The following is a 56,040-nucleotide window of genomic DNA, read 5'->3' as shown; positions in this document are numbered from 1 at the left end:
TGCTCCGTCATTCTTCAGCCCTCCTCATCTATTGACAAACTGCTTTTCCAACTCTTTCATGTCATATTCCCGCTCCTTGAAGTTATGGAACCGATTCGGCGGAGCTCCTGCTGCCGTCCGGCCTGCTGCTTTATCCTTAGATACCGCCCTGGCCTGCTCCATGTCCTTCTGGTTCCTCCCAAGCCAGCCATTGATGAACCTCAGCGCATTCTTTCGAGATGGACGCTTCTCCGGATTACTTTTAGACCATTCCTGCATCTGCAAAAGATGTGATTTTACATCAATATCCGGATACACCGTCCGGAAGCGCTGCTCCTGTTCTACCGTTACCTGATATTCCGTGCCATCAGCCAGGAACACCCGGCCTATTATATTATTTACACTGTGTATATTTGATGATGATGGTAGATCAGATCTGTTATTTATCTTTTTATTATTATTAAAAATATGATCTGTAGATCTTTTAAGATCATCATCATCATTATTTAATTTATATATATAATTTACTTTATTAGCCCGCCTTGTTGACCTGTTTACCCCTGATTCCTTAAAAAAGGGTGACTTTAACAAACCCTTGCATTTATCACATTTCTGCAAAAGCCAATAATCTTCTATAATTTTTCCGACTTCACCGCCGGAAGCCATATAGAACTGTATTTGTATATCACTGCTCGTAAGGATTCCCCACCTGTCAAACAGCATCTTGTCAAAAACACCAATTTGCAAGCAGAGATTAACCGTCTCCTCGACGGCCCCGGCACCAATACAGCAGCACATCTCACGCGTAATAGATACACCGTCAGCACAGCACCAATCGCAGTAATACCCTTTTTCACGGAAAATCTTCTGGCAGATGTACATGTAGATATAAAATCCCTTCGTACCCTGCACAGCCAGGAGCTTCCGGATCTTCTCGTTTTCGAAAAGATCCACAGGCCAAGCAACGGACTCAAGTCCCTGTCCGGCCATATCTTACCCCCCTATAAATACTTTTTCAATAAATCCCTGGAGCTTGTCTTCCGAACCGGTTCCGGCTTACTTAAGCCGCCAAACAGGTCGATATCCTCTGACAGCTTATTCACCGTCACGGCCTTGGCGCTCTCCAGGATAGCGCTCTGGTTCTCTTTCACCTTGTCGCGGATCTCCAGAATCCGGGTGAACGGATAGCTGAGACCACTTAAGCAGCACACCGTAGCCGGTGCATCGTAGGTCTGGAAGGCGTCCAGCACTACGCCGAACTCCCGCTCCAGAGCCTCCGTCTGGATGTCTCCTGCTGCCGAGAGGGCTATGTACCGAATAGCCTTGTCCTGCTCATAAGGTGCAAAGATACTCTTGTGGAGACTGTCAATCAGCTTCGCCGTGGTGCTTTCCTGCTTCACAAGCTTCTGGATCACCGCCGCCCCGCTGGTAGTCAGCATTTCCTTGACCTCTGCCCGGTCGATATTGCCCCGGACACTGGTGTGCTCCGGTACCTTCAGGAAACTCTCAAAGAGCTCCACGAATACCTCATTGATCCGGAGCTTGTTCGGCCTGGTGTCATTGTCCAGGAAGAACGTGGCAGCCATATCCTGTATATCCGCCAGCTCCTTGGCGCACTCATAGGCGTTGCAGTGAGCCTTGACGGTCTCCGTATGTCCCGGAAGAACTACCACTGCTCCGGCCTGCTTGGCACATTCCTGCTGCAGGAGCTCCACCATCAGCGGCCCCATACCGGAACCGGTACCGCCTCCGGATGAAAATATCACAAAAACGATCTTCTGCCGGATTACGTCCTGCACCTGACGCAGCACTTCATCCACGTTGGCCGCCAGCAGCTTCTTGGCCTTGTTCCTGTCCTTATTGCAGCCCTCGCCCCCTTTCAGGTGATATTTATGCAATGAATTGGAAAGCAGGTTCAGATCCTCTTCCGACGTATTCAGGAAGAATACATCATGTCCCCGCTTCTCCAGGAGCGCCCCTATGTTCCCACCAGCTTGTCCTATCGCCACAAATCCAATCTCCTTTACCATCCTCGTTTCCTCCGTTTTTAATAGATTCTAATGCCTGTTTCCCTTCCTCGGTTATGTAGTAGGACTTGCTGTTTCCTACTGAAAGCCCCAGCTTCAGATAGCCGTAGGCCCGCAGCGTTTCCGCCGCTTTGTAAAATGAATTGTAGGTGTATCCCATCGCTTTCAGGGATTCCTGCATTTCCTTCAGCGTCATGGCATTGACATTGTTGGTTGCTTCATCCTGCACCAGGCAGGATAAAATGATGAAATGTGTCCGGCTTAACTGCATCCCGCTCACCTCGCTTTCTGATTTCCTCTTAATTTCTCTTATTTCCTCTTAAAAGGTCTTATTTTCTCTTAATCTCTCTTACCACACAACAGGAATCTTTTATCCCGGTTCCCCTCCTTCTCGTTTTCTACATTCTCCCATCGCCCGGCTGGCTATCTCCATCAGCTTGCCTTTCAGCTTTCCAGACATCTCCTGAAGGACGATAAACGCCCATTGGTAGTTATCCATTGTATAGTCGCCTTTACAAACCGCCTCACTGACTGCCAGCAGTACGCTATCCATCTTCTCCGCCATAAGCTGTGTATCTTCCAGTTCCATCGCCTTTTCCCATTCCGACATTTCTTCATTCCTCCTTGTAGTGTGCATATTGTTCACTCTTTTTTCTTTTTATTATAGTGTACAATATGTTCACTGTCAAGTTAGTTTTACGGAGGTGTTCATATGTTCGGTCAAAGATTAAATGCTACCCGCAAATCCAAAGGTTTCACAGCCAAAGCTATGGCCGATGAGCTCCAGATAGCTTTGCGCTCATACCGCATGTATGAAAGCGGAGACCGTTTCCCTTCTCTGGATATGCTTGTCAAAATAGCAGATACCTTGGATGTTCCTACTGACTATCTGCTCTGCAGGGATAGCTTTATGAATTCTCGCGGAGTATCCGCTGATGGATTCCCGTTAAATCTTCCAACTCGTCCCACAGAGTGACATCACCAGTTCTTTCTCCAGCTTCTATATTTTTATAATACCGGAGACTGATATCCAGCTTCTCCGCCATCTGCTGCTGTGTCAGGCCCGCCCTCATGCGGGCTTCTTTCAGTTGCTTTCGCATCCTGCTGCCCTCTATTTCCTCTTATCTTCTCTTTCACCTATATCTTCTCTTAATTCCTGCGACAGTTTCTTTAACTGCTGAAAATGGTCTCTCATAACCCACCCATACCGATTTCTGCTCCTGATGCTATCACTTTCAAGATATAAACAGATCGAGCAGAGAGTTTCCAGCACTTCAACATACATTCTTTTTTTCCAAGTAAGAAATCTTTTTATTCTAAACATCTATTCCTCCTTCTCTCTGGAAACAGCTACGCAATGAACGTATGCTTTTCCCATTCACTCCGGGCCCGCTTCTTCGACCGTCCAATATAGCATTTCAGCGTCGTGGACGCGTCTGCATGGCCCATCAGCTCCTGGATGATGTCTACCGGACAGCCCCGCTCCACCAACCGGGTAGCGAAGGTGCGGCGGAACACGTGTACCGTACCCTTTGCATTGACCCCTGCTGCCTTGCAGACCTTCTTTGTAATCTTCTCTATAGCCGCTCCCTTGAGTCTGCGGGGTTCGCCTGCATATTTCCTCTCTGACACGAACAAAGCCGGATTTTCGTCCGTTCTGGCAGCCAGATACATACCCAGATACCTTCTGGCATACTGGTCAAGGTAAACCGTTCGGAATTTCCCTTTCCGTGATTTTTCGCCGCGGAAGGTAATGCTTCCTTGAATCATGTCCACGTTCACGCGGTTCATGCTCACAGCTTCGCCCACTCTGACGCCCGTAGACAGCAGAAACGCTATCAGCGCCCTGTCCCGCAGGCTCCCCTGGACGTCCCGGATTGCAATTTCCTCATCCATCGAAAAAAATACAATCTCCGTATCCTCGCCCCGGATTCCCTTGATCGCCTTGACCGGATTTTTCTGAATCAGTCCTTCATCATGGAGCCAGGTAAACACCGAAGACAGGTTCCGCTTCTCATTTACGAGCGTATTCGGCCCTATCTGCCCGCTCCGGATGGCCAGGTAATACTTGATATCATCCTTGGAAATATGACGGTATCCCTTCCCAGACAAAGCGAAGAACCGCCTGGCCGTCAGCAGATACTGCTCAATGGTCGCGTCCTGGCATCCTTCCAGTTTCTTATTCGCTGCAAAAGACTGCAGTACATAATCGGTTCCATCCAGCTCCGTCGAGAGTTCTGTACACTCCCGCTCGATTGCCATACCGTGGAGCGCTCCCCGGATAGCTCCCTCCAGCATCTGAAGCTGCATGATCGTGATGACTGGTGCCATGGCCTTAATTACATCATTGATAACCATTTCCTTCGTATTCACTTTTCAATCCCCCTTGCAAAACCCCTGAGCCTGTTACCTCCTCATTTCCTCCGGGACCTCATACCCGGCTTCTTTCAGTTCCAACGAACAGAAGCACTGGCTTCGTCCAGTCCTTGTATGCCTGCAATGAACAAAATATTTATAAATCCTGACTACTTCCCACTTCGCATACTCCACAAGCGTCCTCTTCCAGCCGTCCTGCTCGTATGTCGGGAAGTAAAGTATATCCCCTGGTTTCATCGGTGTCCTCCTCCTCTTTCACATCTGCCCGCCGGATACCATACACATGGTACATCCGGAAGAACTCCAGGTTTCCCTTCTGGTGGGCGATACTGTGGTGCTTCCGGCACAGGGCGATTACCTCATTTCCGGAATCATCATAATGCCGCCGGTCCCGGCCCATGCCGATGGCGTCCACATGATGGATATCTGCAGGGGCTCCGCAGATACAACACTTCCTGTTCCGGATACAGCTGCACAGGTAATGATAGATATCGTCTGTCCTGTCCAGCCCCGTTTCCCGGAGCGGCACCCCGTTCTCCAGGCAGAAGTCCAGGAGCACGTTCAGGAAGCTTCTGGCCGTATCCATCTCACAGGTGGAAAGGCTGAACAGCTCCCCGCCGGTCCGCTCGATGTAGTAATATTTCATTCGGGCCTTACATTCTTCCGGAAGATAGCCTGTCCAGGCCGCCAGGTCATTCAGCGTGGCGTATATCTTCTTCCGCTGGTCTATGCTGATCCGCCGGCCGTCAAAGACGGTGAGCTCCGCTCTCCTGCTGCACTTGCGCTGCAGAAGCTTCCAGAGCTCCGTCCCGTCCGCTGCGGCTATGAATTCCGTCTTCCCGTTCACCACCCGGGCTTTGCTGATGTCTATCTCCATGCCCTTCCTCCTGGCATTTACAATGCTCCCCGGGATCCAGATGCGCACCACAAAAAGCACATGTCTTAAAATAGCTCATGCAGTGGCTTCCTCTTTGGCCTTCTTCGCCCGCTCCCGGTATACCGCTGCCATAAATTTGGCGGTGGCATACTTGAAGTCATTAAACCGTTTTTCCCGTTCCTCGTCCGTCAGAATAGGGCGGAACACCTTCACGGTATAGTTCGGCTCTTTGTACTCTGCCACCATTTCATATGTATCCTGGCATTTTCCCTTTTTCACGGTATCGCCTCCTTCTTTTCTATCCTATGCCTACCGGCCTGTACTTGTTACCTGCAGTGCGCACTGCGATGGAGCTTCCGGGAATTGAACCCGGCGGGCCTTCGGGGGATAGGCCCATCCCAAACCATTGGCAGCTCCGTAATGCTCCCCCGCTGCATCTCTTTTTATTCAACACCATACTTCCTCATCAGAAGATAGTAATCACTTCTCGGGATGAGATGCGCCTGGTACATCATCTCGATAGCCCCTATGGCCCGCTCCCTGTACCGCGCATCCCCTTCCTCTTCCTGCTTACGCTGCAGCTCCTTTAGGTAGTGCAGCAGCGTCTTTTCGACTCTCACAGCCAGCCCATGCTCCTTCCTATATCCGCAATCAGTACCCAGCCGCACAGTGGCCCAAATACGCAGACTCCTGTCAGCAATACCTCCGCGAAAAATTTCACGAAAAACATTACCTCTCTGAACTTGTCCCCCGATTTCATTGTTCTACATTTCCTCCTGTTCTTTTTCTATTTCTTCAAACGCTCTTCGCGTCATTTCACTGAGTTTTCTCTTTATACCGTCGGTGATATCCGCCAGTGCTGCCAATGCTCCGCGATACTCTTCCAACGAATAACTTCCAGCATACATGGCTTCACTGATGGTCAGCAGTACGCTGTCAGCTTTCACAGCCATCGTCTCTACTTCTTCCAGCTCGTTGGCTTTTTCCCATGGTGTCATTCTCTGTTTCCCTCCTTTTATTACATACGAACTGTATGTATCTTCTTGATTATCATACTAGTACAATTTGTATGTAATGTCAATATCTTTTGGAGGTACTACATCATGTTTAATAAACGGCTTCGCGCTATCCGTATGAAACGTAAATACACTCAGCAATACATGGCTGACGCCCTGGGTGTCTCCCTAAATGCCTACCAGAAATATGAGCAGGCAGAGCGTTCTCCTTCTCTTGACTGCCTGGTTCAGATAGCGGATATCCTATCTGTACCGACGGATATTCTTCTCTGCAGAGATGATTTTCTCAAATCTCTCGGAGTATCCGTTGATGAATACCAGTAATATCCTCAAGCCTGTCCCAAATGGTAAAATCCCCGGTCCGCTCACCGGCTTCTATCTTTTGGTAATACACAAGAGAAATATCCAGCTTCTCCGCCATCTGCTGCTGTGTCAGGCCCGCTCTCATGCGGGCTTCTTTCAGTTGCTTCCGCATCCTGCTGCCTCACCTTCTTCCTCTACCGATGAACCGCCAGAACCCATACAGCAGCGCATCCGGTTCACCCGTCCTGCTCCCGGAACTTCTTCATCTCCGCTCTTTTCTTTCTCTGGTAAAACCCTGACGCTATGCTGGCCGTCGTCGTCCCCAGTTCTTCAGCAATGGCTTTATTCGGCCACCCTGCATTCCGCAGCGCTTCGGCCTTGTCCCAGTCAATCTTTACAGGCGGCATTTTATCTGCAGACTTTTTACTCGGTGTCTTTTTCTCTGTGACTTTTTCCACCGGTTCCAGTTCTTCCGTATCGTCCACTGGCGGATAATCGACCGCGACCGCGAACCGCAGATTCAGGAACCCTGACACGCTCGTCTTCGCCAGCAGCTCCTGGCTCATCTGGCTAAACCGATATACCGGCCGCCCATCTGCAAGAGCATTCATGGCCTCCAGCGGACTTATCTCTTTAAATCCCACTCTTTTTCCTCCCTTCCTGTTAATCTCGATTTCCGGAACCAATCTCTCCGGATAATTTTCTTCATTCTTCCTTTTCCTTTCGTTCTATGCTATTCTTTTATTACAAGCTCCCCTGCAAACACCAGTACATAAAGAAAGGGTTTAACATATGTTGAATAAATTTTTTGAATCTCCATACTTTCCCATAATCTCTGATTATGCCAAGATACTTATTCCTTCCTTTTTAACGTATCTTTTTGCAAAATATAAATTTTCTAATGATAAAAAGCATGAGATATATGAAAAACAATTTGCGCAGGTCTATCTCCCCCTATATTTGTTGACCAAACAATACTTGAAAGACACCGAGCTACCGGCTTATGACCTTTATATTCGAAAAGTTGATAAGCTTTTTTACCGGAATTACGTTTTTGTATTTCCCAAAACTTTAAAACTTTTCGCCAAATTTAAGTGTGAAGTTCAAACCGGACATATGAGCCCTTATCTCATATCATTATTTGAATATCAGGTATCCTCTGATTACAACAAATTGAAAGCACAATTAGGATATCCTACAGATTCCTTTTTCGACTTTTTCAAGCGTCTTAACACTTTGGACAAATGCATGTACATCGTTTTCTCAGTACTTTCTCTTTTTGCTCTTATCATGCTCGCACAGACATTTCTCACCTTTCTTGCCGGTGATATTTTTGAATTTATGCTATCCATATTAACCACCTGCACACTCCTTTTGATGCTTTATGGTATTTCCTACCTAATGTCTCATTAAATTTATTCGCTTATCATGGCAGCCCAAAATGCAACTAATGCTGCCATGATTTCTTTATTACATAAATTGACTAATATAAGTACAAGTCCAAAATACAGCATAAAGATTCTAATTTTTTTAATCGTCTATTTCACCTTCTGTTCTTTTGTATCTTTTAAAGTTACTCATCAGCAAAAAAAATTGCCATCGGATCTTCTATATGCAATTCTTTGATCATAATCTGAATCTCATCGCTACCAAACACACCTATTTTCATTTTCTCATAAAATGTTTTCGGTGTTATTCCTATCTTTGCAGCTACATCTGACTGTGAAAGTCCGTTCTTGACTATGATTCCTCTTAATTCATTTGTCTTAATCGTATTTACCACCTCTTTCATTTATGTAACTTTATAAGTTACTTTTATATTATCACATCTTTGTAACTTGTCAAGATATTTTTTCTTGCTTTTATAACATTTTTGTGCTATCGTTAAGTTACCACATCGAAGGAGTGTAAATAAATGACTGTAGGAGAACGAATTAGAGAGCTTCGCGAACGATTGGGAATCAATCAGGTTGACTTTGCAGATAAAATTGGTGTATCCAAGCAGACTCTATATAAGTATGAAAATAATTTAATAACAAATATTCCTTCCGATAAAATCGAAGCTGCTGCCAAACTTGGCAATATTTCCCCCTCATATCTGATGGGGTGGGAATCAACAAACGACATCAGATATAACGAGGACAAACTTAGCGGAAGGCTTTTGAAGTATTATAATTTACTTCATAAAGATGGGCAGGACAAGGTTCTCACATATACACAGAACCTTCTGAACCTCCAGAACGCGGAAGACGCCGCAGCTTCGGCTCCTATCTCCTTCCCCGGCGCTAGGTTTGAGGTGAATGCCGCCCATGAGGATCCCAATGCTTCCGATGATGACCGTAAGGCCGGAGATACTATTATGACTGACGATTCCGAATGGGAGTGATCATTTGACCTACGAAGAATTATTGCAAGAATCACTGGAACAAAATCTGATTGTAAAAGAAATGGATCTGCCCGGATACAAGGGACGTATCTATAAGAACCGCGTAGCTATCCGTAAGAATATGACCACCGCCGAGAAGTCTTGCGTCCTGGCCGAGGAACTTGGCCACCATCACACGACGGTCGGCAATATCCTGGACCAAACAGATGTCTCCAACTGCAAGCAGGAGCACCTGGCCCGCCTCTGGGCCTACAACAAGCAAATTGGTCTCTCCGGAATTATCCAGGGCTACCGTGCCCACTGCCGCAGCCGCTACGACCTGGCCGAATACCTGGAAGTATCAGAAGACTTCCTGCAGGAGGCTCTGGAGTACTACCGGGAAAAGTATGGGGTGTATACGGAGCTGGATGGGTATGTCATATACTTTGAGCCCTGTCTGATTGTGATGGAAGCTCTGCGATAAGGAAATTGATATGGATGAACGCATTGTACCTGTCGGAAGATTTTTACCGGAATTCAATTCCTATCTTCCGCACCAGATAGAACAGGAAATTATATACCGCTCTATCGGTCTTGAAAAACATATATTGAAACGTCACCCTGACTGTCTGCCGTATATTGAGTATATTCCGCAGATCCTATCCTCTCCGGATTATATCGGCGTGAATCCGAATGAAACCGCTGTGAGCTTTGAGCTTGTGAAGGTTCTGTCCGAAAATATTCAGATTGGTATTAAGCTGGATGTTACTGAAGATTATCTGTACGTGGCCACACTACACGCCATTACCACTTCTAAACTGCAGCACAGGGTCCAGAATGGACGTTTAAAAAAATTTGACAAATGAATTTGAATTTATTATACTAATGGTACATAAAATAACTATTAGTCAAATTGCAAAGGTCGGAAAGGCTCCCGACACACTCGCAAGAGTACCTGAGATGATGGATACGCCGCCCATCTTGTAGTTTGACGAACGTCAAGGGATGTAGCATTAGCTGCATCCCTTTTTGTTTACACAAAAAATTGCCCCTCGGTAAGAAAATAAATGACAGCTCTGTAACCATTCCCCCACAACCTTTCTACCTAAAGGGAGCTGGGTACGGATTGATTATAAAAACGCATTTTGAAAGGAGAAGTATTGAAATGGGATTATTTGGAAGTGAATCAAAAGACGAGAAATCTATGAAGAAGCAGGCGAAACTTGATCAGAAAAATATGGCACTGCTTCGTAAATTTGGACTGGAAGACCTCCAGGATCCATCAGACATCGAATCCGTCAAAAATATCGTGAACGAACTTGCTGGTACAGGTTTAATGGAAGTTGGCCTTGCCCTTGGCGGCGGTTCTGAACGCGACATTCAAAAGAATCAAATGTATTATCAGCGCGCAATGATTGAACAGAACTTTATAATAATTCGTCAGCTGGATCGCATTACGAAATTATTGGCCAGCAAATAGTGTTCTATTATGTCTTGGCAAAATGCCATTTCAAACGGTTGTAATATTTTTGAATTTATACAAAAGAAAAACCGGCCCGGTGTTGGCGCACCGGACCGGCCAGAATATCTCCAGAAGAAGATACCCCTAATCCAATCATATTGGATCTTCTTCCGAACAGCCTTGCAAGCGGAACTTATGTTCCGGTGGCTGTTATTTTTATACTCTTTTTTGCGAGGCGCCTCGCATACACTGTACAGGAGGATACCATATGTACCGAGAACTACCTACATTCTGTCCGGAAGAAATCCTTGTCTATCTGCGAAAATCCAGAGCCGACGATCCATCTCTGTCTGTCGATGAGGTTCTGGCCAGGCACGAAGAACTGCTGCGTGATTGGATTGAGCGGAATCTTGTCCATGCTATCCCGGAAGAAAATTATTTCCGGGAAGTCGTATCCGGAGAGAACATCAAGGACCGGCCGGAGTTCCAGCGCGTGCTCCGGAAGATCGAATCTCCTAAAATAGCTGCTATCCTGGTCGTGGAGGTGCAGCGTCTCTCCAGAGGCGACCTGGAAGACGCCGGTCGGCTCATCAAGCTCCTTCGCTATACTCACACCATGGTTATCACTCCCCAGAAGGTCTATGACCTGGAGGACGAGTACGACCGGGATCTGTTCGAACGCGAACTGAAGCGCGGCAATGATTACTTGGAATACACCAAGCGTATCTTGAACCGCGGACGTATCCTATCCGTCCAAAATGGTAACTACATCGGAAACACGCCTCCCTACGGCTTCGATAAATGTTGGAGCATAGACGGGAAAAAACGTGTCCCTACCTTGAAAGAAAATGAAAAAGCCGACATTGTGCGTACCATCTTTCGCATGGTGGATTCAGAAAACATGTCCCCTTATGCTGTTGCTAAATATCTGGACAGTATAGGAGAACCGGCGCCCAGCGGGAAGCACTGGACGTATAATAGCGTCCTGGGAATTCTGCGGAATCAGCATTATGACAAAAAGGTGATCTGGGGCCACCGCTCCACACAGCAGGTAGTCATAGACGGCCATATCCAATCCACCCGGCCCAGGCAGAAAGAATATCTGGTCGCAGAGGGACGGCAGCCGCGCGTGATCGACCACGAAGTATTTGAGCGGGTTCAGAAAGCCATCTCCGGTCAGCCACGCACAAGGCGGGATCTGAATCCTGTCAATCCTTTCGCCGGTATCGTATACTGTGCAAACTGCGGCCGGAGCCTGTCCTTCCGCTTCTATCGCCGTGCCGGACGCGGTGAAACCTGCCCGCCGCGGATGCTCTGCAGCGACCAGATCCACTGTAAAAGCAGCTCCTGCTACTTCTATGAATTCTCAGAGGCTGTCCAGAAGGTACTGCAGAAACATATCCACGACTTTTCCATCCAGCTGGATAACCTGCTGCAGGAGCCGGAATCTTATGCCCAGGACAATATCCGCCTGCTGGAAAATCGCTTGAATGAATTGAAGCAGAAAGAGCTGCGCCAATGGGAGAAGTACGCTGATGGGGAGATGCCGAAGGAGATCTTCGACCAGTTGAATGAACGAATTCAGAAAAATAAACAGGCGGCCCAGATTGCCCTGGACGCTGCCCGGGAAGCTGCCCCCGATACTGCAGATGAAATCCAGGACAAAATCACCCGTCTGTCGGACGCGCTGCGTGCGCTACAAGATGACACCATACCGGTTTCCCTAAAAAATCAATACCTGAAGGCTGTCATAGAACGCATTGATTACTCCCGCCCTGCTTCCATCCGCGCTCTCCAGGGAACCACCGACCGCAGGCACGGCGGCTGGTCTACGCCGCCATTTGAACTGCAGGTGCATATGCGGTTTTGATTTTTACCCTTTATGTATAACATCATGGTTTGTATGAGCTGGGGCACTTCGAAATGATCGCCACCATCGTCCACCAGTTGACCCGTAATATGACCATGGAGGAGCTGAAGGCCTCCGGCTTTGAGGACTACTATGTGGATCACACCCTGGCGCTCTGGCCTCAGGCGGCTTCGGGGACGCCCTTTACAGCAGCCATGTTCCAGTCGGTGGGGGATCCGATTACGGATTTAACCGAGGATATGGCAGCGGAGGAAAAGGCCCGCACCACCTACGACAACATCCTGCGGCTCTGCGTAGATTCCCCGGATGTCACCGATGCCATCCGGTTCCTCCGGGCCAGAGAGGTCGTACATTTCCAGCGTTTCGGAGAAGCTCTCCGAATCGTGCAGGATAAACTGAATTCCAAGAACTTCTATGCATTCAACCCGGCCTTTGATACCGGCACCACAGGCTGCGGATGCAATTCCTGAATTGATTAAACAAAAGCGCTGCGAAGGTTCTGCCCCGCAGCGCTTTTTGCCTCTATTCCTTTCCCACATACACAATTCCAAACGCGTTCGGCCCAATATGGGTTCCAATGGCCGCGCCCAGCTGCAGGCGTCCGGCGGTGGCGATGCCGTGCTTTTCCAGCTTTTCTTCGAACTGTTCGCAGTTCGCTGTGCCACTGGTGAAAATCGAATAGCTTGGAAATGCCTCGTCCACCGGATGCTCCTCCAGCCATTTCATCATAAAACTCATGGCCTTATTTTTCCCGATGGCTTTGCCGATGACTCCCACCCTGCCGTCCTCCGTCAGGGTAATCAGGGGCTTCAGCCGGGCCAGCTCGCCGATCATGGCCGCTGTCTTGCCGATTCGTCCACCCTTTTGCAGGAACTCCAGGGTGTCTACCATGGCAATGGCGTGTACTCTTGCTTTGAACGCATCCGTCCGCTCGGCCACTTCCGCAGCGCCCTTTCCTTCCTCGCTAAGTCCCTTCGCGTAATCCGCCAGGATCTGGATTACGCCTGTGGCCGTCAGGGAATCAATGAGATAAATCCCCTCATAATCCACCATTTGTTTTGCCAGCACCGCACTCTGGTATGTTCCACTTAAAGCCGAGGATAAAAGAATTGCCACGATCTCATCCCCATCCTGCTTTGCCTGCTCAAACAGCTCCAGAAAAGCCTGGGGCGACGGCTGAGAGGTCTGGGGAAATTCTCCACTGCCAGTCAGCAGCTCATAAAATTTATCCTTCGTCAGATCCACGCCGTCCGCGTATTCCTTTCCACCCAGGCTCACGCCAATGGGCACAAACAGATACCCTTTTTCCTCTGCCTCCTTCTTCGTCAGCTCCGAAGAAGAGTCTACCAATATCTTTATCATCCAATTACCTCGTCTGCCATATCTGCAATCAGGTCGAAGAGCTTCACGATTTTCTCTGAGCGCTCCCAGCCAATCCGGTTCATCAGCTCGTCCACAAAGTGCAAAATCCGCTCATGCTCCCGTTCATAGATTTCCGCCTGTTCCATCCGGAAGGTCACATAGATCTGCCGCTTATCCCGGTCTGAGCGGGTACGCGTAATCAGTTCCTTTTTCTCCAGGCTGTTCAGAATCCGGTTCATCTGGGATTTCAGAATCTTCGTCGCGCTGCACAGATCCGTAGCTGTCAGCTCCCGGGGCGCGTCGCTCTTCTGATTCCGATACAGAATTCCGCAGATCAGGAACTCATTGTAGGGCAGTCCGGACACCATCCGTTCATTGTTGATCGCCAGCGACAATTTCAGCCAGCCCTTTAAGACCTCTTCTCTGGTAGCTTCCATCTGAGGTTCCACCCTCCTGCATCGTATTTTGTTCACAAAATGAACAGTTCACATAGTAAACCATTCTTCTTTCAATGTCAAGGACATTTTTGTTTTCCGAGCCATTACTTCCAACTCCGTTTTCGGAACGTGCTGGAAAATTTTACCTATAAAACCTGTCACCGTCAGCCCCTTACGAATACTCTGTAACAGAAAAAGGACCGCGAACCAACCGTCCGCGATCCCTGCGCTTTTCATTTTTTATGCTATTTTGTGACAGTAAACTTATATCCGGTCTTCGTCCGGTATACCTCTCCCGCCTTTACGATGGGACTCTGAAAATTCTCATGATGGCAGGCGTCCGGGAAGTACTGGGACTCAAAACAGATGGCGCTGCGTCTTCCATAGGTACGTCCTTCCTTGCCGCCCTTCTCATTCTCCAGAAAGTTGGCAGAATAAAGCTGGATACCCGGCAGATCCGTGGAGACCTCCATGCAGATACCACTCTTCTGGGAAATGAGTTTTCCGCACAGTGCGTACTTTCCTTCGTTCTTCAGCACATAGTTGTGGTCGTAACCGCCGGCCTGCTTCAGAGGCTCGTAGTCCGCATCAATACGCTCGCCGATCATATGCTCCGTCCGGAAATCCATAGGGGTTCCCGTCACATCCCGAATCTCTCCGGTGGGAATCAGCCCTGCGTCGCCCGGTGTAAATGCGTCTGCGTCCAGCCACACCTTCTGCTCCAGCACCGAATCGGACTCCTGCCCGTCCAGATTGAAGTAAGAATGATTGGTAAGATTGAAGATGGTGTCCTGATCCGCTTTCCCCTGGTATGCGATCTGCAGCTCGCCGTCATCCGTCAGAGTGTAGGATACGGTGATATCCGCATTGCCCGGATATCCCTGATCACCGTCGGGACTGTGCAGAGAAAACTCTACCTTATTGTCATCAGCAACGATGCCTTTCCACATTCTGGTGAAATACATGTCCGGCCCGCTGTGCAGGTTGTTCTCGCCGTTATTTTTCGCCAGCGTGTAATCCTTCCCCGCAATGGTAATGACCGCGCCGCCGATTCGGTTGGCGTTCCGCCCTACGATGGCTCCGAAATCCGGCCCGTTGACCTCATAATCTTCTGCTTTTTCATAACCCCAGACCACATCCCGGAGCGCGCCGTCCTGATCCGGAACCCAGAGTTCCGCCAGTCCCGCGCCCAGATTCAGCACGACAGCCTTCATGCCTTTCCCATTTTCCAATATGTATTTCTTTACCTGCTGTCCGTCCTTTGTGGTCCCGAACGCTTCTACCCGAATACTCATGCTTTACCCCTTTTCACTTCTTAGTCTTTTTTTGCTCCCTTTAAATACAGGTACCAGTAGATGATGCCGATGGCCGCGCCGCCGATCAGGTTGCCCAGAGTCACCGGCAGCAGATTCTTCGCCAGTGCCGCTCCCAGGTTCACCGCCGCATTGCCTACGCCGTAGATGGAATTGCTGAAGATACCGACCATCAGATAGTACATGTTCGCGATACTATGCTCGAAACCGCCCAGCACGAAGATCATAATCGGGAAATAAAGTCCCGCCATCTTGCTGGTTACGGTCTTGCCCGCGAAGGACATCCAGACAGCCAGACATACCATCATATTGCAGACGATGCCACGGAATACCGCGTCTCCAAAGGTCAGCGCCACCTTGCCTGCCGCTACGGACATAATTACATCCAGAAGCCCCTTGTCCAGCAATGACGGGCTGTGTCCGAAAGCAACCAGAAACGCCAGAATGGTAGAACCGGCAAAGTTGCCCAGATACACGCAGACCCAGTTTTTCAGGACGCCGGAGAACTTCACTTCTCCCTCCAACAGTGGAATCACCAGAAGACAGTTTCCGGTAAAAAGCTCGCTTCCCGCAATCAGTACGAGCGCCAGTCCCGCCGGGAACATACAGGCTCCCACCAGCTTGCCCAGAGCCCCTCCGATGGTCGCTGTAGCCATCTCATAGGCAATCGATCCGATGCCGATGAAGATACCGGCCATGATGCCGAGGATAAATAGCTTCAATGGCGGAGTGTTCACCTTTCCTTTTCCGATTCCCACATAATTTTTCGCAATTTCCGCAGGTGTGTTCATGTAAAAGCCTCCTTTTCTATTTGTTAAAATAATAACATTCCTGCAAAAATATCACCATCATACACTTTGTATGAAAAGCTTTCTCCCAAAACCTTATTTCACATGCTCGTGCGTAAACAGATGATCCTGACAGTACTCATAATTACCGTTGCACTTGGAGCAATAACGGAATACCAGATCGTCCCCATCCTTCTCAGTCCGGCCACAAACCGCGCATTTATGAATACTGGCCCGCTTCTCACCCTGCTGCACGCTCCGGCTGTAGACCTTTCTCCGATGTATCTCCTTCGGCGAATAGCGCTTTACATTCCGCATACCGAAGAAGAAAATCAGGAAGTTGCCCAAGGACACCAGCGCCATCACCGCATAGGCCGGATGAGGCACAATGCCCGCCTGAATCAGCGTCAGAATCGTATTATAAGAGAGGTACGGCGCCGCGAATCCGGCCACAATCGTCACGCCAAAATAAATGGCATTGATAATACCCAGCCATTTCGCCTTAATCGGAATGATGAAGAACAGCAGGAACTGCATGTTCGGATAGGTGGCTGCGAAGGCGAAAAACAGCGAATAGTTCAGATAATAGGTGCCGAACATGGGGCCGATATTCGCGCCGAATACATAGCAGCTTAAGAAGGCCGCCACCACATGAAGCAGCATACCGGTCAACAGATATAGATTGAAACGGAAGGCTCCCCACTGCATCTCCAGCACTCTTCCGATGGAATAATACAGGTACATGCTGATCAGGAAGAAAAACAGTCCTGTGGAGGGCGGATAAATGATGAAGGTCACAATTCTCCAGATCTGACCGTGCAGAATAGCCGTCGGATCGAGAGACAGGTATCCGGTATAGAAATCGGGCGCCACCACATTGATCACATACCCCAGCGCGTACAGAATAATCACATAGTACATCAGGTTGTGAATCGCGTAACGGCCGAACTTTTTCTCCAGCTTGTCTATCCAGTTCATAAAAAATAAGTCATCCTTTCCTATAAAAAATGTCTGTGATACAAGATTTCCGGGCCGTGGAAAAGCATATTTCCACGAATCCCGGAAACATTTTCAGATAATTTTATTATAGGCGGGAAGCCCTGTTTTGTCAACAAAGGCCTGCTGGCAAACCATTTTTCAGCTTTTCTTCTATTCCGACGGTGGGAACACGCGGGGACGTCGGCGCAGCGGGATGCACACCTCGTCTCCCACCTGCAGGTTGTAGACATTGATATAGGGATTGGCGTAAAGAAGCGCCCACAGAGGCACCCGGTAACGGCGGCTTAAGGCATAGAGCGTATCCCCTTTTTCGACCGTATGCAGAAATCCCATGCATTTTTCCATAAAATCCGGTTCCTTTTCTTCCTATTTATATACATTTACTGTATGCAATCTGGAAAATCCTGTTACCTCTGCGCCTTTTTGTTAAACTTTCCATAAATTGTTTATATTTTTTTTATTTGATTTCAAAAATTTTGTGTCGTATAATGTACGTTAGTGTCAAAGAAACCTTTTGCTGTCATTTAGAAAAGGAGGGGGGCGGAGTATTTCGCCTGTATTTTTATGAATCATTTATCTAACTACACACTGGGAATCGATATCGGTTCCACGACTGTAAAAGTTGCAATATTAAACGAGAAGCATGAACTTCTCTTCTCTGATTATGAGCGTCATTTTGCCAATATTCAGGAAACTCTGGCTTCACTTCTTGAAAAAGCAGAGGGTCAGCTTGGCGATCTGACTGTCTATCCGGCCATCACCGGCTCCGGCGGACTGACCCTGGCGAACCATCTGGGCGTTCCTTTTGTGCAGGAAGTGGTGGCTGTAGCTACCGCCCTGGAGCAGACCGCGCCCCAGACTGACGTGGCGATAGAGCTTGGCGGTGAGGACGCGAAAATCATTTATTTTGAAGGCGGCAATGTGGAGCAGCGTATGAACGGCATCTGTGCCGGCGGTACCGGCTCTTTTATCGACCAGATGGCTTCCCTGCTTCAAACAGACGCCACCGGCCTCAATGAGTACGCAAAGAATTATCATTCCCTTTATACCATCGCGGCCCGCTGCGGCGTTTTTGCCAAGTCCGATATTCAGCCGCTGATCAACGACGGCGCTACCAAGGAAGACCTGGCTGCATCCATTTTCCAGGCAGTGGTCAATCAGACCATCAGCGGCCTGGCCTGTGGAAAACCCATCCGTGGGCACGTGGCGTTTCTGGGTGGTCCGCTTCATTTCCTGTCTGAACTAAAGGCTGCCTTTATCCGTACCCTGAACCTGGACGACGAGCACATCATCGCTCCGGAGAATTCACATCTGTTCGCTGCCATGGGATCCGCCTTAAGCTGCGATCAGAAGGTCTCTGCTTCCTTAGGTGAAATGAAGGAGCGCCTGAAGGCCCACATCCAACTGGATTTCGAGGTGGCCCGTATGGAGCCGCTCTTTGCCAATGAGCATGAGTACGCCAAGTTCCAGGAGCGCCACAGCCGCCATGAGGTCATGCGCGGCGATTTCCAAGCCTATGAGGGCAACTGCTTCCTCGGCATCGACGCCGGAAGCACCACCACCAAGGCTGCGCTGGTAGGCGAGGATGGAGCTCTGCTCTACTCCTTCTACAGCAGCAACAACGGCAACCCTCTGGCGACTACTATCCGCGCCATTAAGGACATCTACCGCTTTCTTCCGAAAAATGCGCGCATCGCCCGCTCCTGTTCCACCGGTTACGGCGAGGCCCTGATCAAGGCTGCCCTGATGCTGGACGAGGGCGAGGTGGAGACAGTTTCTCATTACTATGCAGCTGAATTCTTCGACCCGAAGGTAGACTGTATCCTGGACATCGGCGGTCAGGATATGAAATGCATCCGCATCAAGAATCACACCGTAGACAGCGTACAGCTGAATGAGGCATGTTCCTCCGGCTGCGGCTCCTTTATCGAGACTTTTGCCAAATCCCTGAACTACACCGTGGAGGATTTCGCAAAAGCGGCGCTTTTCGCCAAGCACCCCATTGACCTTGGAACCCGCTGTACGGTATTTATGAATTCCAAGGTAAAGCAGGCCCAGAAGGAGGGTGCGGAGGTATCTGATATCTCCGCAGGCCTGGCTTACTCTGTCATCAAGAACGCCCTTTTTAAGGTTATCAAAGTGTCCGACGCCTCTGCACTGGGTAAAAATATCGTGGTACAGGGCGGTACCTTCTACAATGACGCGGTCCTCCGAAGCTTTGAGAAGATCGCAGGCTGTGAGGCTGTCCGTCCCGACATTGCCGGTATCATGGGCGCCTTCGGAGCGGCTCTCATCGCAAGGGAGCGCTACGAGGACGGCATGGAGACCACCATGCTCTCCATCGACGAGATCAACAACCTGGAGTTCTCCACCTCCATGACCAAGTGCAACGGCTGTACAAATCACTGCCGTCTGACCATCAACAAATTCTCCGGCGGCCGCCGCTATATCTCCGGCAACCGCTGCGAGCGTGGTATCGGAAAAGAGAAGAATAAGGACAACATCCCGAACCTGTATGAATATAAGAATAAGCGTCTCTTTGATTATGAGCCGCTGTCCGAAGAGGCTGCAAAGCGCGGAACCGTGGGTATCCCCCGTGTGCTGAACTTCTATGAGAACTATCCCTTCTGGTTCACCTTCTTTACGGAGCTGGGCTACAGGGTAGTGCTCTCCCCTTCCTCCACACATAAGATTTATGAATTGGGTATCGAGTCCATCCCCAGCGAGTCCGAGTGCTACCCGGCCAAGCTGGCCCACGGTCATGTGACCTGGCTCATCCGTCAGGGTCTGAAGTTCATCTTCTACCCCTGCGTGCCCTACGAACGGACTGAGTTCCCGGACGCGGGCAACCACTACAACTGCCCCATTGTCACCTCCTACGCGGAGAATATCAAGAATAATGTGGACGAGCTGTCCGGCAGCGACATTGATTTCTTCAACCCGTTCCTTTCCTTTGAAAATGAGCAGATTCTGGAAAATGGACTGGTGACAGAATTTTCCAAGCACTGTGGTATCTCCGAAAACGAAATCCGCGAGGCCGCCAGGAAGGGCTGGGCTGAGATGGAGCGCACCCGTGAGGATATCATGCGCAAAGGCGAGGAGACCCTGGAATACATGCAGAAAACCGGCCGCCGCGGTATCGTGCTGGCTGGCCGTCCCTATCATGTGGATCCGGAGATCAACCACGGTATTCCGGAAATGATCAACTCCTATGGTCTGGCGGTGCTGACTGAAGATTCCATCAGCCACCTGCACCCGGTGGAACGCCCCCTGTTCGTCATGGATCAGTGGATGTACCATTCCCGGATGTACGCAGCTGCCAGCTTCGTAAAGACCCGGAACGATTTGGATCTGATTCAGCTGAATTCCTTCGGCTGCGGTCTGGACGCCGTCACCACCGACGAGGTCAGCGACATTCTGACCAATTCCGGCAAGATCTACACCTGCCTGAAGATCGACGAGGTCAATAACCTGGGCGCTGCCCGCATCCGTATCCGTTCCCTCATCGCCGCCATCCGCGTGCGCGAAAATAAGGGCGAATGCCGGAGCGTGGTTTCCTCTGCTTACGACCGTGTAGTTTTCACAGAGGAAATGCGGAAAGAATACACCATCCTGTGTCCCCAGATGTCTCCGATTCATTTCGACGTCATCGAGCCTGCCTTCCGGGCTTCCGGCTACAAGCTGGATGTGCTGCCGGATTCCGACCGAGCCGCCATCGACATGGGTCTGAAATACGTCAATAATGACGCCTGCTATCCCTCCCTGGTGGTGGTAGGACAGATTATGACTGCCGTACTTTCCGGCAAATACGACACCGACAAGCTGGCCGTCATCATCTCCCAGACCGGCGGCGGCTGCCGTGCCACCAACTACATCTCCTTTATCCGACGGGCTCTGGCCAAGGCCGGACAGGAACAGATTCCGGTGGTATCTCTGAACCTTAGCAATCTGGAGAGCAACCCCGGCTTTAAGATTACGCCGGGTCTGGCTGTGAAGGGACTCTACGGACTGGTCTTCGGCGATATCTTCATGCGGGTTCTGTATCGGATGCGTCCTTACGAGAAGGAAGCGGGAAGCGCAGACCGTCTCCATGCGAAATGGCTGAAGATCTGTCAGGACTTCGTCTCCCAGAAGCACGTAAGCCACAAGCGCTTCGTCCAGATCTGCCGCGGCATTATCAAGGATTTTGACCGCCTGCCCATCCATGAGGATATGAAAAAGCCCCGGGTCGGCGTGGTCGGTGAGATTCTGGTCAAGTTCTCTCCGTCTGCCAACAACCATCTGGTGGAACTTCTGGAGCAGGAGGGCGCAGAGGCCGTAGTTCCGGATCTGATGGATTTCCTGCTGTACTGCTTCAAGAACAGCGAGTTCAAGGCCGATCACCTGGGCAAGAAGCGCTCCAGCGCACGCATCGCCCGGGTCGGTATCCAGGCCATGGAATGGCTCCGGAAGCCCGCTGCCAAGGCCTTTAAGGAGAGCGTACACTTCCATGCGCCCGGCAACATTGATAAGATGGCCGACATGGCCTCCGATATCGTATCCGTGGGCAATCAGACTGGCGAGGGCTGGTTCCTGACCGCGGAAATGCTGGAGTTGATTCATGAGGACGTACCAAACATCGTCTGCACCCAGCCCTTCGGTTGTCTGCCCAACCATGTGGTCGGCAAGGGCGTTATCAAAGAGCTGCGCCGCCGCTACCCCACCTCCAATGTGGTAGCCATCGACTACGATCCCGGCGCAAGTGAAGTAAACCAGCTGAACCGACTGAAGCTGATGCTGTCTACGGCGAATAAGCATCTGAAGGCAGAGCAGAAATAAACCCTTTCAAACACAAAACACCCGCAGGAAGCTGTGTTATTCACAGATTTCCTGCGGGTGTTTTCTTTTACTCTAGCGGAGAATCCTGCCTCGCAGGATTCTTTCTTATGTAATAGGAAATTCCGATAGAATTCCCTATTACATAAAAGCAAGCAGAGCTTGCAAAGATGCGCACTCGGCGCAGTGGTAGATGGTTGCTGAAGCAACCGCGCCTCGGCGCGAGAATGTGCCAATGGCACATTCTTTTTCATCATGATTCTTCGCCGGTTCTGCTAAGCAGCAGCAGACACAGCGGCACAAAGATCACACTGTCAAAATGGAAGAACCGATAGGTCGGACCACACAGCAGCAACATCGTACCATAGCTATAGGCCAGAATCGGCAGAGTCAGCGTCATGGCTTTCCAGCCTTTTCCCTTTCGCGCAAAGACAAACAGGGTACAGAAAATCAGTACCAGCAGATGGATTCCATTGTAGGAAAACAGGTAATCCAGCGGACTGTCCATCATCCAGTTGTCAAAATCATTGAGCGCGGTCCGCAACTCCGCACGGTCCTCCACATAGGCAAAGCCCCAGTCATTTTCCCGAATCTGGTACTCCAGATCCGTATGCCATTCCTTGCTGCCTCGCACATCCCAGACCATCCGGGTCAGCTCGTAGACGGCCTGTAATGACAGGCCCGGCGCATTCTTCACGGTCTCCAATGTGAACTTCGCAAATTCCAGCGGCGGTGTCTGCTTGACCACCGTATTGGAATTGGTCAGAAACTTGAAGGAATTATAATTGCCATATTCATAAGTCTTCCAGCGCCGATCCGGGCCGATTTCCGCCAGGAAATCCGCAGCCTCCGTACTCAGGCTCTCCGGCGCGAACTCGTGAATATTGCAGAGAATCGTCATGGGAAGTCCCACGCTTTCCACATAGGTCTGATCCGGCCGGCTGGCGTCCACCAGATCATAGACCGGATGCTCAATAACCCACATACCCGCCAGCATAATCACCAGGGAAATTAGGCATTCCTTCCGAATTTCTTTGAAAAACAGCACAGCCAGAATCAGAAATGGAATCGTATACAGAATTCCGTTGTGCCGCACCATGGAAATGGAAATCAGTACCAGGATAAACACGGCCAGATTTTTCTTTTTTTTCAACCAGTTTCCATTGGTTTTCCAGATATTGATCAGGTATACGACAAACAGCACCATAAAGACCGTCAACGCGCTGTCCTTCCACATGAACAACAGAATCCGGTGGGTCTGCGGGTTGGCAGCCAGGAAAAACTCCGTCAAAACCAGTCCCCATACCGGGAAACGCCATTTGGCCAGCGTATACATCAGATAGCCGCAGGCCAGGCTGTACAGCAATAGCTGCATGAAAACCGCAAAACCATAATGATTTACAATCTTCGAAAAGAACGCGATAATCAGTGTATGGAATACCGGATGCCAGGTATCATACTGATGATTTTGGATCTGCCACCACTGGTCCAGATTGTCCCAGTCAAAAGATCCCGGGAAATAAACGTAATAGTACACCATCAGCACCAGAAATACAATACCGGCTCCCAATGCGAACCAGAACAGCCGATACTTCTTCTCTTTTCCCGGATCCGCCAGGCTCTTCCGCTCCCGCAGCTCCAGTCCGGCACTTTTGTATACACACCATTTCAATCCCAGATATACCGGCACTGCTGCCACCAGCGCCGCCAGAATCTTCACTTTCCAGTATTTCGTATCCATCGGAACCGTCGCCATCATCTGTGGCAGCAGCCATAAAAGAAATACCAGATAGCAGGTTACCACTGCGGTCAGAAGTTCCAGCATCACCCGCGCGCCTTTTTTCTGCCCCTTATACCATGCATTTGCTTTTTTTATCTCATTACACATTTTCAATCTGCCAATCTATCGGCTCCAGGCCGTTTTTTACTAAAAATTCATTTGTCTGACTGAAGGGGCGGCTTCCGAAGAATCCTCTGTACGCAGACAGCGGACTCGGATGGGGCGCCTTCAGAATCAGATGCTTCGGGTTGTTCAGCATCTGGGCTTTCTTCTGGGCCGGACTGCCCCAGAGAATAAAGACGATGGGACGATCCTGCTCATTTAAGATGCGGATGGCCGCGTCGGTGAACTGCTCCCAGCCCATCCCCCGGTGGGAATTGGCCTGGTGCGCCCGGACGGTCAGCACTGTGTTCAGCATCAGCACGCCCTGCTTCGCCCATTTGGTCAGGTAGCCGTTATTGGGAATGTAGCAACCCAGATCATCGTGCAGCTCCTGATAGATATTCACCAGCGACGGCGGAATATCCACATCTGGCTTCACGGAGAAGCACAGACCATGAGCCTGGCCGTCATTATGGTAGGGATCCTGGCCCAGGATCACCACCTTCACCTCATGGAGCGGCGTCAGGTGAAAGGCATTGAAGATATCGTCCGCAGGCGGAAAAATCTGCCGGGTCGCATACTCATTTTTCACGAACTGAAAAAGCTCCGCATAATAGGGCTTGGCAAACTCCGGTTTCAGCGGAGCCAGCCAGTCATTTTGAATCATTGACATACTCTTTTGTCTCCTGTAAAAATCTGTATATTAGTTCTTGGCGCCCTTATTTCCTATAACCGTACAGATACGCCGCGTTCCCGCAGATATCCCTTCAGGTTGCTGATCTCCAGCTCCTTATAATGGAACAGAGATGCCGCCAGCACAGCATCCGCCTTGCCTTCGGTCAGAGCATCGTAGAAATGCTCCTTCGTTCCCGCGCCACCGGAGGCGATGACCGGAATGGACACATTTTCCGCGATGGTACGGGTCAGTTCCAAATCGTAGCCGTTCTTGGTTCCATCACAGTCCATGCTAGTCAGCAGGATCTCGCCAGCTCCCAGCTTATCGGCCTTCATGGCCCATTCCACCGCGTCGATGCCCATATCCACACGGCCGCCGTTTTTATAGATATTCCAGCCGCCATCAGGCCGCCGCTTGGCGTCGATGGCTACTACTACGCACTGGCTGCCGAACTTGTCCGCCGCTTCGCTGATGAGCTCCGGCCGCATAATGGCTGCGCTGTTCACAGATATTTTGTCCGCGCCTTCCCGGAGCAGCGCCCTGAAATCATCCACGGTACGGATACCGCCGCCCACAGTAAAGGGAATAAAGACCTTTTCGGCCACCCGGCGTACCATATCCACCACCGTATTTCTTGCGTCAGAGGAGGCTGTGATATCCAGGAACACCAGCTCGTCCGCCCCGGCCGCGTCATAGGCCGCCGCGATCTCCACCGGATCGCCCGCGTCCCGTAAGTTCACAAAATTCACGCCCTTCACCACGCGGCCCGCGTGTACGTCCAGGCAGGGAATGATTCGTTTGGTAAACATGTCTAACCCTCCAGCTTCGCGAAATTTTCCAGTATCTTCAGGCCCACCCGGCTGCTCTTCTCCGGATGGAACTGGCAGGCAAACACATTGCCCTGCTCTACGGAGGCGTCTATCGTCACGCCGTACTCGGTGGTCGCCTTCACGATCTCAGGATCCTCCGCCTTCAGATAGTAGGAATGGACGAAGTACACATAAGGCTCCTCCGGCAAATTCCGGAACAATCGGCCGCCATTCTGCAAATGCAGAGAATTCCAACCGATATGGGGTACCTTCAGCTCCTCTCCATCGGGAATCCGCACAATCTCGCCTTTCAGGATTCCAAGTCCCTCCACACCCGGCGCTTCATCACTTCGCTCAAATAAAAGCTGCAGACCCAGACAGATGCCAAGGAAGGGCTTTCCCATCTCTGCCAGCTCGTGAATCACCGGAACCAGTCCATAGCTTTTCAGCTTTTCCATGGCGTCCCCGAAATTGCCTACGCCCGGAAGAATTACTTTATCGGCTGCCAGAAGTTTTTCCCTGTCACGGGTTACCAGCACGTCTTCGCCCAGGGCCAGCAATGCTTTTTCCACGCTCTTTAAGTTACCCGCGTCGTAGTCTATTATCGCTATCATTGATTGTCATCTCCTATCGTTGCCGCTGTTACTCTAATTAAATTCTTGGCTATTACACAAAGCGCCTCGAATGTGTACCGTTAAATAATATCACACTTGAGACGCCTTGTCGACTTCTATATCTGTTCGACCTTATCAATAAATTTTTCAAAAGGCTGCCGTTTAATCCGAATACTCCTGCCAATCATCAAATGATATCTACAATCATAATCCTCTCTCAGCATTCCCTAATTTAATAATTGTCATTTTCACTAAATTCAGTACAAAGAACCGGCGGCTCTATTCCAGCCCTTTTATAGGCCTCCTCTAAAATTGTGGATGCAGAACGAACCCCTACTCCAAAACGATCACACCCTGCATCAACCATTTCAATCAGAACATCCAGGGAACGAACACCGCCAGCAGCCTTAATTTTGGCGCTGTTTCCAATAACAGAACGAATCAATTTCACTGTTTCAACCGTTGTAGGTTTCGGTCCCCAACCTGTACCTGTCTTGATATAGGTTGCTCCTGCCTTAACTCCAATTTCACTTGCTCTTTTAATCTCATCATCCGTTAAATAGCAGATTTCCAAAATTGTTTTTACCGGATAACCATTAGCAGCATCCACAACGGCTTTGATATCATCTTCCACCATCTGATACAATCCTGATTTGAGTGCACTTACATTAATTACCATATCAATTTCTTCGCACCCCAGTGAAATTAATTCCTTTGCCGTTGCTGTTTTTACAAATGTAGTCTCTGCTCCACCAGGAAATCCTACCACGCCCGTTGTAACAATATCCGGATAATCCTTTAGCTGATCAACCGTATATTTAGTAAAACACGGCATTGGGCTTGCACAAATACAGTGATATTTTTTTACAATATCTAACATCTGTTTTACTTCCGTAAAAGTGACATCTGTTCTTACTGTACTAACATCCATAATGCGTCCAATTTCCTGCAGATTAATCGATTCCTTCATTATGTATTTCCCCCTTTATTGATTGTCTATTTCAACAAATTCATCTCCTAATTGTGCCAACATATCAGCTACCTTAAGAAATTTTTTCTGTATTTTTTTATATTTTTCAGTATTTTCTTTATCCGGAAGCGTTAATTTTTCAAGTTTATGAAGATGTGGTATTAAATGATAATCCTGCCATAAGCCAATACTGCGCATGGCAATCGCTGCTGCACCCAAAGAAGCCGCATCCTGATCAACATTGGTTTTTCTAATTTTCATATTAAATACATCTGCAAAAATAGAAAGCCACAGATCACTCTTACTGCCTCCGCCACAAATGAGAATTTCATCACTGATTTCTGTCTGCTGGGATAAAAGGTCAACCGAATACTTCAAATTCAGCGCCACGCCTTCCATAACAGCGCGAATCAAATCCTTCTGCTTTACACCAAGTGTCAAGCCTATAAATCCTCCTTTTATGTTAACACTTCGATCCTGTGTAGTTCCTCCTGCAAGGCTTGGATTAAATATTACTCCATTTGCTCCTACCGGGGACATTGCTGCCTGAGCATTTAGCCATTCATAATCCCTGGTATTGCCATCTGAAATAACATCCTTAATCCACCGATACGAACTTCCACCTGCGAAAATAGAATATGCCGATGTATACATATCCTTTTCAATATGTGCAAAAACATACGGCTTTGTTTTAAAATCTAAAACCGGCTTTCTGGAATTAACAGGCACCCAGCTTGATGAACCCAAAGAAAGATAAATTTTCTTTTCTTCTGCTCCCACTGCACCTAATGCCATACACCCATTATCCACACCGCCACAGGCGACCGCTGTACCACTTTTAAGCCCAATAAACTTAGCAGCTTCATCCGTGATATAGCCAACTATGCTATGTGACTCAACTATTTGCGGGAAAAGATCTTCCTTCAAATTTGCAACTCTGAGAAAATCCTTACGATACATCTGTTTTCTTAAATCGTACACACCGCTTCCGGAAGCATAAGAATAATCTGTACAAAGATTACCTGTCAGCAAAAGATTTATATAATCTTTAGAGCCTGCCACCTTGCATGTTTTGTCATAGATTTCCCGTTTATGCTTTTTTAACCACATAAGCTTAAATACAGGATAACATTCCGGCGGAAAGCCATTTCCGGTAGTCATATACCATTCTTCATAAGGTATACTTTTGAAAAACTCCTGTGTTTCATCTACTGCTCTTCCATCCGACCAAATCGGAACATGCATTTCCAGGGGGCTGTTATTCGTGTCTAATGGAATTGACACAAGACTATGACCGGATAAAGCAACTGCCCGAACTTCATCTGCAGAGGTACTGCTATCTGCCAAAAGTTTTCTGGTACTGGTTGCTACGCCGTTCCACCAATCTTCAATGTTCTGTTCGTGTAAGCGGCCGACATAATTTGTACTATACTCAACAAATGACTTAGCCAAAGTCTCCATTTTTTCATTGTATAGCGACGCTTTAACCCCACCTGTTCCTAAATCATAGGCTATTACTTTCAATTTTTTATCCTCCTACCTTTCAGAAATCGTAACGGGCAATAAACTCATCCTGCACATCCTTAGGTAAATCCACAAAATGTGCACTTACTCCCCACATACGGATAATCAGATCTTTATATTCCTCCGGATGAATCTGTGCATCTTTTAATTTATCAATATCAACCACATTCGGTTGATGCTGAATTCCTCCCAGCTTATAATATGCACGCAACATCATCATAAATTTCTCCGCCCCGTCTTATGATCCGCATACCCCGGAATCAATATATCCTGACACAAACTTTATTTTCGCGATAGGTAATTATCTTTATGCATACTTTACCATAATATCTCTGCTACGTCAATATGTTTTAGATATATATCCCATACTTTTCTGCTATATTAGATATTTTTTAGTTACTTTATATGGTTTCTGTAAAAAAATATATATGATCTTGCGTTAAACATTGTAACCTTTACATTTATATGATATATTATATATAAACCAGAATTTTATTTACTCAAAAAGGAGTCTGTTATGCAAAAAACATCACTTTATCAATCAGTCTATACCGACTTGAAAAGTAATATTTTAAACAAAACATATCCAATTGGTACTTTAATTCCCACTGAGTCAGAACTTGAAGATATCTATTCTGTGAGTCGCACCACTATCCGAAAAGCCATCTCACTTTTAGTAAACGAAGGCTTACTATCAGTCAAACAGGGATACGGCACTGTTGTTCAGGATTTCAGCACCACTCAGCATCTGAACAAGATTACATCAATTTCAGAAACCTTAAAGCAAAACGGTCACATCGTTACCACAAAAAATTACCATATAGAACAAATATCCGCCCCTGATACCGTACGTGCTGTATTATGCCTGTCTCAAGATGAACAAGTATATAAAATTGACCGCATAATCTGTTCTGACGACATACCCACAGCCTATATAACCAATTACCTGGTAGCTGCTTTCCTGCCTGGTTTCAGCGAGTCCTCAGAGATCTTCTCCGGACTGTATCACTTCCTTGAATCCAAGTTCAATATTGTGTTGACTACTGCAGAGGAAACATTATATGCCAAAAAGGCCTCTTTTACCGAATCGCTAATATTAAATATTCCGTCCGATTCCCCTTTGCTTTGCAGCGAGCGAATTTCCTATATTAATGACACACCGTTCGAATATACAATTTCACGGTTCGTATCAGATAAATATAAATATCACATATTTTTGCAAGGCCGTTGATTTACACAAAAAGGGCATAGAAATATGTATTGTCTTTTTATATCTATGCCCTTTCTCCTTTTGACTTTCAATGTAATATGCTTTTTACTTCTGTGTAAACGGAATAACTGCAACCAGAACCAACGGCTCATTTCCTACATTTTTGATAGCATGCTTCTCACCGTCATAGGCACATGCCGAATCACCAGGATTTAATATATAGCGATTTCCTTCATTATCTTCATATTCACCTGTCCCAGATTCCATTTATAAAAACACCTGATATGCACGGAAATGTATATATTACCAGTTCTGAATGTTCTCTTTCAAAAGCGGAAGCTGATAGTCAGAAGAATAAATATATTCCTGAAAATACGTTTGTTGTTGCTTGCATTGGTGCAAATGCTGGTGAAGTGGCATTAACATCATATATTGCACAAACCAATCAACAAATAAATGCGGTAATTTCAAAATATCCATGTTTCCTGTATTTTTCGATAAAAGCTCATACCGCAGAATTAAGAACATTAGGCGAGGGAAGCTCAACAATGATAAACATTAACAAGACCTCTTTTGAAAAATATGAGCTTCCAACACCTTCAGACAATACATTGCAACAACTTGAGCATAAGTTGAGTATAGTATTTTCAACAATACTTCATAATTTGCAGGAAATTGATAGGCTTAATGAAACAAAGGACTTGCTGGTAACCCAATTAAGCCACTAAAACTCAATATATCTGCTCGGTACAAGAGTAAATCCATAAAGAGTATTTCATCTTCTCGATTACGATAGCGTTTTAGCTTTCCATTCTGTTCCACAACACGAGCCTTTGGCTATATGCTTCGCATTGACTGCTGGGAAGCCGAAAAGGATTTAAAAACCACACCCAGATCAGACTGTGCATTGACTTCACTTGCAGTCGATGAACCACTTGAATATGCGAGATTATATCTTGAGGGCAATTTACAGATGTGGGTAGATGCAGAAGATTCATTAGAGTTATAAAATGCAAGCAGCCTGTATGCTTCATTACACACAGGCTGCTTAATCAAATTTATTATAATTGATGAAAAATCGGTTGCATTTTGTCAAAAGTACAAAACTTTTTGAAGCCAAGTGCTTTTAATTCCTGTTATGATACTGAGGATATCCCAGCAATACTTGCTATCCCTGATACCTTATTCTTTCTACCAGCGTTTCCTTTTTCAGATTACTGCTTAAAACACAGGAAAGCACAATTTGTAGAATACCAACCAGAAGAATCATAACAAGAATCGGGATAAGAGGAACGTGATAAACGTTCATTCCAAAAATCCTATTATGCTTCGCATAGGAAAACAGTGCATAGCCAAGAGGCAGACCGGCAGCAAGTGCGACGCAGATGGTGCCAACCGTAAAAATCAAGCCCTGTATTTGTAAGCTCAGATTCAACTGCTTATTGGTCATGCCTACCGCTTGCAGCACACCGTATTCCTGCTTCTTCGTGGTGATATTGATGATCATGGTGTTTGCCAGATTCATAAACCCAATGAGACCGACAATTGCCATGAACAGATAGCAGCCAAGCTTCATCATACGGCTTGCGTATTCTGCGGTTTGCAATTCTGCGTGATAGGTGTTCAGCTTGATATGAGAAGTATCGGAGAGCAGGTCATTCAGGCTTTGCTCTACAGATGCCACATCTTTTTTAGCACAATCCACCCACAGGTATCCATAAGATGTCCCTTTCGGATTTACAGAGCGGTATACTTCTTCCGGAATGACCAGATAAGTGTCCGCGCTTACAAAGGAGCCTGCGATTTTTCCATGATAGGTATAGGTTCCGCTTCCGTTATCAAAGTTGAATGTAATCGGTGCACCCGCAGAATACCCGTCAGCTTCCATCCACATGGACCAGCCAAAGAAAACATCCCCGTTTTTGACAGCCTGTGCATAGTCCATGGAACCGATATCGCCATCCCCGCGCATCATTTCAAAATCCTCTTGATTTACGATTGCAACCGGAAATTTTGTTCCGTTCAAATCTGCAGAGACGATTTCTCTCGTCAGTACATCCGTTACACCGGGGATGGATTTGATTTCTTTAATCAAAGAATCATTCAGTGGGTTGTTCTGTAGGATTGTGTCCAGATTATTCTCCGAATAGGCTTCATCATAATTCTGGGAATAATCCAGCTGCAACTCAAATTGTCCATGGTTGATTGCAATCCGCGCCTCGTGCTCCGTGTCAATATTCCCAACATAATTAGAGATAATTACAAACAATACACAGGAAAGCCCCATGGTAAGAATCGTAGCAATGGTTCTTTTCGGATTGCCTGTCACATTTGCCATTGCCATGGAGAAAACGGTGACATCTTTTCTGCCTTTTCGTCTGCCCTGTTTTTGCGTTTTGGAGCCGTCAAGATACCGTGTCGCTTCGATGGGTGAAATCCGAGAAACAATTTTCATGGGTTTGCGCAAAGCCAAAACGACCGTAAGAAACGATACAAAAATGCAGATGAGCATAATTGTCAGTGAAAACAGAGGCACCTGATGGTTCTTGATTCCGGACGATACCAGATTTCCCTGCTCCACCAGCCAGTTGAAGCTGACTTTTGCAATCAGGAAACCAAACAGCAGCCCCAGCGGTATCGAAGGAACCGCCAGAAGAATGCCCTCACGAAAGATCAACTGCTTCATCTGCTTTCTGGTTGCACCCAGCGCCTTGATTTTTCCGTACTCCTGAACCTTCTGGGCGATCCCGACCTGGAAGATATTATAAATGACCACAACGGAAAACAGCACGATTCCGAGGATCAGGGTTCCACAAACCACAATCATTTCATAGCTCGGCTGCAATACCCACTGCAGGTAGAGGTCATTGATGATCACGTTTTTCTGGTCAATGCCGCAGGAATCCGCGATTTCTTTTATAACAGGCGCAACATTATTCATAGATACATTTACAGAATCGCTCAAGGTAAAATAGATATTATATTGCCTGTCACCCTCCGCAACACGCTCATTATAAAAATCCTGCGAACCGAATACAACATAGGAAGCCTCGATGGTATATTCATCCCGGTCATATAAAATCCCGCTGACAGTAAATTCCACCGGTGCGTATTCCGACTGCATGCCGGAACGGTACTCCAATGTTACGGTGTCTCCGACCTTTACATCATGGTATCCCACTGCATCAAAGAAAGCGCGTCCTGCGGCAATTTCCTGCGCCTTTTCCGGATAGGTACCTTCCTTCAACACATATTCCTGATTATAGGGAAGCATTTTCCTGACCGTTTCATCCGCACTGACAAAGCCGCCATTTTCATTTCCTTTCAGGATGCCCTCCGTACACATGATGCCGATATCAGATATCTCAGCTCTGTGTTCCACTTCTTTTAATTGCGTACCATCTATGGCGATAAACAGGCCGTAGTTGCTTCCGTATGAGCTTGCCGCCTGACTTTTCTGTAAATGAATTACCCCATTTCCCACAGTACTGATGATAACAAGCAGCATCGTGGTCAGACAGATTGCCATCATGATCAGTATACTTCTTGTCCTGTTCCTTTTGTCATTGCTATATGCAATCCTGCCTATTGTCTTCATCTGAAATCCACCACCTGTCCGTCCTCAATCACCAGAATACGGTCAGCGACCTGTGCAATTTCGTCATCATGGGTAATCATTACAATTGTCTGTCCATATTTTTTTGCTGTCATCTTAAGCAGAGCGATTACCTCATCACTGGTCTTGGAATCAAGATTGCCTGTCGGCTCATCTGCAAATATAATTTCCGGACGATTCACCAGTGCTCTTGCAATTGCTACTCTCTGCTGCTGCCCTCCGGATAACTGATTTGGCAGATTATAAATCCGGTTTTTAATCCCCAGAGTTGCAATAATATCATTTACATACGCTTCATCCACTTTTCTTCCGTCCAGCCCCAGTGGCAGTACAATATTTTCCCACACATTGATGGAGGATACCAGATTGAATGCCTGAAAAACAAATCCGATTTTTCTTCTGCGGAAAACAGCAAGGGCATCTTCCTTCATCCTGTATAAATCTTTCCCTGCTAAAGTAACTCTGCCTTTTGTCGGGGTGTCTAGCCCTCCAAGCATATGAAGTAATGTACTTTTACCGGAACCTGACTTTCCAACAATTGCGACAAATTCTCCCCGCTCAATCTGAATGTCCACCTGATTGACCGCTTTGACCTGATTCTCACCTGCGCCATAAAACTTACAAAGCTGCTTGGTTTCTAATATCACACTCATGTGTTGCCTCCTTTTCATCTTACATCCAAATTGTATCAGGGCAATCTTTCATTTCACTTTCAAAAAACGAGCAGAAGTCTTACAGAATTGTAAGATTTCTGCTCCCTTAAAATTTAACCACCATATGATTAACTCCTATTAGGAAAACACACTGTCAAAGGGGTATGTAGCGGGGGTTAGCCCGCTACTGCGGGTTTTGTGGTGTTGATTTCAATGTATTCTGCTATGCGTCTAAATTCATCCGCAAACTTAAATCTCACACTAATGTTTCCATTCTCATAAACCTTGATATGGTCGATCAGCTCAACGAGAAGTTCCCGGGAAAGCTGGTCGATATTTTGATGTTTTGTAAAGGCCACCAATGCGGGATGCTCACTCTTTACACCGTTTGCCAGTTCCGCCCGTTCAGCGTTCAACCGGGCCAGCACATCCGTAAGAGCGATAATCTGTCGTTCATAATCGGCTTTCATATCCCGGTAGTCCTGCTGGGTAATTTCCCCGTCTTTCCAGTCTTGATAAAGGGACTGCTTGTAGCGGCTGATTTTTGCCAGTTCCCGCTCCTTCGCAGCAATCAGTTCTTCCAAACGGATGGACTGGCTCTTTTTGACCGGGGCGGTGTTAATGCTGGCAATCATTTCCGAGTATGAAACAGCCAGATGGACTTGCTGTTGTACCGCAAAGAGGACAGCGGCCTCCAGACGGTTATGCTTGATTGAGTGCATTGTGCAGGCTGTCCGGGAGCGGTTCTTGTAAGTGGAGCAGGCATAGTACACATTATTGTTGTTGCCTACGCTCCGGGTAATCGCCCGCCCGCAGTCAGCACATTTTAGAAAACCGCTGAACAGGTGGACTTCCCGGCCTTTTGGAGAAGTACGGGTATCACGCTGTAAAAGAGCCTGTACCTTATCAAAGGTTTCATAATCAATGATTGCCTCATGCGTACCAGCTACTTCCACCCATTCTTCACGGGGGACGCTTTCAACCTCGTGTACCTTATAGCTTTTTACCCGACTGCGGCCCTGCGCCAAATCCCCGGTATAGGTGGGGTTCGTAAGAATGGAGTGGATCATGCGGGCTCCCCACATAGGATCGTCATATCCTCTTGCTGAAACGGGTATGCCCTTTTGCAGTTTATAAGCCGAGGGGCTGGGTACGCCGTGTTCATTCAGATACAAAGCGATGGCCCGTTTCGATGTCCCTTTTAGAAACAAAGAGAAAATCAGTTTGACGATTTCAGCGGCATCGGGGTCGATGATCAACTGGTGCTTGTCCTTTGGGTGCTTTACATATCCATACGGAGCAAATGCGCCGATGTACTGCCCGTTGCGCCGCTTGTAATCAAATACCTGGCGGATCTTCTTTGAGGTCTGGTAGCAGTATTGATCGTTCATTACATTCGTAATCGGGACGATAATACTGGAAACGCTGTCCGGGTTGAGGTAACTGTCCACATTTTCAGCAAGACTGATAAAGCGGACACCCATCTGCACAAACAGGTTGTCAATCAGACTTCCCGCATCACTGTAATTTCTTGCAAAACGGGAAAGGTCTTTTACTACCACGCAGTTTATTTTCCCGCTCATTACATCGGAAAGGAGCCGCTGAAAATTCTCCCGGTTGGCATCCGTCCCCGTGTGTCCATCGTCTACATATTCGGAAACACTTTCAAATTCTCCGATATGCTTCTGGTAAAAGTCATTGAGCAGATCACGCTGGTTGATGACGCTGTTGCTGTCGTCCTTTCCCTTTTTCAAGTCCTCCTTGGAAAGCCGGATGTATTCGCCAAGCCGCCAGCGGCGGACGGTATAAGAGGGAGAGAAACTCTGTTGCAATCCTCTGTTTTTTGTTCGTGCCATTGTTCCTCCTTCCCTATCACATTACATCTATATTATACCTCTGCCCGGGCGGGACAACAAGGATGCCTCCGCCTCGGGACACTTTGTCTCGAAGTAGAAACGGGCCATAACCGAAGTTACAGCCCGCTTTTTTGCCGGAGCAGAAAGTCCGTCAGCGTCTCCTGCAAGGACGGCCCGCTTTCCGCAAATTCAATTTTCACACCGATCCCGCCGATGCAAAAGCAGTATGGATTTTCTACCGCCTGCAAAAACAGGGCGATCCGCTCCTCCCGGGGGAGAGAGGTGTCAAAGGCCATACCACTCACATCCGGCAGGGACTCGGGAGCCACTGCGCCGATGTCAACGCTTTTCATTTGTTCCAGTTCCTTTGCCGTTAATCTCACGGTAAAACCTCCTTATCAAAAATAGGATACGCCTCCCGCATATCGTAGGGAAACGCAAGAGGGCAGCACCCAAACGATGCTGCCCTCTTGCCTCACTCCATGTAAGTATAAAATAGAGAACGCCGCTCCCATTTTCTTGCCCTGTCCAAAGACAACCATACTCAGAGCGGCGTTCCCTCGCAGATAATGGGGCGGCCCGGAGGGACAGGCGGCCAGCCTGTCCTATGCCGGATCGTGGCCGTGGGGTGGCCCGGCCCAGTTGCGGCGTTGGTGTTGTTCGCTCGTTCTTCCGAAGAAAAAGTCACAGCGCACCCGCCGCCCGGCTCCCCGGACTATGCCCGGGGCCGCCGCTGTTTATCTGCGAAAAGAAGAATATCTCCTTTCATAAACCGAGACATTTTTTCATCATTTCCAAGTGGGGAAAATGAAAAAATCAAAAAGTTTTTTTCATACGCTCAAGGCCACGCTTGATCGACTGGCGGACAGACTCCTCATGTACGCCCTCGGCCTCGGCAATTTCCTTGATGCTCTTTCCGAGAATGATGTGGGCATCAATCCTGCGGCCCTGGATCTCCGGCAAAGAGTTGAGTGCATTCCACAGACGGATGAACAGCTCCATGCGTTCCAGAAGCTCTTGGGGTGTTGGCTCATGCAGGCAGGCGGAATATTCGATCCCGTCATCACAGTCCAGAGAATACTGCGCCTTATGCCGGGAGAGCCGCCGCTGGTAGGCCATTTCGTGCCGGGCATCGGCCACAAACACTTCGGCTACCTCGTCAGAAACCTCGATAAACTGATCCTGTGTGTACCAATAATAAAAATCCTTCAGATTGATTGTAGTCATAAATAAACCTCCGTTTCGGTGTTGGGTGGATGAGTGACCGAAACGGGGCTTGGCGGGGAGCGGCATCCTGGGGAGCCGCCCCGCACCTCGGGACAATTTGTCTCGAAGTACAAAAAAGCGCCCGCACAGCATGACGCTATGCAGACGCATGAAATTACATTATCATAATTGTACTGATATATTGTACCTTCATAGCTATACTGTCCCGGAGGGGGAGCTACGCTTTTTTTAGCTGGTGAAGGTCATGGGAATTGTGAGAAAGTAAGATGGACACGGCAACACCCTCCTATGGGCCGCCGTGGGGTTACTGAATATCCAAAGAGAAACGGCGGCTCTGAAATCAAAGCCGCCGCATACGGGCATGGATATATGTCTGCTGTACGACGGCTTTTTTTCTTTTGCCGTCGTGCGGCAGTTAAATGGTTTGTTTAGTTATGGCTTGCATTACCTATGGGCTGATTTCCAGACATTCCGGCCTGTGTATGCTCGTCAAATTCCTCTTGACTGTATTTCTCGATGCCAGTTAATGTTCCGTGATGTTCGCTGTTCAAGTGGCCGTAATCACGAACGGCATAAATGTCTATTGTACCAACGCCGCTTCCAAGCGTTCTCATTTCGCCTCGGAATTTTCCGCTGGTGAGACTTTCACCATTAGAAGTGAGAACATCCCGGAAATAGCGGACTTCCTCACCATTGAAATACCACTGATCTTTTTCGGCATCATAGGTTACTCCAAATGCCTCATACTCTGCAACGAACTTTGCAGTTTCGCTATCTTCAAGCGGCGTTCCTGCCATAGCAACGGATGTGCTGTTTTTCAACGCCTCAATATCCCGTGCGTCAAATTCCTGCTGGGTAAACTCTTTTAAGCCAATCAGCTTACCCGCCGGATCAACGGAGCCGTCAGCCGCTTTTGAAAAGCTCTCTAAATCCCGTACAGCATACACATCTACTGTGCCGTTTTCATTTAGAAAATCAATACCGGCGGTTTCATTGTTACCGATGGGATAATAGTCCTCAAACCAGCGAACCAAATTCCCGTTATAGGTAAGTTCATCTTTGACCGCATCATAGGTCATCCCATATTGTTCATAAGGTGCAAACATTTTTTCTTTGTCTGCGGCGGAAAGTGCCGAGCTATCCTCGCTGTTTCCAAGCGCCTCAGAGCTGCCAAGAGGTTGACTGATTTCTTCCTTGATAACGGGATTACCTTGTTCCTGGCTGTTCTGTGGTGTCGTGCTGCATCCAGCCAAACAGCCTAATAAGAGCATAGACGCAGCGCATAATGCCATTCTTCTCATAGTGTTTACCAATCCTTTCTTTGAATGTACCCCAAGTATAGCAAAGCATTTTGGGATACCTTTGGGATTAGTTTGTGATTTATGTGTAGTTAAAAAAAGCGGCAGGTTGTTCACCTGCCGTTGATTGTCCGCTAAATCGTGAAGAAGAATTTAACACCGTTTTCTGTGTTGCAAGCCTCACAATAGCTGTTATGTTGTTGTAAAATTCTTTGAACCATATAAAGCCCTAAGCCGCTACCGCCTGTTCTTCTACTGCGGGATTGCTCCATACGATAAAAAGCGTCAAACAATTTGGGAATATCATCTTCTGGTATATGTGTACCTGTGTTCTCTACGGAGAACAAAAAGCGTCCGTTGGTATTTTGCAAAATAATATCAACGCTTGCTCCATGCGGCGAATACTTTACAGCATTTGAAATCAAATTGGAGAACACCTTTTCAATCAGTAATTTGTTCCCATTGATAAAAGCGGAAGACTGTATAGCAAGATGTATTTGCAGTTCTTTTGTTGCCACTAAATCATCAATCTCCCTCAAATAGCCATGTATCATGGGAGCGCAATCAAAATGCTCCATTTTGAAATCAACATTGGTTTCCAGCCTTGAAATCGTTAATATTTCCTGCACCATCGTTTCAAGCGTAGCCGCAACTTCCAAGGATCGGGCAAGATACTTTTCGTGGTCTTTATATGCCCCTATACCCAATAGCATCCCCTCTAATTGACCCTTGATAATGGTGATAGGGGTTTTCAGTTCATGGGAAGCAGAAGAAAAGAAATCCTGTTGTGCCCGTTCCAGCACCTTTTGATGTTCAATATCCTTTTGGAGCTGGAGATTTGCACTTTGCAACTCCTCCAAGGTAGCAGACAGTTTCCGGGACAGCGTATTCAAGCTATTCTCCAGTACACCCAGCTCGTCAGAACGGCGTTCCTCAAGTTGCCATTCCAGCTTCATATCAGACATTTCTTTAGAAATCCGACTGATTTTTAATACCGGGTTTGTAATGATACGAGAATACACCCAAGCAGTTGCCAACGATACAAGGAGAATAACGCAAAACAAAATCGGTAATACGCTTACAAATGATTGCCGCAGTTCTGCGATTTGAGAGGCTTCTCCGTAAACTGTTAAAATATATTGGCTATTATCATCTGCAAATGAGAAGTAATAGCTGTTGGATATAATCGGCGCACTTTCATAAGATGCTCCGCCAAGAGCCTCCCCGGTGATCCCATCGTTAAAGCTATTTTGGTTAGACGGTGTTTCCACCAGAACACCATCAGCAGTATAAAGCTCCACCATGCTAATTGTTGTGTTTTGAAGAAACTGATCAAAAAGTCCGCCGCTATCCTGCATACGGATATGTTCTAATTCATAAATAAAGTCGCTGGTCTGTTCATCTAATGCCGCATTGAGATTGTTAGAATAGGTTTGAGGCATATACCAAGCCAAAACGCCATAGACAAGAAAGCTCACGCAGAGCAAAACTGCCACAGTCAGAATAAAGACTTTAGCAAACAGACTGCCTTTAATTCTCTTTATCAACTTTATATCCCACCCCTCTGATTGTTTGAATGAAATCTATTCCCAATTTTTTTCGTAGATTTTTGATATGGGTATCAACAACACGCTCGTCCCCATAAAAATCATATCGCCACAGCTTATCCAACAAGTTCTGCCGGGTCAATATCCGGCCCTGATGGGTCAGCAGTTCCCGCAGTATTTCAAATTCCTTTTGTGTCAGTTCAAAATTAGCTCCGTCCACTGTGGCGGTGTAGCCGTCACAGTTCAAACGCAAATTGCCATAAGTAATGATTTGATACTTTTCATCTGTTCCCCGGTTACTGCGCCGAAGTACAGCCGCAATTTTGCGGAGCAGGACAGGCATAGAAAACGGTTTTGTAATGTAGTCATCCACCTGCAAATCCAATCCTTTAATCTGATCTTCTTCTCCGCTTAATGCGGTTAGCATGATGATAGGAACATCAGATTGTTTGCGTATCAATTCACAGACACCGTAACCGTCAATTTTGGGGAGCATAATGTCCAACACAATCAAGTCATATCGTTCTCCCGCAAATAAAGATAGTGCCTCGACACCATCATTTGCAACAGCTACTTCATATCCTGCTTCTTGTAAAAAATTCTGTAAAAGTTCTTGAATATCAAAATCGTCCTCAACGACTAAAATCCTTTGCATAATAACACCTCCAAAGATAGCGTATCATAGATTTTTGTGATTAAAGTGTAGTTTTCAAATTTTCTTTCTGTTATTATACCTTGTCCGTGTAACATCGGCAACCTTGCCGACGGGCAATAAAATACTACTAAAACATAAAATCGTGTTTCGTTCTCATAGTCAAACCCGAAATGTAAAATAATATGGGGGTGATATGAGAATGTACCAAGACACCAGACGGCTTGACTTCCACGCATTAGGCCGGGAGATCAAGCGCAAGAGAGAGGCGAAAGGCTGGACACAGGAATACCTTGCACAGCTCGTAGACCGTACCCCTCGTTCCATCATGTATTTTGAGAACCGGGGCCAGCATCCAAGCCTGAACACCTTTTACCAAATCGTCACCCTGTTGGATATTTCCGTAGACCAGTTCTTTTATCCTGACAGGCAGAACGGCGAAAGCGACTGCCGCCAGCATATTGACAGGCTGCTCAATACAATGGACGAAAAGGAATTGACGGTCATGGAGGCCACAGCAGAGGGACTACAAAAAGCCAGAGAAACGGAGGTCAAGTAAAAAGGGCCTTCGTTTTTCTCGTTTTTAGGGGGCTTTTCGGGGGTGCCGCTAAATGGCAAGCAATTCGGGTGTGGCCACACTCCGAAATTTTCACAGGCCGCAGGCCCGTGAAAATGCTTGTTGGGGAGCTCCCCAAACCCGCTGGACTTCGGGACAAATTGTCCCAAAGTCCCGGCGCTATGCACCTGTTGTCTGCGGCCTGTCGCTATCGCTCCTGGGCCTTATTTTCCCGCTCGTCCGTCACGCCGAGCAGATGATCAATGTTCGCTTTGACCGCCACAGCCTGCCGCATATCCGCCTGTGCCTTGCGGTATTCCGCATAGAGGGCTTTTTTCTTTCCCGCCAATTTCTGGCGGGACTTTTTCATATCTGCCATCTTCGGTAGCTTTGCACCGTCCAAAAGCTCATTCATAGTGGCTCGGGCCGCCCGGTAAGCGGCAAGCTCCGCCTCATGCTCCGACAGATATTTTTTACTGTACCGGGCCGCCTTGTAACCGTCAAACACAGGCCGGGTTTTTGCGTAGTCCACAGTAGCCGCCATGAGCCCGGAGGTCTTTTCCAGCTCCGCCTCCGTTTGCCGCAATTCCTCGGACAGCGTGTGAAAACGCTCTACTGCCTTTTCTGTACTGGCCGCCAGCGCCTCATAGTCCATCAAATCATTTTCCCGCAGGTACTGGAGCGCAGCAGCCATCTGTTTCAGATTGTAAACCTTGGCCCACCGTTCATAGGCCGGTCCCTTGCCCTGTGCCATGCGCTCTTGAATGTCTATAATCAGATTAACACGCCGGGCAGGAGCCGGAGCCTCCTGCGGGAGCTCCAGGATCGGACGCTCCCCGGCAATCATAGCCCGGATGTCCTCGGGATCAAAACCATCCCCGAGGGTAGATGCCCGCAGGCGGGTGGGCTTATCCTGTCCGGGAGCAAGAAAGGAGATCACACCGCCACGGCCATGCTTTACCAGAAAGCCGGTCTCCTCCATGAGCCTCAGAAACGCCGGAAAATCGGCGGGCTGTTTTTGTAGAGACTCCACGATGGCCAGCCGCACCCGCTGTTTTGCAGAGGGCGGCTTTTCCCCAATCCATTGGCCATAATGGAGATACCGGCCCTTGCTGTGCTGTTTTGGATTTTGGATCACAGAGAGGTCATGCTCAATGCACACCCGGTCAGAGAGCCGCCGCAGGGCAAAGCTGGAGCCGATAAAATTATGGAACTTCTGAGAGCGGTCAAAGGCCGTTGAATTGAAATAAATGTGATTGTGGAGGTGGCTCTTGTCTGTGTGGGTGCAGACAAAAAACTGATACTTTCCCTTTGTCCAGCGCATGGCTGTTTCATAGCCGATCTGGTTGGCCTCCTCTGCTGTTACTTCGCCGGGTGGGAACGCCTGCCGGATTTGAAAAAACAGGGCTCCACGCTCTACGGCCCGGCCCATTTCCGCCTGGTACTGGCTCTTTACCAGCAGAAACTCAGCGGGAGCCGTGGCCGGATCGCAGAGGTATGAGGACAGGGCTCCCAGCTTTTTCGGATTAAGCCCATAGTTAAAGCGTTCCTCCATTGTCTGGACAGCGCCTTTCCCAGCCGCCACCTTGTAGGGCCGGATATAAGTTGTAGCCGTGAGCACACCTCCTTCCAAAAGAAAACGGCGGCTGTCCGTCCAGCCGCCGCAGGGGGCTTCGGGACAAATTGTCCCAAAGCGTTATCCTATGATAAAACTCTTTAGCGAGTAGTTGAGACTGTCCAGCTTGTCAATGAGCCACTCCGCCACAGCGGGCAGGCCGAAGGGCGAAACAGCAAAGGCGATCACAAGCCCCTGTATGCCCCAGCGATCCCCCGTGAATAAAGCAAACAGGGCTCCGATCAGACAGAGAAAGGACAGGGCGCAGAACACCCATGACGCAAAGGAAAAAGCAAAATTCAATACTGCCACAAGGAGCGTGAGGACCAGAACAAAGGGGGCCGCTAAAAGTTTCAGAATGATCCGCATCGCTTGATACCTCCTTGAAAAGTGTGGCTTATAGTTCCTTACATGATAATTATACCTCTGTCCGGGAGGGACAACAAGGATGCCTCCGGCTTTCAGCACCTCGGGACAAATTGTCCCAAAGTAGTGAAAACCGGGGAGCGGCATACGCCACTCCCCGGCAGGATCAGAGCTCCACTAATGCGGAGAGCTTTTTCAGCAGATCGGACAGCGGCCCCCACAGGGCGGCATAGTCCCGTTGCAGAGCGGCGATCTCCTCGGGGTAAATCCCACCGTAGGTATTCGCCTGGACCGCCACTTGATTGAGGTTGTTTGAGCACCGCCGCTGGAGCGATACCAGCTCCCGGACGGGCGAGAGGTCAACATGGAGCACATAGCCATTGAGGGCCATTTTCCGCATATAGGCCCCCATATTGCGGATGCCCGTCTCGGCCATGCGTTGTTGAATAAGGGCCTGCTCCTCCTCGGACACCATCACATGGAGATGGATCGGGCGACGGCGTTTCTTTGTCATCGTTCCTCCCGTTCCCGGCTCCGGCGCTTGTGGGGCGGTTCCTTAACCTTATCCAGCTCCTTTTCCTCCGGGGGTGGGGCCTGGTTATTGAGAACACCGTCCAGCATATTGTAATTGTGCTCGGTGGCGATCTCCGCACTTTTCATCGGGTTATATCTTTCTTCCATACAATTCCTCCTATCGGCCCCGGTCGGGGGCCTTTTTCTTATGGATGGGATCGCCCTGGCTGGCTTCGGCCAGAGCTCCGGCCTCTTTCATCTGCTGGGCAATCGAGAGGGGCCTGTCATCGTTTTTTCGGGATAATTCAGAAATGACGGGGGCAGGACGGAGCTCATAGTCAGACGCCTCCTTTTCGGTCAGCGGTCTTGTATAAGTCAGATGCCCCCATGCCAGAAATGCGCCGCCCTCCACCGGGATGCGACGGTCATAGTTGACGATCTCATCCGGGGCATTGTGGGGCGGTTTGGGGAATGTCCCGATGTCCACAGGCCGCTGGGTAGAGTAATATTTGTAAAGGCCGGGGGCCTCGGTCTGCACGATCCCCACATAGTAAAGCCGCTGATAGTCCTTTACCCGGTCTGAAAAATCCTGTTCCATAGCGGCCAGATCGTTGCCGTAATGTCCCCATTCATACTGCCGCTGGCCGTTCTTATCATCGTAACAGGCCCATGTGACATAGGGGGATGGAGCTGTGGGATGATGCCCCAGCGCAAAGCCCCTGCCATTTTCCAGCATCACAGCCTTCAAAATGGAATAGCCTTGATTTTTGTCCACAAATACACCTCCTTCATCGTGTCACATCCTTTTCCGTTTTCCGGGCAAAGGGCTGGAGCTGGTAAGGGCTCTGCCCATCCTCCGGGCGCAAAAATTCCATCCGGCCCGCCGCATAGATGGCATTTTTCGTAAGCTGTCTCTGCCATGCTCCCTGGCTGGGAGCCCACTTAAAACCGTTGCTTTTCAGTTCCCGCCGCTGTTCCTCCGATGGCTTTTCCTCAAAAAAGAGCTGCAAGCGGTTTTCTCCTTCGTTGATTTCCGCCCGTCCCCCGGGAAAGGCCCAGCCCGCATATTCCGACTGGCTTTTCAAATCCTCAATGCGCTGGCGTGTGCGGCGGATGTTGGCGTTGTTGTTGGTAAGCAGATAGGACGGATAGGGTACGGGATTTTTGCGCCAGTCGGATGCCATAGAGGACTGGAGCTTTCCAATTTCCTCGGCGGACAGGACGGGACAGCCCTCCAGCGTTTTATGCTTGCGGTAGTAGGCATTGACGGTTTTCATTTCCTCCTGCATGGCCTCCAGCCCTGCCAGCTTCGCCTCCAGCTTTTCCACGGCCCGGTCATCGTCTGCGCTGATCCCGCCCATACCTGTTGAGCGCACCTTATCCAGCAGGCCCTCGATCTGCATATATTCGCCCATATTCTTATCCCGGGCGGCGTTCTGCTTTTCCTTTTTCCGCACCGGGAAGTTGGAGCCTCCGGCGATGAGGATGGAGGGTACACGGGCATCTATGAGATTGCACTGGTTGATGTTCTCCGCCAGCTTGCGGGCATAGCGGTCTATGAGCCCGTCAATCTTTTCGTGGTACATGGGATCGACACGCCCTTTCTGCTGTTTCCCGAGGGTATAGGCCCGATCCACCATTTCACGGTAAGCGGCGGTGGCGGAGCCGGGAACATAGTCGGAAAAGCTGTTGGCGTTTTTGGCACGCCGGGCGGCCTCCTCATTGATGGGGTAATATTTCGGCATAATTCCTCCTCTCAGAAAGCGGGTACTTCGGGACAAATTGTCCCAAAGTCCCGCTGTATGGATGTTGACAGCATCGGGGCAAACGGGGCCATACCGTAGAATGATACGGCAGGCCAACGGAACGGCCCCGGAAAGCCTTGCTATAAGCGGGTTTTTCAGGCCCTAATTGTCAACGGATGCACCCCGCTTTTTCCGCATATATTCCCGTTGCTGGCGGCGGTGGGCTTTCTTTGCACAGGCCGCCGAACAGTACGCCTGCCGCCTGTCCGGGGGAACAGGCCCGCCGCATACCGGGCATATCTTAAAATCTGGCCTTGGGCCCTCGCTCATAAGAGCCACTTCCAGCGCCGGATCAAGGGGCAGGACGGACTCCCGGAAATAGCGGCAGTATGATCCCGTCCAGCATTTACCCAGCATATAGCAATCGCTATCCAGCGGCAGGCATCCGTATTCCCGGTCATAGTTGGCGCACCATGTTACCACAAGAGAGCGGATTGCTGTCTTTTCTTTGCGTGTCAGTTCACGGGACAATCCATCACCTCCCGCCAGCCTCGGCCTTCAAAAGCTCCTTGTAGCAGGACACACAGGCGATCCCCCACCAGTAACAGCAGCCATAACAAGCGGAGCCTCTGGGCGGACTGTTCTCAGCGGGAGCCTTGGGACGGGGTTTTTCTTTCATCATTCGTTCAAAGGGACTGCTGGTAAAATTCATCTGATTTCCTCCTTTTCTTCGGTTTCGTCCTCCTCGTCCCACGGGGGGCCGTCATCTTCAAACTCGTCATAGCCCGGGTACTCCCCGCCATCGTCCTTCTCGGGTTGGTCAGCCTGCTGGTGTTTCGGACGGTAAATCTTGAAATACCATGCGGCCCCGCCGCCGATGCCCATGACAGCCAGCACCAAAAGGATCATCCCGGCGTTGCCCGGCTTCTCGGGTTCCGGCTCCGGCTCCGGGGCAGGCTCGGGCTCCGGCTCTGCACCTACGCATTTCCCCATATTGACAGAGCATACCGGGCAGTCGGTATTGACAGCCCCCGCCGCACATTTCTCCGGACAGGAGCAGACCGCCTGTTCCACGCCAGCGGCCTCGGCTGCGGCCAGCAGATCTCCCTCATCCACAACGCTGAAAAAGTAGGTTTCATACTGTTCGCCTTCCTCGTCCACGGGCTTGTCGTAATCAATGACAATGTAAAAGGTATTGCCGCCGCTGGTCTGGACGGTAATAAACTGCTTGTTGGTGTGCTCGTCATAGAGCAGATCACGGGTTACAAGGTTTCCCTCCTCGGAAAATCCCTCGCCCGGCGTAATGGTCGGCTCCGGGGCCGGGGTTTCCATTGTGGGATCGCCGTAGTCCTCACCCTCGCCGCCATCTGCGTAGGCATAGGCGGGAACACTAAAGCCGCATAACAAAACAGCGGCACAAAGCGCCGCTGTCAAAACTCGAAACCGTTTCATATTCAGTTTTCCTCCTTTTCCTCATCCTCGGACTTCGGGACACTTTGTCCCAAAGCCCCGCCGCCTTTCAGCTTTTCAAACAGCAGGGGCAGCTCCGCAAGAGGGATGCTCATGCCACGCACGATGTCCACGATCTCGCTGTTTTCCGCCTCCAGCTTTTTCTGCTCCAGCTCCTTGAGCCGGGCCTGCTGTTCGCTGATTTTGGCCTTGACCTTATCAATCTCGGTCTGGATTTTCATGCTTTTTGCCGTTGCCATAAATGACCTCCAATCATGGTAAACGCCCGTAGGCGTAAAAATGAGACTGCCAGTAGCTTGTATTTAAGTTTGCATATCCGATGGGATCGCCACAATGGAGCATCCGCCCATCGCCTACATAAATCCCACAGTGGCTCACGCCCGGGGTATCATAGGTTCCCTTGAAAAACACAAGGTCGCCGGGCCTTGGGGAGCTGGTCGGGGTGCAGATGTTGTAAAGCCCCTGCGCCCCAAGGCGGCCCACATTCCAGCCGGAATGATTGATCACCCATGACACATAGCCGGAGCAGTCAAAGGATGTAGACGGGCTGGAGCCGCCCCACACATAGGGATAGCCGATGTATTTCTCTGCCTCCGAGAAAATAGCGGCGAATGTTTCATCGTCCAGATATTCCCCCGGAACCTCATAGCCCTCCGGCGGGTTGGTAATGTATTTGTCCACATAGGGGGAGTCGGGAAACAGGTCGGGACGGTTGCCGAGGGTGGACATATAGATGGAGTACCGGGACATCTGTTCTTCGCTCAACAGGGAAACAGGCAGGTGGGACAGGTTTTTGTTTTCCAGCGTCACATAGCAGATGTACCACGAATAGGGTTCATCGTCGCTGTCATAGCGTGTCTCCACCTCCACACGCTCCGTCAGAATATACTGGCGGTCAAAGAGCATTTGCAGGGAGTCCTCCACCTGTGAAAGCGTCCATTCCCCCTCATGGAGCGCCGACAGCAGGGAAATGAGCACATAGGGATCGTGTTCGATCTCATCCAGATCGAAGTGGTACTCGTCATAATCGTGGGTGCTTTCGTAGGTATCAAGGTAGGTTTGCAGTTCTGTCTCCAGCCCGGCATAAGCCGCCTCCGCCCCTAAAATCGCCTCATCCTCAGAGGGGTAAGTGGTGGCTCCCAGCGCCCCGGCTCCGGCGTTGCCGATGGACACCAGAGAGGACGAACAGGACTGGAGCAGGACGATCACAAGGACACAGGCCAGCGCCAGCAGGCATCCGACTGGATGGCGCTTTACAAACCCGGCGGCCCGGGCTGTCAGCTTTTCCGTGGCGGCGGCTGTTTTCCCGGCGGCTTTTGCGCTCTGTTTTGCGGCCTCCTTCGCCCGCTTCTGGTATTGCCTTCTAAGCCGCTGTTTCTGCCAGTACCGGGTAAAATAGTTTTTGGAAAGCTCCGGGTGCTCCTGTGCGGCGGTGTGGAAATGATAATCCGCCGCCGCTTTCTGATACCTGGCCTCGGCCCGGCTGGCCGCCCTTGCCGGATGCTCCCGGACTTTGCGTTTTACAAACCGGGAGCCATGCCGCAGGACAACCTCCCCGGCAAGCTCCGAGCGGTGGGCCCCTTCGGTTCCCACATTTTCCTGCTCCACCTCGTAGAGCTTGCCATGCACAAAGCCGTGAACGCCCCATCCGGCGGCTCCCGCCGCCTTACGGATCGGGCCTTTTTGTTTGGGCGGCTTCTGCTTTGCCAGCTTTTCCCGGGCGGCCTCCCGTTTTTCGCCCCGCTTTTCCATGCGGAGCTTGGATGCCGCCGCTTGTTCCTGCTGGCTTTTCTGCCGGAACTTCGTCGTCGCAAACTTCGCTTTAGCTCCTTTGGCGGCGTTGCCACCAAAATCCGCCCGCTCCGTTGCTCCTCCTCTCCCCACAAAGTCATCCGACTTTGCGGGGTTCCCCATCTTTGGGACACTTTGTCCCGAAGTGCCAGCCGCCCCGGGCTCCTGTTCAGAGCCAGCCCCAAAAGCAGAGCCGCCGGGCTCGGCAGCCCCGTTTCCGGGTTCGGTATGCGTTTGGGCCTCCGGGCGTGGTTTATTCGGTTTTCGCTTCATTCTTCATATCCTCCGGTCGGGTGGTTAAGAGGTCATAGATTTCCCCCTTCGGGAACCGATCCACAAACGGGATGGTCACATTCCCGTAAAACAGCAGGCCCTCGCCGGAATTAGAGTGGGTAATGTAGGAAAGCTGGTGCTCGGAAATACCGAGCTGTCTTGCCAAAATCGCCCGGTCACTCTGCGCCTGCGAGAGCAAAATCATAAAGTCGGTGTTATCCAGAATGTTCTCGATCTCCCGGCTGGCCAGAAGGTCTTTCACATTCTGCGTGAGGGCGCTGGGAACGCAGCCTTTCTTTCTCAGCATTTTCCACACCGCCACAAAATAGCTGGCGGTCAGCGGATCACGGAGCAGGACATGGAACTCATCGAAGTAGCACCATGTCGCCACGCCCTCCCGGAAGTTGGTATCTACCGCCTGGGACACAAATTCATTTGTGATGTGCATGGCGATCTTGCGGAGGTTTTCTCCCATGTTTTTCAGCACGATACACACCACCCGGCTGTCGGTTTTCACATTCGTGGGATGGTTAAACAGGTTGAGGGAGCCGGTGCAGTAGAGTTCAAGGGCAGTTGCCACACGCCGGGCCTCGGGCTCCGGCTGTTTCAAGAGCTCCTCGTACAAGTCCTGCAAAAGCGGGGTTTTTCCCGTATCAAGCCCAAGGGCCTGTTCCCGGTACACCAGCCGCACACAGCGGTCAACAACTGTTTTTTCGATGGGCTGTAAGCCTTCCTTTCCGCCTACCACCAGCTCACACAGGGAAAGCAGGAAATCCGCCTTCATGGAAAGAGGGCTCTCCCCGGCGGCCATGTTAAGCTCCACATCCATCGGGTTTAGGTGGTGGGGGCTGTCCGGGGCAATCTCGATCACCTGTCCGCCCAGCCTGCGAACCAGCGGGGCATATTCGCCCATCGGATCAACAATGATAATCCGATCCTGGGGAATGGTCAGAAAGACATTGAGCAGTTCCCGCTTTGCCGCAAAGGATTTTCCCGAGCCCGTAGAGCCGAGGTACATTCCGTTGGCCGACTTCAGCTTTTTGCGGTCAGCCATAATGACATTGTGGGAAAGGGCGTTCATGCCATAGTAGAGGGCCTGCCCGTCCATCCGCAGCTCCCTTGTCATAAAGGGGATAAAAATTGCCGTGGAGCTGGTTGTCATACCACGCTGGATCTCCACTTCGTTGTAGCCGAGGGCCAGCGAGGACACAAAGCCCTGCTCCTGTTGCCAGTCCAGCCGCTTGAGGGCGCAGTTGTATTTCTGTGCGATGCCGCCCACGGTAAACACATCATTTTCCAGCCGCTGGCGGGTAGGGGCCATATTGACTACCGTAAAAGTCAAAAGGAACATCCTCTCGTTGCGGGACTGGAGGTCGGCAAGGAGCTCCGCCGCATCCTTGGAAAAGGTAATGAGGTCGGGCGGGAGAATGTCGGGATCATACCCGGCCCGGACAGCCTTCCGCTGTTCCTCCACCTTCATTTTCCCGATGTCGGAGATTTTTCCCTTGATGGTTTTGATGGCCTTTAGCTGATCCACCGTCTGGATATGGAGGGTTACGGTCATTTCCGCATCCAGCTCCAGAATTTCTGCCAGCAGTTTATCCGAGAGCTCAGACGCTAAAATCTGCAAGTAGGAAACAGCGCCCCAATACTGGCTCACCCGAAACAGGCGGGAGTGCCGGAAGTCAAAGCTGTCCGGGGCGATATAGTCCTTGGTGCCGAGCCCCGTCTGCGGGATGTCCTTCCATGAAAAGCGGAACGGTTCCCGGTTGCCCGGATGCATCTGGCTGTGAAGCAGGGCCAGCCTTGCCCGCCCGTCCATCGGTTCACAGGGAACACCCAGCCGCTTAAAGTTGCCCATCACATCGGCCTCCACACGCTCCAGACGGGGCCGGGCCTCCACGATCCCTCCGGCTGGGATGCCGAAAGTAATGTACTTGGAGCGTTCAATCCCGTTGTTAGACCGGGCGATCTGATTTTTCAGCATCCCGGTAAATTCCTCCCGGACGCTGTTAAAATCATCATCCGCCTGGGGAATGTTTACCTTATAGCGGCTCCGGGAGTGGGAGCGGCGGTTGATAAAGGAAAGCTGGAACGGCAGGGAGCTGTCAAAGTAGTTGAGGAATGAGCTCCAGCCGCCAAAGATCGCAGTCTGATCCTCGGTGGATGCCACGGAATAATTGATGTCCTCATATTCCACGGTCTTTGTGTAGAGCCCGCCGGGGAGCTTGCATACCCCGTCCGGGTGCATCGCCACATAGGGGATCGTCTGCTGGGCGGACAGGGCCGCCCTGTTTTTAGCCTTTGCGGTTTTTCTTCCGCTGGTTTGATTTGCCTTTCGCAATCGCATCCTCCTTTCTCACAGCGCCCCGTCCGGCAAAGGGGGCGTAAATGTTTTGTGTCTGATAGGGCCTGACTCCGGGACGCAGAAACCGGGCCCGTATGATGTTTTTCAGCACCTTTTCCGCCGGGAGCCCGTCTTTTTCATACATGGCCAGAAGAAACGCCGGGAGCATCACGGTCAGCATAAGGAACATGGCCCCGGTATTACCGATAGAGCCCCGGGCCAGCAGATAGGACGGGATGCCTACCGCCGCCGCACAGCCAAAACAGATGAGCTGGCGCTTGGTAAGGTTTAGGGCCATTTTGGTTTTTACTTTTGACAGGTCGTTGGGTACATTCACATAGGGCATGGATCAGCCTCCTTTCCGGCTCCTTTAACCTCGGGACTCGTCGTCACAAACTCCGCTTGACTACCTCGGGACACTTTGTCCCGAAGTCCGTCCGCTCCGTTGTTCCTCCTCTCCCCACAAAATCGCTGATTTTGCGGGGGCCCCATGAGCCCAAAGTCCGGGATCGTGCTTTTCACTTCATTTCCCCACACCTCCCAGCCGGGCGGGGACTGTCTGGCAAAGAGCTCCACCCGGGGCAGGTCGCCCATAAGGGCCACGATCTTTTCCCGGGCCTCGTCCGGCTTTTTGCTGTGGGCTTCAATCGGGGAAATGATAAACTGATGGATATTTGCCGCCTGCCGTTTGGGATGGCCCCTGGTAGCCAGCAGGCAGATCTCCGCATTTCCCCTCGTCCAGAAGCCAAGGCCATAAAACCAACTGTCAGCCCTTTTATTCTTTTTCAGCCAGACAAAGGCCACCGACTTATAGCGGAAGCCCCACGCCTCTATGAGCCGCAGGGCCTCCGGGAGCTGGGGGAAAGTCGCCCACAAAAAAAGTGCGCTGTCCGGGGCGGCCAGATCAGCCACCGGGAGCGCACACAGCTCGTCAATCCCCATTGTGGGATAATGGTTTTCTGCCGCCCCCTGTACCTTACTGCGCTGGTACTGCCAAGGGGGATCAGCGTAAATGATAGAATAGTTTCCGATAGTCATACTCCTTTCTGCCCGGCTTTGACTGCCTCAGTAGCCAGCCGGATGCGTTCTGTAGCTGGGGCGTAAAAGGCCGGGGCGGTTTCAAAGCATACAAAGCGGCGGCCCGTATTGACAGCAGCCACAGCAGTCGTGCCGGAGCCAGCGCAGATGTCTGCCACTACCTCCCCGGGCCGGGTATAGGTTCTGATGAGATACTCGCACAGCTCCACGGGCTTTTGCGTAGGGTGGACGGTGCGCTGTACGGAAGAAAAGGCCAGCAGGTTTCCGGGGAAACGAAGGCCATCCTCTGATCCGCTGCTGGAACGCAGGAATTTTCCATAGTTGGGGCTGTTGTCCCCTGTCTGGGAAATTTTCTTATAGGGCTTGCCCTGTTCAAACTGCGGATCGTAATAGGGCAATTTTTGATAAAACACCAGAATGTTTTCCGTCCGCTTTAGGGGAGCCCGCCTTGCGTTGAGAAAGCCAGTACACCTGCTTTTGTACCACACCCATTCATAGCGGAGCATAGAGAGGTTGGATGCCCCCAGCACCTTATCATAGGGGCATTGTGCGAAAAACAGCACTGCGCCATCCGGCTTGACAGCCCACTTGACCGCCTCCCACAGCTCCGGGAGCGGGAGCGGCACATCCCAAAAGTTCCGGGTAGTGCCATAGGGCGGATCGGTAAGGAGCATATCAACCGAGTGCTTCGGCAAAGAGCGCAGCCCTTCAATCCCGTCCATCAAAAACAGCCCCTCCGGGCAGGCTGGAGACTTCGGGACAATTTGTCTCGAGGTCACATCACCTGTCATCCCGGGCCTCCTTCTTCTTTACTGGGGCAGTTCGGGCGGCATTTTCCTTCCCGGCCTCCCTTGCGGCCTGTGCCATCTGCTCCTTGATCGGGGTGGGGCGGACTGCCTCGGCCCGGGCGATGAGCTTTTCCACCGCTGAATGGTACGCCTGGGCTCCCGCCGCATTGAGCCGCTCCTGGGTGGCTCGGTCATTGATCCGCACTGTGGAGCGGTAGCCCGTCCTGCTGGTGGGATCGGGTTTGCTGGGAGCCCCGAGGAAAATTCCGTTCTTACCATCCACCACCTTGAAATCGTCAATCACTACACCGCCATAGTTGACGCTGGCAAAGCCGATGAGCTTGCCCTGGGGCTCAATCGGGCGAACCGTGACTTCGATGGGAACAGCGGCCTCCTGCAAAATTGCGTCCGTCCGCAGCTTAACTGCCTCGTCCACCGTCACGCCTTTTACCTCGGCCAGCTCCGCAATCGGCGCATCGAACAGCCAGCGCCGCTCCTCGGCGGCGATCTGTTCCGGGGTTAATATGACATCCTTATCCAAAATCGTTTCCTCCTTTCCCGGCCTCGGGACAAATTGTCCCGAAGTCCGTCCGTTTAATGCGCCCCGAAGATGCGCTGGGCGATGCCGCCTGTCTTAAACAGCATGAAGCACAAAAGAACCGTATAGCCCACGGTTCCCCATATCGCTCCAATCGGATCGCCGCCTGTGGCGATGCCCTGGATGAGCACCGCATAGATCGCAACACAGACCAGTATGAGCATCCCTTGAAAGCCCACGGCGAACAGGGATTTTAGGTAGTTCTGCCCTGTACCGCCCAGCTCCCGGTTGGAAAGCGTGGCAACGGGAAGGGGGGCCAGACTGGTCATTAAATATATTTCAATCATTCTTCCGTACACCAGAACAAAAATGATGATCCCCATGATCTGCATGGTCAGCCCGATCACAGAGGACTGGAGCCACAGGCCAAGGAGCGGCCCCAATTCCATGCCCTCCAGCGTGGTTTCCAGCTCCGCCAGCATATCCGGCGTAATGTCGGTGGAGCCCTGAATGAGCCCCGCCGCATCCGCAATCACGCTCTGCGACACATCGAACACCGCCATGACAATATCAAAGGTGTTGGAAAGAATGAGGATGGCACAAGCGGTTTTGAATACCCATTTGTAGATATTCGCCACATCAAACTCGTGCATATTGTTCTTTTCCAAAAGCATCTGTATCAGCTCGTAGGTGGCAACAAAGGTCAGCACCAATCCGGCAATCGGCAGGATCACCGTTTCGGAAAGCTGGCGGATAAGGGAGAAAACCCCGGCGTTCCATGCCGCCGGGGTAGTCCCTACCTGTACCGCAATCTCTCCGACTTTGGCATTGACGGTATCAAAGAGCCCTTCGAGGTTCCCCATGATACCGCTGATCAACAGCTCTTTCAGCCAGTTCGTGAGCCAGTCGGTGAGAAAATCCATAAGCCCTCCTTAGAACAAGCCAGACAGCAGGGGGATCAGCGTGGTTCCCAAAAGGATGATGCCGCCGCCAGCCATGAGCTGTTTTATCCCCAATTAGGTGTAAAAACTCTGCTCGATGGCGGGCGGCGGCGTACAAAAAATCTATATGGTGTTTTTAAGAGAACCGTCCCGGCGGGACAGGTCAGGCAGTGACCTGTTCCACCTCCGGGATGGGTTTGAGATTAAAATGAATTTCGATAGAAATATGTCTTGTTTTATCTTCGTCAATGCGCTCATGCACGACGATTTCTTTGATTAAGCGGTTGAGGGTGGCTGCGTCCAGCTCTGTGATGTTGGCGTATTCCTGAATGGCTTCCACCCATTGTTTTGCGTCATTGGCAAGCTGGACTTCATCGGACAGCCGCTTTCTGCCCTCGGACACTTTTGTTTTAAGCTCCGTCTGCTCGGTCTGTGTCTTTTCCAGCATGGTGTTGAAATTCTGTTCACTGATACGCCCTGCAATCATATCCTCATAAAGCCGCATTACCATTTTGTCCAGAACCTCAATCCGTTCCTCGTCCCTTGTAAGGGAGCGTTCCATTGCTTCCCGCTGTTCCCGCTGCTCGGCTTCACAGGTATTGGTCAGGCGGTCGGCAACCGCTTCCCCGTCCATCAGGGCAGCTTTGGCACATTCCCGGATTTTCCGCAGCACATGGCTGTAAAGGGTGTCATAGTCAATCCGATGCTGGGTGCAGTGGTTCTTTCCAAAGGCATTGTAGGTCTTGCAGGAATAAATCTGCTGAGGATGTTTTGCGTTTGTGTAGCGTACCGTCAGCGACTTCCCACACTCGCCGCATTTTATCAGTCCGGCAAACAGGCTGATTTCATTGGTCTGCCCCGGACGCTGGCGGGATTTCAGCTTATTCTGCACAATGTCAAAGCTCATGCGGTCAATCAGCGGTTCATGCTGTCCCTCCACCACAATCCAGTCCTCCGGCTTCTTTTCCCCAATCGTGCCGATTTTGAAGCGGTAGTCCTTTTTCTGGGAAGCAATCGCCCCGGTGTAGACGGGATTCATCAAAAGATCTTTGATAACGGAGAAGTCCCACATATACCGCCCATTTTCCGGGTCTTTCTTTTCCCATTTGGTGCGGGTATTGCGAAGCCCCCGTTCCCGGTTCCACCATGTGGGGCAGGGGATTTTTTCTTCCTCCAGCCGTCTGCGGATATAGTTCGGACCATGACCGTTCAGGGCATATCCGAAAATCAGTCGCACAATCGGGGCGGTTTCCTCGTCAATGAGCAGATGGTTTTTGTCCTCCGGGTCTTTCCGATACCCAAACGGGGCAAGACACCCGGTAAACTGTCCTTTCTGCGCTTTCAGAAGATAAGAGGAATGGACTTTCTTGGAAATATCCTTGCTGTACATCTCGTTCAGGATATTCTTGAACGGGGCAATATCGTTGTTATCCCGCAGGGTGTCGATACCGTCATTCATGGCGATATAGCGGACACCGTTTCTTGGGAAAAAGTCCTCAATCAAATGCCCGGTTTGCAGATAGTTCCGCCCCAGTC

At 49.9% G+C, this 56,040-nt stretch carries 65 protein-coding genes and 4 pseudogenes (1 of these 69 only partly in view); 13 read left to right on the top strand and 56 right to left on the bottom strand.

The window, feature by feature from the left end; translation table 11 throughout:
- The 5 genes from OCV63_RS10140 to OCV63_RS10120 form a co-directional block, all read right to left on the bottom strand.
- On the bottom strand, positions 1-11 hold the 5' portion of the coding sequence (locus OCV63_RS10140; RefSeq protein ID WP_158363711.1) for a hypothetical protein. 259 nt of this gene lie to the left of the window's left edge; 11 of the gene's 270 nt are visible here — the first part of the coding sequence; its start codon is at positions 9-11; its stop codon lies off the left edge, out of view.
- Positions 12-24: 13 nt separating this feature from the next.
- Entirely contained in the window at positions 25-969 is a 945-nt protein-coding gene (locus OCV63_RS10135) for a DUF4373 domain-containing protein (protein WP_158363710.1), read from the bottom strand.
- Positions 970-980: 11 nt separating this feature from the next.
- Positions 981-1,988: a tubulin-like doman-containing protein gene (locus OCV63_RS10130; RefSeq protein WP_262670785.1), complete on the bottom strand. Its 1,008-nt coding sequence runs from the start codon at positions 1,986-1,988 to the stop codon at positions 981-983.
- Positions 1,930-2,277, bottom strand: coding sequence for a hypothetical protein (locus OCV63_RS10125; protein ID WP_158363708.1), 348 nt, complete (start codon positions 2,275-2,277; stop codon positions 1,930-1,932). The genes OCV63_RS10130 and OCV63_RS10125 overlap by 59 nt, the downstream gene beginning before the upstream one ends.
- Positions 2,278-2,376: 99 nt before the next feature.
- The gene (locus tag OCV63_RS10120; protein WP_158363707.1) at positions 2,377-2,616 is read right to left on the bottom strand and encodes a hypothetical protein; all 240 of its coding nucleotides are present in this window, start codon (positions 2,614-2,616) and stop codon (positions 2,377-2,379) included.
- Positions 2,617-2,718: 102 nt separating this feature from the next.
- Here OCV63_RS10120 and OCV63_RS17630 point away from each other — a divergent pair, with 102 nt between their 5' ends.
- On the top strand, positions 2,719-2,982 hold the full coding sequence (locus OCV63_RS17630) for a helix-turn-helix domain-containing protein (RefSeq protein WP_158363706.1): 264 nt from the start codon (positions 2,719-2,721) through the stop codon (positions 2,980-2,982).
- Here OCV63_RS17630 and OCV63_RS10115 read toward each other — a convergent pair.
- From OCV63_RS10115 to OCV63_RS10085, 7 genes are all read right to left on the bottom strand, one after another.
- On the bottom strand, positions 2,915-3,106 hold the full coding sequence (locus OCV63_RS10115; protein WP_158363705.1) for a helix-turn-helix transcriptional regulator: 192 nt from the start codon (positions 3,104-3,106) through the stop codon (positions 2,915-2,917). The two genes, OCV63_RS17630 and OCV63_RS10115, sit on opposite strands and share 68 nt — an antisense overlap.
- Positions 3,107-3,117: 11 nt before the next feature.
- Complete coding sequence (locus OCV63_RS10110; protein WP_158363704.1) at positions 3,118-3,330, bottom strand: hypothetical protein; 213 nt, start codon at positions 3,328-3,330, stop codon at positions 3,118-3,120.
- 26 nt (positions 3,331-3,356) lie between these two features.
- Positions 3,357-4,379 (bottom strand): tyrosine-type recombinase/integrase, encoded by a 1,023-nt coding sequence (locus OCV63_RS10105; RefSeq protein WP_158363703.1) that lies wholly within the window; start codon positions 4,377-4,379, stop codon positions 3,357-3,359.
- Between the two features lie 139 nt (positions 4,380-4,518).
- Complete coding sequence (locus tag OCV63_RS10100) at positions 4,519-5,259, bottom strand: putative HNHc nuclease (RefSeq protein ID WP_158363702.1); 741 nt, start codon at positions 5,257-5,259, stop codon at positions 4,519-4,521.
- Between the two features lie 75 nt (positions 5,260-5,334).
- Positions 5,335-5,538: a hypothetical protein gene (locus OCV63_RS10095; RefSeq protein WP_158363701.1), complete on the bottom strand. Its 204-nt coding sequence runs from the start codon at positions 5,536-5,538 to the stop codon at positions 5,335-5,337.
- Between the two features lie 164 nt (positions 5,539-5,702).
- Complete coding sequence (locus OCV63_RS10090) at positions 5,703-5,879, bottom strand: hypothetical protein (protein ID WP_262670784.1); 177 nt, start codon at positions 5,877-5,879, stop codon at positions 5,703-5,705.
- 144 nt (positions 5,880-6,023) lie between these two features.
- The gene (locus OCV63_RS10085; RefSeq protein ID WP_262670783.1) at positions 6,024-6,257 is read right to left on the bottom strand and encodes a hypothetical protein; all 234 of its coding nucleotides are present in this window, start codon (positions 6,255-6,257) and stop codon (positions 6,024-6,026) included.
- Positions 6,258-6,362: 105 nt separating this feature from the next.
- Here OCV63_RS10085 and OCV63_RS10080 point away from each other — a divergent pair, with 105 nt between their 5' ends.
- Positions 6,363-6,599, top strand: coding sequence for a helix-turn-helix domain-containing protein (locus tag OCV63_RS10080; protein WP_262670782.1), 237 nt, complete (start codon positions 6,363-6,365; stop codon positions 6,597-6,599).
- On the opposite strand, the gene OCV63_RS10075 is transcribed toward OCV63_RS10080, so the two are convergent.
- From OCV63_RS10075 to OCV63_RS10065, 3 genes are all read right to left on the bottom strand, one after another.
- On the bottom strand, positions 6,562-6,696 hold the full coding sequence (locus OCV63_RS10075) for a hypothetical protein (RefSeq protein WP_416862026.1): 135 nt from the start codon (positions 6,694-6,696) through the stop codon (positions 6,562-6,564). The two genes, OCV63_RS10080 and OCV63_RS10075, sit on opposite strands and share 38 nt — an antisense overlap.
- A gap of 118 nt (positions 6,697-6,814) precedes the next feature.
- On the bottom strand, positions 6,815-7,222 hold the full coding sequence (locus OCV63_RS10070) for a hypothetical protein (protein ID WP_158363698.1): 408 nt from the start codon (positions 7,220-7,222) through the stop codon (positions 6,815-6,817).
- 929 nt (positions 7,223-8,151) lie between these two features.
- On the bottom strand, positions 8,152-8,370 hold the full coding sequence (locus OCV63_RS10065; protein WP_158363696.1) for a DNA-binding transcriptional response regulator: 219 nt from the start codon (positions 8,368-8,370) through the stop codon (positions 8,152-8,154).
- Between the two features lie 123 nt (positions 8,371-8,493).
- Here OCV63_RS10065 and OCV63_RS10060 point away from each other — a divergent pair, with 123 nt between their 5' ends.
- The 6 genes and pseudogenes from OCV63_RS10060 to OCV63_RS10035 all read left to right on the top strand — a co-directional run.
- Positions 8,494-8,964, top strand: a complete 471-nt coding sequence (locus OCV63_RS10060) for a helix-turn-helix domain-containing protein (RefSeq protein ID WP_158363695.1) — start codon at positions 8,494-8,496, stop codon at positions 8,962-8,964.
- A 4-nt stretch (positions 8,965-8,968) separates the two neighbouring features.
- Entirely contained in the window at positions 8,969-9,427 is a 459-nt protein-coding gene (locus OCV63_RS10055) for an ImmA/IrrE family metallo-endopeptidase (protein WP_158363694.1), read from the top strand.
- Between the two features lie 10 nt (positions 9,428-9,437).
- On the top strand, positions 9,438-9,809 hold the full coding sequence (locus OCV63_RS10050) for a PBECR3 domain-containing polyvalent protein (protein WP_158363693.1): 372 nt from the start codon (positions 9,438-9,440) through the stop codon (positions 9,807-9,809).
- Between the two features lie 299 nt (positions 9,810-10,108).
- The gene (locus OCV63_RS10045) at positions 10,109-10,423 is read left to right on the top strand and encodes a hypothetical protein (protein ID WP_158363692.1); all 315 of its coding nucleotides are present in this window, start codon (positions 10,109-10,111) and stop codon (positions 10,421-10,423) included.
- A gap of 250 nt (positions 10,424-10,673) precedes the next feature.
- Positions 10,674-12,275: a recombinase family protein gene (locus tag OCV63_RS10040; RefSeq protein ID WP_158363691.1), complete on the top strand. Its 1,602-nt coding sequence runs from the start codon at positions 10,674-10,676 to the stop codon at positions 12,273-12,275.
- A 26-nt stretch (positions 12,276-12,301) separates the two neighbouring features.
- Positions 12,302-12,745: pseudogene (locus tag OCV63_RS10035) on the top strand (manganese catalase family protein); the annotation flags it as partial.
- A gap of 52 nt (positions 12,746-12,797) precedes the next feature.
- Here the strand turns inward: OCV63_RS10035 and OCV63_RS10030 are convergent.
- The 6 genes from OCV63_RS10030 to OCV63_RS10005 form a co-directional block, all read right to left on the bottom strand.
- Entirely contained in the window at positions 12,798-13,637 is an 840-nt protein-coding gene (locus tag OCV63_RS10030; RefSeq protein ID WP_158363689.1) for a DegV family protein, read from the bottom strand.
- The gene (locus OCV63_RS10025; protein ID WP_158363688.1) at positions 13,634-14,074 is read right to left on the bottom strand and encodes a MarR family transcriptional regulator; all 441 of its coding nucleotides are present in this window, start codon (positions 14,072-14,074) and stop codon (positions 13,634-13,636) included. Before OCV63_RS10025 ends, OCV63_RS10030 begins: the two co-directional genes overlap by 4 nt.
- 245 nt (positions 14,075-14,319) lie before the next feature.
- Positions 14,320-15,369 (bottom strand): aldose epimerase family protein, encoded by a 1,050-nt coding sequence (locus tag OCV63_RS10020; protein ID WP_158363687.1) that lies wholly within the window; start codon positions 15,367-15,369, stop codon positions 14,320-14,322.
- Between the two features lie 20 nt (positions 15,370-15,389).
- Complete coding sequence (locus OCV63_RS10015) at positions 15,390-16,178, bottom strand: formate/nitrite transporter family protein (RefSeq protein WP_158363686.1); 789 nt, start codon at positions 16,176-16,178, stop codon at positions 15,390-15,392.
- Positions 16,179-16,271: 93 nt separating this feature from the next.
- A complete protein-coding gene (locus OCV63_RS10010) occupies positions 16,272-17,153 on the bottom strand; it encodes a rhomboid family intramembrane serine protease (RefSeq protein ID WP_158363685.1) in 882 nt (293 codons plus the stop codon).
- 171 nt (positions 17,154-17,324) lie between these two features.
- Entirely contained in the window at positions 17,325-17,519 is a 195-nt protein-coding gene (locus OCV63_RS10005; protein WP_158363684.1) for a LysM peptidoglycan-binding domain-containing protein, read from the bottom strand.
- Positions 17,520-17,738: 219 nt separating this feature from the next.
- Here OCV63_RS10005 and OCV63_RS10000 point away from each other — a divergent pair, with 219 nt between their 5' ends.
- Positions 17,739-21,992, top strand: a complete 4,254-nt coding sequence (locus OCV63_RS10000) for a 2-hydroxyacyl-CoA dehydratase (protein ID WP_158363683.1) — start codon at positions 17,739-17,741, stop codon at positions 21,990-21,992.
- Between the two features lie 250 nt (positions 21,993-22,242).
- On the opposite strand, the gene OCV63_RS09995 is transcribed toward OCV63_RS10000, so the two are convergent.
- The 7 genes and pseudogenes from OCV63_RS09995 to OCV63_RS09965 form a co-directional block, all read right to left on the bottom strand.
- Entirely contained in the window at positions 22,243-23,877 is a 1,635-nt protein-coding gene (locus OCV63_RS09995) for a hypothetical protein (RefSeq protein ID WP_158363681.1), read from the bottom strand.
- Positions 23,870-24,544 carry a uracil-DNA glycosylase gene (locus OCV63_RS09990; RefSeq protein WP_158363680.1) on the bottom strand — a complete coding sequence of 225 codons (675 nt, stop codon included), beginning with the start codon at positions 24,542-24,544 and terminating at the stop codon, positions 23,870-23,872. Before OCV63_RS09990 ends, OCV63_RS09995 begins: the two co-directional genes overlap by 8 nt.
- A gap of 53 nt (positions 24,545-24,597) precedes the next feature.
- Positions 24,598-25,356 (bottom strand): imidazole glycerol phosphate synthase subunit HisF, encoded by a 759-nt coding sequence (gene hisF / locus OCV63_RS09985; protein ID WP_158363679.1) that lies wholly within the window; start codon positions 25,354-25,356, stop codon positions 24,598-24,600.
- A gap of 2 nt (positions 25,357-25,358) precedes the next feature.
- Entirely contained in the window at positions 25,359-25,970 is a 612-nt protein-coding gene (gene hisH, locus OCV63_RS09980; RefSeq protein ID WP_158363678.1) for an imidazole glycerol phosphate synthase subunit HisH, read from the bottom strand.
- A gap of 232 nt (positions 25,971-26,202) precedes the next feature.
- Complete coding sequence (deoC, locus tag OCV63_RS09975; protein ID WP_158363677.1) at positions 26,203-26,940, bottom strand: deoxyribose-phosphate aldolase; 738 nt, start codon at positions 26,938-26,940, stop codon at positions 26,203-26,205.
- Between the two features lie 15 nt (positions 26,941-26,955).
- The gene (locus OCV63_RS09970; RefSeq protein WP_158363676.1) at positions 26,956-28,464 is read right to left on the bottom strand and encodes a xylulokinase; all 1,509 of its coding nucleotides are present in this window, start codon (positions 28,462-28,464) and stop codon (positions 26,956-26,958) included.
- 19 nt (positions 28,465-28,483) lie between these two features.
- A pseudogene (locus OCV63_RS09965) lies at positions 28,484-28,687 on the bottom strand (glycine radical domain-containing protein); the annotation flags it as partial.
- A gap of 294 nt (positions 28,688-28,981) precedes the next feature.
- Here OCV63_RS09965 and OCV63_RS09955 point away from each other — a divergent pair.
- Positions 28,982-29,695 carry a GntR family transcriptional regulator gene (locus OCV63_RS09955; RefSeq protein WP_158363674.1) on the top strand — a complete coding sequence of 238 codons (714 nt, stop codon included), beginning with the start codon at positions 28,982-28,984 and terminating at the stop codon, positions 29,693-29,695.
- 84 nt (positions 29,696-29,779) lie between these two features.
- On the opposite strand, the gene OCV63_RS09950 is transcribed toward OCV63_RS09955, so the two are convergent.
- Positions 29,780-29,941: a cupin domain-containing protein gene (locus tag OCV63_RS09950; RefSeq protein WP_158363673.1), complete on the bottom strand. Its 162-nt coding sequence runs from the start codon at positions 29,939-29,941 to the stop codon at positions 29,780-29,782.
- A 17-nt stretch (positions 29,942-29,958) separates the two neighbouring features.
- On the opposite strand from OCV63_RS09950, the gene OCV63_RS09945 reads away from it, so the two are divergent.
- Entirely contained in the window at positions 29,959-30,402 is a 444-nt protein-coding gene (locus OCV63_RS09945) for a restriction endonuclease subunit S (RefSeq protein ID WP_262670781.1), read from the top strand.
- A gap of 107 nt (positions 30,403-30,509) precedes the next feature.
- A pseudogene (locus tag OCV63_RS09940) lies at positions 30,510-30,683 on the top strand (DUF6061 family protein); the annotation flags it as partial.
- A gap of 159 nt (positions 30,684-30,842) precedes the next feature.
- Here the strand turns inward: OCV63_RS09940 and OCV63_RS09935 are convergent.
- The 8 genes from OCV63_RS09935 to OCV63_RS09900 form a co-directional block, all read right to left on the bottom strand.
- Positions 30,843-33,272 (bottom strand): ABC transporter permease, encoded by a 2,430-nt coding sequence (locus OCV63_RS09935; RefSeq protein WP_158363671.1) that lies wholly within the window; start codon positions 33,270-33,272, stop codon positions 30,843-30,845.
- Complete coding sequence (locus tag OCV63_RS09930) at positions 33,269-33,943, bottom strand: ABC transporter ATP-binding protein (RefSeq protein ID WP_158363670.1); 675 nt, start codon at positions 33,941-33,943, stop codon at positions 33,269-33,271. The genes OCV63_RS09935 and OCV63_RS09930 overlap by 4 nt, the downstream gene beginning before the upstream one ends.
- A gap of 176 nt (positions 33,944-34,119) precedes the next feature.
- Positions 34,120-35,799, bottom strand: coding sequence for a recombinase family protein (locus OCV63_RS09925; RefSeq protein WP_158363669.1), 1,680 nt, complete (start codon positions 35,797-35,799; stop codon positions 34,120-34,122).
- 116 nt (positions 35,800-35,915) lie between these two features.
- Positions 35,916-36,182 carry a DUF6870 family protein gene (locus OCV63_RS09920; RefSeq protein ID WP_158363668.1) on the bottom strand — a complete coding sequence of 89 codons (267 nt, stop codon included), beginning with the start codon at positions 36,180-36,182 and terminating at the stop codon, positions 35,916-35,918.
- 433 nt (positions 36,183-36,615) lie between these two features.
- A complete protein-coding gene (locus tag OCV63_RS09915) occupies positions 36,616-37,026 on the bottom strand; it encodes an RNA polymerase sigma factor (RefSeq protein WP_118013838.1) in 411 nt (136 codons plus the stop codon).
- Between the two features lie 428 nt (positions 37,027-37,454).
- A complete protein-coding gene (locus OCV63_RS09910) occupies positions 37,455-38,327 on the bottom strand; it encodes a hypothetical protein (RefSeq protein ID WP_262670779.1) in 873 nt (290 codons plus the stop codon).
- A 131-nt stretch (positions 38,328-38,458) separates the two neighbouring features.
- Positions 38,459-39,871 carry a sensor histidine kinase gene (locus OCV63_RS09905; protein WP_158363666.1) on the bottom strand — a complete coding sequence of 471 codons (1,413 nt, stop codon included), beginning with the start codon at positions 39,869-39,871 and terminating at the stop codon, positions 38,459-38,461.
- On the bottom strand, positions 39,855-40,526 hold the full coding sequence (locus OCV63_RS09900) for a response regulator transcription factor (RefSeq protein ID WP_118686821.1): 672 nt from the start codon (positions 40,524-40,526) through the stop codon (positions 39,855-39,857). The genes OCV63_RS09905 and OCV63_RS09900 overlap by 17 nt, the downstream gene beginning before the upstream one ends.
- 199 nt (positions 40,527-40,725) lie before the next feature.
- On the opposite strand from OCV63_RS09900, the gene OCV63_RS09895 reads away from it, so the two are divergent.
- Positions 40,726-41,082, top strand: coding sequence for a helix-turn-helix transcriptional regulator (locus OCV63_RS09895; protein WP_025579572.1), 357 nt, complete (start codon positions 40,726-40,728; stop codon positions 41,080-41,082).
- A gap of 205 nt (positions 41,083-41,287) precedes the next feature.
- Here the strand turns inward: OCV63_RS09895 and OCV63_RS09890 are convergent, their stop codons facing one another.
- The 19 genes and pseudogenes from OCV63_RS09890 to OCV63_RS09800 all read right to left on the bottom strand — a co-directional run.
- Positions 41,288-42,634 carry a relaxase/mobilization nuclease domain-containing protein gene (locus tag OCV63_RS09890; protein WP_158363760.1) on the bottom strand — a complete coding sequence of 449 codons (1,347 nt, stop codon included), beginning with the start codon at positions 42,632-42,634 and terminating at the stop codon, positions 41,288-41,290.
- A 141-nt stretch (positions 42,635-42,775) separates the two neighbouring features.
- Entirely contained in the window at positions 42,776-43,063 is a 288-nt protein-coding gene (locus OCV63_RS09885) for a CD1845 family protein (protein WP_158363665.1), read from the bottom strand.
- A 163-nt stretch (positions 43,064-43,226) separates the two neighbouring features.
- Entirely contained in the window at positions 43,227-43,574 is a 348-nt protein-coding gene (locus OCV63_RS09880; RefSeq protein ID WP_158363664.1) for a plasmid mobilization protein, read from the bottom strand.
- Complete coding sequence (locus OCV63_RS09875; RefSeq protein WP_005933602.1) at positions 43,571-43,741, bottom strand: DUF4316 domain-containing protein; 171 nt, start codon at positions 43,739-43,741, stop codon at positions 43,571-43,573. The genes OCV63_RS09880 and OCV63_RS09875 overlap by 4 nt, the downstream gene beginning before the upstream one ends.
- A gap of 10 nt (positions 43,742-43,751) precedes the next feature.
- Positions 43,752-44,348, bottom strand: coding sequence for a defense against restriction DarA-related protein (locus OCV63_RS09870; protein ID WP_158363663.1), 597 nt, complete (start codon positions 44,346-44,348; stop codon positions 43,752-43,754).
- A 13-nt stretch (positions 44,349-44,361) separates the two neighbouring features.
- The gene (locus OCV63_RS09865) at positions 44,362-45,318 is read right to left on the bottom strand and encodes a hypothetical protein (protein ID WP_158363662.1); all 957 of its coding nucleotides are present in this window, start codon (positions 45,316-45,318) and stop codon (positions 44,362-44,364) included.
- Positions 45,319-45,480: 162 nt separating this feature from the next.
- Positions 45,481-45,849, bottom strand: coding sequence for a cysteine-rich VLP domain-containing protein (locus OCV63_RS09860; protein ID WP_005933611.1), 369 nt, complete (start codon positions 45,847-45,849; stop codon positions 45,481-45,483).
- Positions 45,850-45,853: 4 nt separating this feature from the next.
- Positions 45,854-46,030: a hypothetical protein gene (locus tag OCV63_RS09855; RefSeq protein ID WP_262670778.1), complete on the bottom strand. Its 177-nt coding sequence runs from the start codon at positions 46,028-46,030 to the stop codon at positions 45,854-45,856.
- A complete protein-coding gene (locus OCV63_RS09850; protein ID WP_158363661.1) occupies positions 46,027-46,770 on the bottom strand; it encodes a DUF4366 domain-containing protein in 744 nt (247 codons plus the stop codon). The genes OCV63_RS09855 and OCV63_RS09850 overlap by 4 nt, the downstream gene beginning before the upstream one ends.
- Positions 46,771-46,772: 2 nt before the next feature.
- The gene (locus OCV63_RS09845) at positions 46,773-47,027 is read right to left on the bottom strand and encodes a DUF4315 family protein (RefSeq protein ID WP_158363660.1); all 255 of its coding nucleotides are present in this window, start codon (positions 47,025-47,027) and stop codon (positions 46,773-46,775) included.
- A gap of 13 nt (positions 47,028-47,040) precedes the next feature.
- On the bottom strand, positions 47,041-48,852 hold the full coding sequence (locus tag OCV63_RS09840; protein WP_158363659.1) for a C40 family peptidase: 1,812 nt from the start codon (positions 48,850-48,852) through the stop codon (positions 47,041-47,043).
- Positions 48,833-51,202 (bottom strand): VirB4-like conjugal transfer ATPase, CD1110 family, encoded by a 2,370-nt coding sequence (locus OCV63_RS09835; RefSeq protein ID WP_334308308.1) that lies wholly within the window; start codon positions 51,200-51,202, stop codon positions 48,833-48,835. The genes OCV63_RS09840 and OCV63_RS09835 overlap by 20 nt, the downstream gene beginning before the upstream one ends.
- Entirely contained in the window at positions 51,150-51,545 is a 396-nt protein-coding gene (locus OCV63_RS09830; protein ID WP_158363658.1) for a PrgI family protein, read from the bottom strand. Before OCV63_RS09830 ends, OCV63_RS09835 begins: the two co-directional genes overlap by 53 nt.
- Positions 51,533-52,237 carry an MT-A70 family methyltransferase gene (locus OCV63_RS09825; protein ID WP_470365369.1) on the bottom strand — a complete coding sequence of 235 codons (705 nt, stop codon included), beginning with the start codon at positions 52,235-52,237 and terminating at the stop codon, positions 51,533-51,535. The genes OCV63_RS09830 and OCV63_RS09825 overlap by 13 nt, the downstream gene beginning before the upstream one ends.
- Positions 52,234-53,028 (bottom strand): DNA-methyltransferase, encoded by a 795-nt coding sequence (locus tag OCV63_RS09820; RefSeq protein WP_158363657.1) that lies wholly within the window; start codon positions 53,026-53,028, stop codon positions 52,234-52,236. The genes OCV63_RS09825 and OCV63_RS09820 overlap by 4 nt, the downstream gene beginning before the upstream one ends.
- Positions 53,018-53,566 carry a septation protein SpoVG family protein gene (locus OCV63_RS09815; RefSeq protein ID WP_158363656.1) on the bottom strand — a complete coding sequence of 183 codons (549 nt, stop codon included), beginning with the start codon at positions 53,564-53,566 and terminating at the stop codon, positions 53,018-53,020. Before OCV63_RS09815 ends, OCV63_RS09820 begins: the two co-directional genes overlap by 11 nt.
- 53 nt (positions 53,567-53,619) lie before the next feature.
- On the bottom strand, positions 53,620-54,486 hold the full coding sequence (locus OCV63_RS09810) for a VirB6/TrbL-like conjugal transfer protein, CD1112 family (RefSeq protein ID WP_158363655.1): 867 nt from the start codon (positions 54,484-54,486) through the stop codon (positions 53,620-53,622).
- A 9-nt stretch (positions 54,487-54,495) separates the two neighbouring features.
- Positions 54,496-54,576: pseudogene (locus tag OCV63_RS09805) on the bottom strand (Maff2 family mobile element protein); the annotation flags it as partial.
- Positions 54,577-54,667: 91 nt separating this feature from the next.
- Positions 54,668-56,040, bottom strand: a 1,373-nt coding sequence (locus tag OCV63_RS09800) for a recombinase family protein (protein WP_158363654.1), incomplete at its 5' end; no start/stop codon positions are given.

This window comes from Laedolimicola ammoniilytica (assembly GCF_025567165.1).
GTDB classification, from domain to species: Bacteria; Bacillota; Clostridia; order Lachnospirales; family Lachnospiraceae; genus Laedolimicola; species Laedolimicola ammoniilytica.
Note: the sequence above shows the minus strand (reverse complement) of the source record. Positions and strands in the feature narration are given on the sequence as shown.

Coding starts and splice junctions, on each gene's coding strand:
- OCV63_RS09890 (WP_158363760.1), bottom strand. CDS start 42,634: ATGGAGGAACGCTTTAACTATGGGCTTAATCCGAAAAAGCTGGGAGCC.
- OCV63_RS09995 (WP_158363681.1), bottom strand. CDS start 23,877: ATGTGTAATGAGATAAAAAAAGCAAATGCATGGTATAAGGGGCAGAAA.
- OCV63_RS10135 (WP_158363710.1), bottom strand. CDS start 969: ATGGCCGGACAGGGACTTGAGTCCGTTGCTTGGCCTGTGGATCTTTTC.
- hisF (WP_158363679.1), bottom strand. CDS start 25,356: ATGTTTACCAAACGAATCATTCCCTGCCTGGACGTACACGCGGGCCGC.
- OCV63_RS09855 (WP_262670778.1), bottom strand. CDS start 46,030: ATGAATTTTACCAGCAGTCCCTTTGAACGAATGATGAAAGAAAAACCC.
- OCV63_RS09810 (WP_158363655.1), bottom strand. CDS start 54,486: ATGGATTTTCTCACCGACTGGCTCACGAACTGGCTGAAAGAGCTGTTG.
- OCV63_RS09895 (WP_025579572.1), top strand. CDS start 40,726: ATGTACCAAGACACCAGACGGCTTGACTTCCACGCATTAGGCCGGGAG.
- OCV63_RS10100 (WP_158363702.1), bottom strand. CDS start 5,259: ATGGAGATAGACATCAGCAAAGCCCGGGTGGTGAACGGGAAGACGGAA.
- deoC (WP_158363677.1), bottom strand. CDS start 26,940: ATGAAGGAATCGATTAATCTGCAGGAAATTGGACGCATTATGGATGTT.
- OCV63_RS10030 (WP_158363689.1), bottom strand. CDS start 13,637: ATGATAAAGATATTGGTAGACTCTTCTTCGGAGCTGACGAAGAAGGAG.
- OCV63_RS09950 (WP_158363673.1), bottom strand. CDS start 29,941: ATGGAATCTGGGACAGGTGAATATGAAGATAATGAAGGAAATCGCTAT.
- OCV63_RS10040 (WP_158363691.1), top strand. CDS start 10,674: ATGTACCGAGAACTACCTACATTCTGTCCGGAAGAAATCCTTGTCTAT.
- OCV63_RS09910 (WP_262670779.1), bottom strand. CDS start 38,327: ATGAGAAGAATGGCATTATGCGCTGCGTCTATGCTCTTATTAGGCTGT.
- OCV63_RS10050 (WP_158363693.1), top strand. CDS start 9,438: ATGGATGAACGCATTGTACCTGTCGGAAGATTTTTACCGGAATTCAAT.
- OCV63_RS09935 (WP_158363671.1), bottom strand. CDS start 33,272: ATGAAGACAATAGGCAGGATTGCATATAGCAATGACAAAAGGAACAGG.
- OCV63_RS10020 (WP_158363687.1), bottom strand. CDS start 15,369: ATGAGTATTCGGGTAGAAGCGTTCGGGACCACAAAGGACGGACAGCAG.
- OCV63_RS10045 (WP_158363692.1), top strand. CDS start 10,109: ATGGGATTATTTGGAAGTGAATCAAAAGACGAGAAATCTATGAAGAAG.
- OCV63_RS10085 (WP_262670783.1), bottom strand. CDS start 6,257: ATGACACCATGGGAAAAAGCCAACGAGCTGGAAGAAGTAGAGACGATG.
- OCV63_RS10005 (WP_158363684.1), bottom strand. CDS start 17,519: ATGGAAAAATGCATGGGATTTCTGCATACGGTCGAAAAAGGGGATACG.
- OCV63_RS17630 (WP_158363706.1), top strand. CDS start 2,719: ATGTTCGGTCAAAGATTAAATGCTACCCGCAAATCCAAAGGTTTCACA.
- OCV63_RS09990 (WP_158363680.1), bottom strand. CDS start 24,544: ATGTCAATGATTCAAAATGACTGGCTGGCTCCGCTGAAACCGGAGTTT.
- OCV63_RS10080 (WP_262670782.1), top strand. CDS start 6,363: ATGTTTAATAAACGGCTTCGCGCTATCCGTATGAAACGTAAATACACT.
- OCV63_RS10060 (WP_158363695.1), top strand. CDS start 8,494: ATGACTGTAGGAGAACGAATTAGAGAGCTTCGCGAACGATTGGGAATC.
- OCV63_RS10125 (WP_158363708.1), bottom strand. CDS start 2,277: ATGCAGTTAAGCCGGACACATTTCATCATTTTATCCTGCCTGGTGCAG.
- OCV63_RS09925 (WP_158363669.1), bottom strand. CDS start 35,799: ATGGCACGAACAAAAAACAGAGGATTGCAACAGAGTTTCTCTCCCTCT.
- OCV63_RS09850 (WP_158363661.1), bottom strand. CDS start 46,770: ATGAAACGGTTTCGAGTTTTGACAGCGGCGCTTTGTGCCGCTGTTTTG.
- OCV63_RS10015 (WP_158363686.1), bottom strand. CDS start 16,178: ATGAACACACCTGCGGAAATTGCGAAAAATTATGTGGGAATCGGAAAA.
- OCV63_RS09835 (WP_334308308.1), bottom strand. CDS start 51,202: ATGCGATTGCGAAAGGCAAATCAAACCAGCGGAAGAAAAACCGCAAAG.
- OCV63_RS09900 (WP_118686821.1), bottom strand. CDS start 40,526: ATGCAAAGGATTTTAGTCGTTGAGGACGATTTTGATATTCAAGAACTT.
- OCV63_RS09865 (WP_158363662.1), bottom strand. CDS start 45,318: ATGCCGAAATATTACCCCATCAATGAGGAGGCCGCCCGGCGTGCCAAA.
- OCV63_RS10075 (WP_416862026.1), bottom strand. CDS start 6,696: ATGGCGGAGAAGCTGGATATTTCTCTTGTGTATTACCAAAAGATAGAA.
- OCV63_RS09830 (WP_158363658.1), bottom strand. CDS start 51,545: ATGCCCTATGTGAATGTACCCAACGACCTGTCAAAAGTAAAAACCAAA.
- OCV63_RS09825 (WP_470365369.1), bottom strand. CDS start 52,237: ATGACTATCGGAAACTATTCTATCATTTACGCTGATCCCCCTTGGCAG.
- OCV63_RS09955 (WP_158363674.1), top strand. CDS start 28,982: ATGCAAAAAACATCACTTTATCAATCAGTCTATACCGACTTGAAAAGT.
- OCV63_RS10115 (WP_158363705.1), bottom strand. CDS start 3,106: ATGCGAAAGCAACTGAAAGAAGCCCGCATGAGGGCGGGCCTGACACAG.
- OCV63_RS10010 (WP_158363685.1), bottom strand. CDS start 17,153: ATGAACTGGATAGACAAGCTGGAGAAAAAGTTCGGCCGTTACGCGATT.
- OCV63_RS09820 (WP_158363657.1), bottom strand. CDS start 53,028: ATGACAGGTGATGTGACCTCGAGACAAATTGTCCCGAAGTCTCCAGCC.
- OCV63_RS09885 (WP_158363665.1), bottom strand. CDS start 43,063: ATGCGGATCATTCTGAAACTTTTAGCGGCCCCCTTTGTTCTGGTCCTC.
- OCV63_RS09930 (WP_158363670.1), bottom strand. CDS start 33,943: ATGAGTGTGATATTAGAAACCAAGCAGCTTTGTAAGTTTTATGGCGCA.
- OCV63_RS09880 (WP_158363664.1), bottom strand. CDS start 43,574: ATGACAAAGAAACGCCGTCGCCCGATCCATCTCCATGTGATGGTGTCC.
- OCV63_RS10110 (WP_158363704.1), bottom strand. CDS start 3,330: ATGTTTAGAATAAAAAGATTTCTTACTTGGAAAAAAAGAATGTATGTT.
- OCV63_RS10120 (WP_158363707.1), bottom strand. CDS start 2,616: ATGTCGGAATGGGAAAAGGCGATGGAACTGGAAGATACACAGCTTATG.
- OCV63_RS10000 (WP_158363683.1), top strand. CDS start 17,739: ATGAATCATTTATCTAACTACACACTGGGAATCGATATCGGTTCCACG.
- OCV63_RS10025 (WP_158363688.1), bottom strand. CDS start 14,074: ATGGAAGCTACCAGAGAAGAGGTCTTAAAGGGCTGGCTGAAATTGTCG.
- hisH (WP_158363678.1), bottom strand. CDS start 25,970: ATGATAGCGATAATAGACTACGACGCGGGTAACTTAAAGAGCGTGGAA.
- OCV63_RS09845 (WP_158363660.1), bottom strand. CDS start 47,027: ATGGCAACGGCAAAAAGCATGAAAATCCAGACCGAGATTGATAAGGTC.
- OCV63_RS09875 (WP_005933602.1), bottom strand. CDS start 43,741: ATGGAAGAAAGATATAACCCGATGAAAAGTGCGGAGATCGCCACCGAG.
- OCV63_RS09915 (WP_118013838.1), bottom strand. CDS start 37,026: ATGACTACAATCAATCTGAAGGATTTTTATTATTGGTACACACAGGAT.
- OCV63_RS09945 (WP_262670781.1), top strand. CDS start 29,959: ATGCACGGAAATGTATATATTACCAGTTCTGAATGTTCTCTTTCAAAA.
- OCV63_RS09840 (WP_158363659.1), bottom strand. CDS start 48,852: ATGAAGCGAAAACCGAATAAACCACGCCCGGAGGCCCAAACGCATACC.
- OCV63_RS10065 (WP_158363696.1), bottom strand. CDS start 8,370: ATGAAAGAGGTGGTAAATACGATTAAGACAAATGAATTAAGAGGAATC.